This window comes from Sphingomonas sp. PR090111-T3T-6A, assembly GCF_000383095.1.
Taxonomy (GTDB): Bacteria; Pseudomonadota; Alphaproteobacteria; order Sphingomonadales; family Sphingomonadaceae; genus Solisphingomonas.
This window is the reverse complement of the sequence record NZ_AORL01000015.1, coordinates 112990-168610: the sequence shown is the minus strand read 5'-3', so window position 1 is coordinate 168610 and position 55621 is coordinate 112990. Positions and strand designations below refer to the sequence as shown.

Below are 55621 nucleotides of genomic sequence, written 5' to 3'. Positions count from 1 at the left end.
GCCTTCCCTGCCGTGGGAAGACTCGGAACGTGCTACAGTGCCTTTCGGGGCATTGAACTGCCGAGGACAACGACGGCTATCGGGAAGTAAACCACTGGAAAGGTGTGTGGCGCGGTCGGTTTCAAACTGGAACCGGCGCACTTTACATAGGAGTATTGCGCGCCAGCTCCAATATTTAAATAGCGTGTTCGTCGTCGAACGCCAATATAAAGGCGGATCGATAGCGACTCACCAATTGACGTGCTTCAACTGTTGGAATACGGAAGTAATTCGATATGTGTAATACTTGGGGAGCCATCTCTTCCATCGCAGAAATTCTGGTGTTTCTCTTGATGGCGGAGCTATGTCTCGTTGGCCGCCACGACGTTCCGCGACTGCTCACGCCTCGCTGATACCGCGCCCACCGTTGGCGGTAGGCCATCACCATCGCGATATCCCGGTCATCGCGCCGCTCGGCCCCGCCGTGCCGAAGGATGGCTGTCAGCCATTGGAAATGTCCGCGAAGAGATGTTGCGTCATGAAATCGACGAAAGCGCGCAATCGGGGCGTGAGGTGCCGGCTCGGCGGCCAGAGCATGCGGAAGGTGCCGACGTCCTTCAGGAAGCGATCCAGCACCAACCCGGCATGGCCGATGATCGCGCCGACCTCACTTATTGGCAATCGTGACTCGTGCGATCTACAACATAACCGATTGGCTTTGCAGGAGATCGATTCAACCAGACCACTTTGGAGGCGTCGCATGCACAAATCCCGCATCAATGGCATTCTCATCGATTGCCAAACCGAAGACATCGACGCAGCGGCCAGCTTCTGGGCCGCCGCGCTGGGCAGACCGATCGACCCCGATCACCCCGGAACCCGTGGGAACTACCGTATGCTCACGACCCCCCAAGGTCAGATCAGCGTACAGATCCAGCGTGTCGACCATGAGAGCCGCATCCATCTCGATATCGAAACCGACGACATCGCTGCCGAAGTGGAGCGCCTCGAGAGACTGGGAGCGACGATAGATACGCGCATGGAACGTTGGGTGATCATGCGGGCCCCGTCCGGACATCGTTTCTGTGTCGTCAGGGTGCAGCGTGACGGCTTTTCCAACGACGCGATCCGTTGGGAGCAGGCTGGCGATGCCTCATCCTGATCCTCATGGAGCGAAGGCCCTGATCGGGCGTGTGCTGGCCATCGGCCTTGATCCATCATTCGCCGACCTGAGTGCCTTCCCGACGCTGTCGGTCGACCTCGTCCGCGCCTATATCGACGACCAGATCGATCGACTTCGGGCCAACGGCCTCGATACCGACAGTTGCCTCGTTGATCGCGGAGAATCCGCTGAGCGCGTCATCGAACAGGCGCTTCAAAGCAAACGCTATGACTGCATCGTCATCGGGGCTGGCCTTCGGCAGCCGCCCGAGTTGCTGCCGCTGTTCGAGAAGGTCATCAATCTTGTGCACCAGCTCGCACCACACAGCAGAATTGCATTCAATTCCACGCCGGCCGACACTCTGGAGGCCGTGCAGCGCTGGATGGCGGTGGATTGAGGTGCCCAGTTCGGCCCGGGAGCCACCCGGCCAATAGAGGCATTGATCATACAGCACGGGCATGACGCTTAGCGCGCGCGAGGCGGGAGTCCCGCGCAGGGCAATCAAGCGTTCGCTGCCGTCGCGAAGCGGGCGGCCAGTTGATCGACCAGATCGGCCGTGAGCTCTTCGCCCGCCGCCCCTGCCTTGACGTCGGCATCGTGCAGCGGACCGAAGTCGAGTGCCGTCAGGCGCACGATGTCGCTGATCGGCACGTGCCATTGCTCGGCCTTGTCGAGTTCGGCCAGGCGCGCCTCCTGGCCAATCTTGCCGATGAGGTCGGTCTGCCACTGGAGAAAGCCCAACGCGACCAGCGCGCCGCCGTCCACATAGCCGATCACCTTCCAGTAGGCGGTCGGGATCTGCACATCGCGGATGACGGGATCGCGGGGGTCGAGGACCGGGCCGGTGATGACGACGAACTTGAGCTTGTGATCCCGCGCGGCATCGAGCACCGCATTCTCGAGCTGCTCCCATGTGCCGGTGTTCAGGGCGTGCGCCTGCGGCGTGCAGTTGGTCATATGGAAGGTGTCGTCGTTCGCGACCCGCGCCGACGACGGATCGCCCCAGACCGGATCGAGCCGGCGCGTCAGGTGGCCGAAGTCGAAATCGGTCCCGTCATAGATCCCGGCCCCGACCTGGCTGGCGGCGGGGATTCGACCGTCGAACCACCAGACATCCGCTGCCCTTGGTTCCGCAACGCCCGACGTTTCGGGATGATCAGGATCGCGATCGGTTCGCGACAGCGACAACAGGGACGCCCCATCGATGTTCGCTGCGGAGAAATAGGCGAACCTGCGCGATGCGGACATCACCACGCTGTAGTGCATGTAGCGCAGCTCCCTGCTCCCGTCGGCCAGCAAGGTGACGTCAGCGGCGAGCGTCTGGGGCAGGACCGGCAGCGGCACCGCGGTGCCCAGGAAGGAAGGCTGATATCCGGGCCGCGCCGGTTGCGCGTACCATTCGACAGGATGGCTGGCGATTGTCGTCCGTGCCACTGCCGAGCCTGTGCTCGCCTGAAGGGCTTCCGAGGTCACCATTACGCTCTCCTCTCGCACAGGGAGGATAGGAAATGCCGATGACAAACGCGCAATGGCACGCCGTTGCTGGTCGATCACCAGGAACGGGCCGGCGCGATTGCGGAAAGGGATCGCCGTTCCAGAAAGCCACCCTGCGACGGCGGCGCCTGCTCGGGAATCTGCTGAAGCAGGGCGTCGCCCCGGTTCCATGCATCACGTTCCGGCTTCCGCCATCAACCATGTTCGGAATGCCCTCATGGCAGCCGTATCCCTCCGCGACATGAGCCGCGTCAGCCAATAGGTGCCGGTGACGGCCTCGATGGCGAAGGGCTGAATGAGCCGGCCCGCGATCAGGTCATGGGCGAACATCGACGGTGGGGTGAGCGCTACTCCCACCCCGATATGCGCCGCAGCCACCATCGCCAGCGAGCTGTCGAACACCGGCCCTCGCAACGTCGGACAGGAGATACCCGCGGCCTCGAACCAGCGCGGCCACTCATCGCTGCGATACGAACGAAGGAGCGTTTCGCGTACGAGCATCGAGGGGTCAGCGAGGCGTCCCGCGATGCCCGGATTGCACAGAGGAGAGAGCGGCGCCTCCAGGATCGGCTCGGCGTGCGTGCCGTGCCATGCGCCATCCCCGAACCGGATGGCGAAATCCAATCCCTCGCCGGCCAGATCGACGCGATTATTGTTGGTCATCAGCCTCAGATCGATGTGCGGACACGCACGCTCGAACGCGGGGAGCCGTGGGAGCAGCCAGCCGGCGGCGAAGGTGCCGATGACACCCACGTTCAACGCCTCACGAAGCCGCCCATCCGCATAGAGATCAAGCGTAGCCCCGATCCGATCGAATGCGTCGGCCAAGGCCGGCACCAGCGCCCTGCCCTCATCGGTCAGCGCGAGACCGCGTGGAAGGCGCCGGAAAAGGGCGAGGCCGAGGCGCTCCTCCAGAGCCGCGATCTGATGACTGACCGCGCCCTGACTCACGCGCAGCTCGATCGCCGCACGCGTGAAGTTCAGATGCCGCGCGGCGGCTTCGAACGCTCTCAGTGCATTCAGCGGAAGTCTCGCCCGATCCATCGAATAAGCATGAATATATCTCATGCCTCTGTCGAGATAAGATGCTTTGATCGAGGCACTCTACTCGCCCCATTCTCGTGCTGGTGATGCAAGAGGGTGATAGTCATGCGTAAAATTGCGGCCTGCATGCTCGCGCTTTCCCTGTCGAATGTCGGTTTTGCCGCACAGGGCGCTCCCTGGCCGCCCTCGCCGGGCCATCCCCAGATTCCGCTCTGGAGCGGGCCGGCGCCGGACCCGTTCACCGCCGCGGCCCCCGAAAATATGACGAGCGACCCCAAGGAGCTGATCGCGGGCCGGCCGCTGATCTCGGTCAACGACGTGTCGAAGCCGACCCTCACCGTCTACAGGCCGAAAGGGGCAAACACCGGCGCCGCCGTTCTGGTCTATCCGGGAGGTGGATATTGGCTGCTGGCGATCGATCTGGAGGGGACGGAAGTCTGCGATTGGCTGACGGCCAATGGCGTGACCTGCATCCTCGTGAAATACCGCGTTCCCGGCTATGACAAGAAGGAGGCGTCACGCACCGGGCCTTATCCGCGTAGCCCCGTCGCGCTGGAGGACGCCCAGCGGGCCATCGCCCTCACGCGCTTCCATGCGAAGGAATGGGGCATCGATCCGCATAAGATCGGCGTCCTCGGTTTTTCGGCCGGCGGCCATCTCGTCGCCGCGACCAGCACCCACGACAGAATCTACAGGCCCACGGATGCGATCGACCGGACAAGCGTGCGCCCGGATTTCGGCATTGCCCTCTATCCCGGCCACCTCTGGGTCGATGAGGACAAGTTCAAGCTGGACGCCAATGTGCCCGTCGATCGGCGCACTCCGCCTCAGCTTATCGTGCAAAGCGGCTCCGACCCGGTCGACGACGTGAAGAACTCGCTCGTCTACTATATTGCGCTCCAGAAGGCGGGCGTCTCCGCTGAAATGCATCTCTATCCGGTCGGCGGTCATGCATTCGGCCTGCGCCACACGGACAAGGCCATTACAGATTGGCCACGCCTTGCCCTGCGCTGGATGAAGACCATCGGAATGATCGGTGATGGCGCAGCTTCTGCCGGTTGAATCCGAAACCGGGCGGGAGCAGAAGCCCGCATCTGGCATTTTGACACACCCTGAAGTGGCTGCATCTTGCGCTAGGCCAGCTTTACCCGCTGACCCGCCGGCCCTGCTGCAGCCAGTTCATCGATACTCGACAGGAACGTCTGCAACACAGGCGACGGATTGTCCTTCCTGTAGCCGACCGCCAGATCGATTGTCGGCGGCTCGCCCTTGAGCGGCCGGCTGACCACCGACCAGGGCAGCAACGGCTCCACATAGGCAGGCAGCAGCGCGATCCCCCGCGTCGAAGCGACGAGAGAGATGCCCATCGCGAAATTGTCGATGCGGTGGCTGGGCGTGAGATGGACGCCGCTCCGTTCCAGGTAATCGTCGACGACACCGCGCAACACATGCGGGACGTCGGAAAAGCCGACGAAGATCTCGTCCGTCAGATCCTGCGGATCGATCTCCGCCTGCGCGGCGAGCCGATGGTCGCTGGACAGGATGGCGACCAGCGGCTCCTTCGCAATGATCCGATACGTGACATCCGGCCGCGGCTCGATCCGCAGGAAGCCGAGGTCGATCTCGCCGCTCTGGAGCGCGTCGCCAAGGTCCGGCGAATAGAGGCTCGTCACCTTGAACTCGATGGACGGCAACTCGTCCCGCAGAATCCGCGTCACATGCGGCAGCCAGTCCACCTCCTGCCCCGTGAGGAAGCCCACCGAGAAGATCGCCTTGGCTGGCCGCGCCGCGCGGCGGGCGGCCTGCACCGCCTCCGCCGCTTGACCCAGCGCCAACCGCGCATGATCGAGGAAAGCGCGGCCGGCCGGCGTCAACTCGATCCCCCGCGCACCCCGGAGGAAGAGCTGCGCGCCGACCTCCTGCTCCAGATCGCGTAGCTGCCGGCTGAGCGAGGGCTGCGCCGTGTGGAGGCGCTTTTCGGCAGCGACCGTCACGCTGCCTTCCTCGGCAACGGCGACGAAATAGCGAAGATGGCGGAGTTCCACTTGATCCATGCCTTTCAGGTATGGCTGGCGACCATACAAGTCTTTTTCCTTACCGCAACGGCGACCTAGATAGCGGTCCATCGAGATCGTGTTCAGTTCTTCCAGGCATGGAGCCCGCACCGGGTTTCCGGGATCGCCCCTGTCTGGCCGCACGTTCAGGAGACAGACCATGACCCACACGCATGACACCGTCCCGACCCAATATGTGGAGGCCAGGGGCATCCGTTTCGCCTATCGCCGCTTCGGCAAGGCGGGTGGCGTGCCGCTGGTGTTCAACCAGCACTTCACCGGCACGATGGACTATTGGGACCCGGCCGTGACGGACGGCCTCGCCCGCGACCGCGAGGTGATCCTGTTCAACAACGCCGGCGTCGCCAGCTCGTCCGGCGAGACGCCCGGCAGCTTCCAGGAGATGGGCGCCAACGCCATCGCCTTCATCCGCGCCCTCGGGCTCGACAAAGTGGATGTGCTCGGCTTCTCGATCGGCGGCTTCGTCGCGCAGGAGATCACGCTTCAGGCGCCGGAATTGGTGCGCAAGCTGATCCTCGTCGGCACCGGCACCCGCGGCGCCGACATGTCGGCCAGCCGCTCGGCCGAGATCTTCTCCGGCAGCTATGATCCGCCGGAGCATCTGTGGCTCTCGGTCCACTTCACGCCGTCCGCGGCGAGCCAGGCCGCCGGCCTTGCCTTCCTCGAGCGCAAGTTGCGCCGCCAGGATCGCGATCCCGAGGTCAGCGAGCAGACCGTCAACGCCCAGCGCGAGGCGATCGGCAAGTACATCGCGCCGAGCGAAGGCGTGCTGGATTACCTGAAGACCATCCGTCAGCCGGTGCTGGTCGTGCAGGGCAGCAACGACGTCATCATCCCGACCCAGCACTCCTATGTGCTCCAGCAGACGCTGCCGGATGCGCAGCTCATCCTCTACCCGGACGCCAACCACGGCTCGTTCTACCAGTATCCGGAAACCTTCGTAGCCCACGCGACGATGTTCCTCGGCGCCTGAGCCCCTCCCCAGCACGACGCGCGCCACCGCCCGGCCCTGCCGGGAGGAACGGCGGCCTGCGCCCTCACGAGAAAGACCAAGCCATGTCTGCCAAGCTCTACACCCCCGCCAAGCTCGGCCGCTACACCCTGTCGCACCGCGTTGCGCTCGCCCCGATGACCCGGCTGCGCACCATCCAGCCGGGTGACATCCCCAGCCCGATGATGGCCGACTTCTACGGCCAGCGCGCCTCGCAGGGCGGGCTGGAGATCATCGAAGGCGTCAGCATCTCGGTCACCGCGCGCTCCTATCTGGGCGCGGCCAGCTTCTACCATGACGGCCAGATGGAAGGCTGGAAGGCCGTCGCCGATGCGATCCATGCCAAGGGTGGCGTCGCCTTCATGCAGCTCATCCACGGCGGCCGGCAGAGCCATGTCGAGATGACCGGCGGCGTCGATCCGATCGCCCCCTCGGTGGTGCCCTTCGAGGGCGTCGCGGTCACCAAGGACGGGTTCGTGCCGGCCTCGCCGCACCGCGCGCTGGATATCGAGGAGATCCCCGGCATCATCGAAGAGTTCCGCGTCGCCGCCCGGCGCGCCAGGGATGCCGGCTTCGACGGTGTAGAGCTGCACGGCGCCAACGGCTATCTGGTCGACCAGTTCATCCAGGACGGCACCAACCATCGCACCGACGCCTATGGCGGTCCGATCGAGAACCGCGTCCGTTTCCTGAAGGAGGCGGTGGAGGCGCTGATCTCGGTGTGGGGCGCCGACCGGGTGGGCGTGCGCATCTCGCCCTCGGGCGAGTGGGGCGGCATTTCGGACAGCGATCCGGAGGCGACCTTCTCCTATGTGGCGAAGTTCCTCGACCAGTACGGCCTCGCCTACCTCCATGTGATCGAGCCGCGCATCAAGGGCGACTCCACCCTGCATGAGGGGCATGGCGCGGTGGCGGCGGCCTATCTGCGGCCACATTTCTCCGGCCCGATCATCGCGGCCGGCGGCTTCGACCGAGAGGGCGCCCAGGCGATCGTGGAATCAGGCGTGGCGGACGTTGTGGCCTTCGGCCGCTTCTTCGCCTCCAACCCGGACCTGCCGTTCCGCCTCCAGCACGATGTCCCGCTCAACCCCTATCTGCGCGAGCATTTCTGGGGCGGCACGGAGCTTGGCTACACCGACTATCCCTTCTTCGATCAGGCCGCCGCGGTGGCGGCCTGATCCCCCTCCCCTCATTCTCTTCAGGAGACATCCCATGACCACCTGCAATGGCAAGATCGCCCTCGTCACCGGCGGCTCGCGCGGCATCGGCCGCGCCGCCGCTCTCGCGCTCGCCGAAGCTGGCGCGCACATCCTCGTCCATTATGGCCGGAGCGCGACGGAGGCCGGCGAAGTCGTCGAGCAGATCCGCGCCGCCGGCGGCAAGGCCCAGGCCATCGGCGCCGACCTCGCCACGCCGGACGGCCCCGCCGAACTCGCCCGCAAGGTCCGCGCCGTCGCCGGTGACCGGCTCGACATCCTCGTCGCCAACGCCGGCATCGCCAAGGCCGCGACCATCGAGGAGACAACGATCGAGGATTTCGACGCGCTGTTCGCGGTCAACGTCCGCGCGCCCTATTTCCTGGTCCAGCAACTGCTGCCGATCCTGCGCGATGGATCGAGCGTGATCTTCACCTCGTCGCTGGCGGCGCACGCGGCGGTGGGCACGCTCTCGGCCTATGCGGCAACCAAGGGCGCGATCGACACGATGGTGAAGCATTTTGCCGCGGTGCTCGGGCCTCAGGGCATCCGCGTCAACGCCGTGGCGCCCGGCGTGGTCGCGACCGAGATGTCGAGTTTCGCCAAGACCGACGAGGGCCGCGACTTCACGCTCGGCATGCAGGCGCTGAAGCGCGTCGCCCAGCCGGAGGACATCGCCGGCGCGATCGCTTTCCTCGCCTCCGACGCAGCACGCTGGGTGAGCGGCGACACGCTGCGCGTGGATGGCGGCTCGAAGCTCTGAGCAACTATTCTCTATCTTCCCAAGCCCGTTGAGGAGACATTCCATGTCCGACAAGATCATCAAGATCCCGGGGCCCGATCACCCGATCACGATCGAGCGCAATCCCCACCGTGTCGTCGTCACGCTCGGCGGCAAGACGATCGCCGACACCACCGACGCCCTCACCTTGCGGGAGGCGCATTATCCCGCCGTCCAGTATATCCCCCGCAAGGATGTCGACATGACCGCGCTGGAGCGGACGGATCACGCCACCTATTGCCCCTATAAGGGCGATGCCTCCTACTTCAGCATCCCGGCCGGCGGCGAACGCTCCGTGAACGCGATCTGGACCTACGAGGCGCCCTATGACGCGGTCGCCGGGATCAAGGACCATCTCGCTTTCTATCCCGACCGGGTCGGCACGATCGAGGAGATGACAGATTGATCGATCCGGTTTTCATATTGGAAAGAGCGCCGGCCCATTGAGGCCGGCGCTTTCCGTTCGAACGCAATCTTTGGCCAAAAGACCAAATCTGTCGGGGACGAACGGATGGCCGGTTTTGGTGCGGGCCCGGCCCCGAACGAAGGGCCGGGCCGACCTTTCACTTCCCCGCGATCAGCCGGCCCAGCGGCGCAAGCGGCCCCACCGGCACGAACTCATATTCAGCGACGCCCTCGATCATGATGGGCATCGCATCGATAACAGCCTTCGCCGCCTCGACCGATTCCACCTCCATGAGGAAGACGGGCCCCGGTCGATCCTGCCGGAACCAGAACTGCTCGATCACACCGTCGAGATAGAGTTGCAGCGTGTGCGGCACCTCACGCGGCAGGATGCGCTCGCGCTCTTCGTCCGACACCGGTTTCACGATCGAACCAATAGCCAGAACCTTCATGACTGATCTCCTCGAAGCGCGGGCGGGATGCCCGGCGAGCCGAGACCTAGTCATCGCACTCGTCATCCGCTATCGTCGCAAGTGACAAGTTTAGGGCCATTTACGCCATGCGGATTCTCGTCGTCGCTTTGGAAGGTCTGTTCGACACGGGGCTCACCGCGACCCTCGATGTTTTCTCCACGGCCAACTCGGTATCCGCCGGGGCCATGGGCGGCGCGACGCGCTTCGACGTGACGACCGTGGGGGTCCGCAGGAAGGTGCGATCCGGTCTCGGCCTGACGATCCCGGTCCAGCCCGTCACCGTCGATCCGAAGCCCGACTGGGTTATCGTGCCGGCGCTTAAAGCGACGACGCCGGAGACGCTGATCGCGGCCCTCTCGCGAGCGGACGTCCGTGAGGTGATCGCGCAGCTCGCCGCATGGAGCGCCGGCGGGACCCGGATCGCCGCGGCGTGCATCGGCACCTTTCTTCTGGCTGAGGCCGGCGTCCTGAAGGGGCGCGAGGCGACCAGCACCTGGTCGCTCGCCCCGCTGTTCCGGGAGCGTTATCCGGATGTGCTCCTCGACGAGACGCGCATGCTCGTCCCGACAGACGTGGGCATCACTGCCGGCTCGGCGATGGGGCATGTCGATCTCGCGCTATGGCTGGTCCGCCAGGCGAGCCCCGAACTCGCGAGCCTGGTCTCCCGTTTTCTCCTTGCCGACCTCCGCTCGTCGCAGGCGCCCTATATTATCCCCAACCAGCTCGCGAAGGCTGACCCGCTGATCCAGCGCTTCGAACTCTGGGCACGCCGGCATCTGCATGAGGGCTTCTCCCTCCAGACGGTGGCGAGCGAGCTTGCGACGAGCCCGCGTTCGCTTCAGCGTCGCTGCCACGCGGTACTCGGCAAGTCGCCGCTCGCCTATTTCCAGGACCTTCGGGTTGAGCGGGCGCGATCGCTCATTCAGGGCAGCGGCCTGGGGCTGGACGCGATCGCCGCGGAGGTCGGCTACGTCGACGGCGCCACATTGCGCACTCTGTTACGACAGCGCCTCGGTCGAGGCGTGCGGGAACTGCGCAATGACCTGCTCTAGGTGACCGCCAAGCGCGGCCACCTGTCCGCTCCGCAAACGGCTTGCGCGATCAACATGAACGAAAGGCGGCTCACGGGCACGCGAGGCGGCTTCGTCGATGGAGGCCGCCCCGCATGAACATTGCCTGGCACGGCGCCCGCGCTCATCTTTCCGTGAGCAGGCCTCCGGCCCGGACGATACGCCGCTGGTGGAACGCCGTGTCGCCGAACATCAGCTCGATCATGGCCAGACGCCGGAAATGATGCGCGCCGATATATTCCATGGTCATGCCGATGCCCCCGTGGAGCTGCACCGCCGTCTGGCCGACGAGACGGGCCGAGCGGTTGATCTGGACCTTCACCGCCGACAGTGCGGCGCTGCGCTCTTCCGCGTCCTCGGCATCGACCATCATCGCCGCATAGAGCGCCATGGACCGTGCCTGCTCGACCGCGACGAGCATGTCGACCGCCTTGTGCTGGAGCGTCTGAAACGAGCCGATCGACACACCGAACTGCTGACGGGCCTTGAGATATTCCACCGTCAGCGCGTGGAGCGTTTCCATAAGGCCGACAGCCTCGGCCGCGAGCGCGGCAACGGCGCCATCCGCCACTCGCTGGATGATCGGCAGAGCCTCCCCGTCCCGGCCGAGCATCGCATCCTGAGGCACGAAGACGTCTGTCAGCACGATATCGGCAGCGCGCCCTTCATCCTGTGTGGCATAAGGCTCGATCGCGACGCCGGCAGCGCTGGAGGGCACGAGGAACAGGCTGATCCCCTTCTCGTCGCGACGCTTACCCGCCGTGCGTGCGCTCACCACAAGCATCGTCGCGACATCGGCGTTGAGCACCATGGCCTTGCTCCCGTTGAGCCGGAAGCCACCGTCGACAGCTTCCGCCGTGGTAGCCACGTCGTTCAGGTCGTAGCGGGCCTGTACTTCGCCATGGGCGAAGGCGAGGCGCGCCGATCCGACGATCAGGCCGGGAAGGATTGCCGCGCGTTGCGCATCGTCGCCGGCCAGCCGCAGCGCGGTGCCGCCCAGCACGATGTTGGCGAAATAGGGTTCCGGCGCCATCGACCGTCCCAGCGCCTCCATCACGACCTGCATCTCGACAGGGCCACCGCCAAAGCCGCCATCGCTCTCGGCGAAGGGTAGACCAAGGAGGCCCAGCTCAGCCAGTTCGGCCCAACCGCGCTCCGGAAACCCGCCGGGCGCCTTGCGGGCAACGATGAGCTGCTCCAGCGAACCATAGCGATCACTCGCCCAGCGCTCGGCGGTCTCCTTCAGGAGCATCTGCTCGTCGGAAAGATCAAAGTCCATGATGTCAGATCCTCAAAGGCCGAGGATCGCCTTGGCGATCACATTGTGCTGAATTTCGTTGGAGCCGCCGTAGATCGATACCTTGCGGTAGTTGAAATAGGTCGGCGCGGCGGTGTCGGCCCAGGCGGTCAGCGCCTCCATATCGTTATGGATGCGACCATCCGCGCGGGCGGGCATGGCATTGGGGCCGGCGAGTTCGAGCAGCAGCTCGGTGGTCGCCTGCTGAAGCTCCGATCCCTTGATCTTGAGGATGGAGGACATCGGATCGGGCTTGGTGGGATCGAGCGTCGCCTGCGCCGCGACGACGCGCATCTGCGTGATCTCCAGCGCTTTCAGCTCGATCTCCACCGCGGCGACACGGTGACGGAAATCGAGATCGTCCCACATCGTCCCCTCACCCGCCGGCGTCGCCTTGGCGAGCCGCTTGATGCGGGCGATGCGCTCCTTCGACATGCCGACGCGGGCGATGCCGGCCCGTTCGTTGGCGAGCAGGAACTTGGCATAGTCCCAGCCCTTGTTCTCCTCGCCGACCAGATTTTCCACCGGCACGCGGACGCTGTCGAAGAACACCTCGTTGACCTCGTGGCGGCCGTCGATGGTGATGATCGGGCGCACCGTGATGCCCGGCGTCTTCATGTCGATGAGCAGGAAGGAGATGCCCTTCTGCTTCTTCGCCTCCGGATCGGTGCGCACGAGACAGAATATCCAGTCGGCATACTGGCCGAGGGTCGTCCACGTCTTCTGGCCGTCGACGACATAATGGTCGCCGTCACGCACCGCGCGCGTCTTGAGCGAGGCGAGATCAGAGCCCGCGCCCGGCTCCGAGAAGCCCTGGCACCACCAGTCCTCCAGACTGCGGATGCGCGGGAGGAAGCGGGCTTTCTGCGCTTCGCTGCCAAAGGTCGCGATCACCGGGCCGACCATGAAACAGTTGAACTGGAGCGGCATGGGCACCGCCGCCTGCATCAGCTCCTCCATGAAGATGTAGCGCTGCACCGCGGTCCACGACTGCCCGCCATATTCGACCGGCCAGTGCGGAACGGCCCAGCCCTTGTCGTTCAGGATGCGCTGGGAGGTAACATGATCCTCGCGCGACAATTTCTTGCCGGAGGAAACCTTCTCGCGAATCTCGGCAGGGATTTCGGTGCGGAAGAAGTGCCGGACTTCCTCGCGGAAGGCCGTTTCCTCGGGGGTAAAGCGGATGTCCATCAGTTCGATCCCGGATTGATTTCGATAAGTCCTGCGGCCCCCAGCCCCCCCGCGACACACATGGAGACGACGGCGTAGCGGATGCCGCGTCGGCGCCCTTCGAGGGTGATGTGACCAACCTGGCGGGCGCCGGTCATGCCGTAGGGGTGGCCGATCGCGATGGCGCCGCCGTTGACGTTGAGGAGCGCCGGATCGATGCCGAGCGTGTCGCGGCAATAGACCGCCTGCGAGGCGAAGGCCTCGTTCAGCTCCCACAGGTCGATGTCGGCCACCGTGAGCCCGTGGCGTTCGAGCAGGCGCGGGATGGCGAGGACGGGGCCGATGCCCATCTCGTCCGGCTCGACGCCGGCGGTCGCATAGCCGCGGAAGTAGGCGAGCGGCTCGATGCCCCGGCGCGCGGCCTCATCGGACGACATCAGCACCGTCGCCGACGCGCCATCGGAGAACTGGCTGGCGTTGCCGGCGGTCACGAACTGCCCCTCGCCGCGCACCGGCTGGAGCTTGGCCAGCCCTTCGAGCGTCGAGTCCGGGCGATTGCCCTCGTCTTTGGCGAGCGTCACCGTCTCCTTGCGGGTCTCGCCGGTCGCCTTGTCGGTGACGATCTTCTCGACTGTCATCGGCACGATCTCGGCGTCGTAGATGCCGGCCGCCTGCGCGCGGGCGGTACGCAACTGGCTCTCGAGCGAGAAGGCGTCCTGCACCTCACGCGAGATGCCGTAGCGATGGGCGACCGTGTCGCCCGTCTCCAGCATCGAGACGTAGATGTCCGGCTTGTTGGCCATCAACCAGTCGTTGCGGATCTTCTCGCGATCGACCGGCTGGACCAGCGAGATGGACTCGACACCACCCGCGATCGCGACGGGCACGCCGTCGAAGGCGATGCGCCGAGCGGCAGCCGCCACCGCCTCCAGACCCGACGCGCAGAAGCGGCTGACCACCATGCCGCTGGTGCTGACGGGCAGGCCCGCGATGATCGAGGCATGGCGGGCGACGTTCCCGCCGGTCGCGCCCTCCGGATAGCCGCAGCCGAGGATCACATCCTCCACGTCGGCCGGATCGAGCGACGTTCGCGCCAGCGCATGACGGATGGCGTGGGCGGCCAGATCGGCGCCCTTGGTGTTGTTGAACGCACCGCGATGCGCCTTGCCGATCGGCGTGCGGGCGGTGGAGACGATGACGGCTTCGGTCATGAGCCTTTTCCTCGGTTTCAATGCTTGGAAGGGGTGTCCGGCGCGGCGGCCTGGGCGGCGGCGAGTTCCGCCTCCACCTCGGCCTTGAGCGCGAGCGGCAGCAGCTTGCCCACCGGACTACGGGGCAACGCATCGCGGAATTCCAGCGCGCGTGGGATCTCATGCCGCCCGAGCCGATCGGCCAGGAAAGCGGCAAGCTCCTCCAGCGTGAAACGCCCGGCTCCCTCGCGGAGCGTGACATAGGCCTTGGCGGACTGGCCCCGATAGGAATCAGGCACGCCAATGACGATGACCTCCTTCACCGCCGGATGTTCGTAGATCGCGTTCTCGACCGCCGCCGGATAGACGTTGAAGCCCGACGAGATGATCATGTTCTTCCGCCGGTCGACGAGCGCGAACAGGCCCTGTGCGTCCATCCGGCCCATGTCGCCGGTCAGGAACCAGCCGTCGCGGAATGCCTCCGCGGTGCCCTGCTCGTTACCGAAATAGCCCTTGAACACGTTGGGGCCACGGATCGCGATCTCGCCCACTTCGCCGACCGGCAATTCGCGCGAAGGATCGTCCATCGAGACGATCCGCATGTCGATGCCCGGCAGCGGAACGCCGATCACGCCGGCGCGCCGGTCAGCCGTTTTGGGCAGGCGCGTGCCGGCCGGCGCCGTCTCGGTCATTCCCCAGCCATTGATGAGCCTGTTGTCGACCAGCTCCTCCACGCGCGCCTGCACTTCGAGGGGAAGCGGCGCGCCTCCGCTGACGCAGGTCTTGAGGGAGGAAAAATCCACCTGCTCGATGCCCGGCCGGTTGATCAGCGCTACCCACATGGTCGGCACGCCGGACATCTGTGTCGCCCGCCCCGCTTCAATGTCGCGAACCAGCTCCTCCACGTCGAAGCGCTGACGCAGCAGCAGCTCATTGCCGTCGCGCAGGCTCCGAAGAAGGATCGTGGTCAGCGCGAAGATGTGGAAGAGCGGCAGGACCGCCACGGCCTTCTCGGCGCCCGGCACCGGAAGCTCTCCAAAAGCCCGCCACAGGCGGTAGATGCTTACCGATGCCGTCAGGTTGCCATGGCTCAGCATGGCGATCTTGGGAGCCCCGGTGGTGCCCCCCGTGAACTGGAGCAGGGCGATGTCCTCCACGGCCGGCATCGGAACCGCGAGCGGGGTATCGCTGAACAGCTCCGCGAGATCGCGCGTGCCCGAATATTGGCCGATAGGCAGGGGCGATACCTGCCCCGCACCCCACCGCGCATCGTCACCCACCAGCAGATGATCGAGCAGCCCGGCGTCGAGCTGGCCCATCGCCTTCGGCAGAAGATCCGGCAGATTGGTGGTGATGAGCCAGCGCGCGCCCGATGCCTTCAGCTTATGCTCGATCTCGCGTCGCGCATCGAGGGGGCTGAGATGCACGACCCGCGCGCCCAGCCGCGTCACCGCGAAGAAAGCAATCGGATGGTAGGGCGTGTTGGGCAGCAGCAGCGCCACGGGCATCCCCCGCTCCACACCCGCCTGCGCGAGCCCGCTCGCCAGCCGTTCGACATCGTCGGCCAGTTCACCGTAGGACATCTTCGCCCCCCGGAAATCCAGCACGGGCTTGTCCCGGCCCATCGAGACGCCCTGTGCCAGAAGCTCCGGCACGGTCGTGATTTCGAGCGGAGCACCCCAATCCGCCACATCGGGGAAATGCCGCTGCCAGAGCGGCTTGGGGACGGCGGTCATCACAACGCCACCACATTAGCCAGCACTTCACCACTTTCGGCGAGCCGGCGGAGCAGCGCCGTCGGGCGAAGGGAATCCTCCCCCGTCTCCGTCGCGATCTCGTCAAGCGCGGCGACGATCCGGTCGAAACCGATACCGTCCGCCCAGTGCATCGGGCCACCCGTGAAGGCAGGCCAGTTGTAGCCGTTGATCCAGATGAGATCGATATCGCTCGCCCGCGCAGCGATCCCTTCCTCCAGGATTTTCGCGCCCTCGTTCACCATCGGGTAGAAGAGCCGCGCGATGATCTCGTCCGGCGTGAAGCTCCGTCGCGCGATCCCCTGCTCCTCGGAAAGGCGGGCGATCAGCGCCTCCGTTTCCGGGTCTCGCGTGCCCTTCCGCGCACCTTCGGGATAGAGGTAGAAGCCGCGTCCGGTCTTCTGGCCGAAGCGCCCCATCTCACAGAGCGCGTCCGACACCGGCGCGCGCGCACCAGTGGCCTTGCGGACGCGCCATCCGATGTCCTGACCGGCCAGATCGGCCATCGCGAACGGCCCCATGCGGAAGCCGAAATCGGTCACCGCCGCATCGATCTCGTGCGGCAGCGCGCCCGCCAGCAGCAGCCGCTCCGCTGCCTGACTGCGCTTGGCGAGGATGCGGTTGCCGACGAAGCCGTGGCAGACACCCACGATCACCGGCAGCTTGCCCAATTTACGACCGAGTTCGAAGCTGGTGACGAGCACGTCCGGCGCTGTCTCCGCCCCGCGCACCACCTCCAGCAGGCGCATGATGTTGGCCGGGCTGAAGAAATGGAGCCCCACCACGTCGGCGGGACGCGATGTGCAGGCCGCGATCGCGTTGACGTCCAGATAGGAAGTGTTAGTCGCAAGGATCGCACCGGGCTTCGCGATACGGTCGAGCGCGCCGAAGATTCCGGCCTTCACGCCCATCTCCTCGAACGCCGCCTCGACGATCACGTCGGCGTCCGCCGCGGCCTCAAGCCCGACAGCGCCACGGATCAGCCCGAGCCTCTTCTTCATATCCTCGACCGACAGCGAGCCGCGCTTGCACGACGCCTCGTAATTGGCGCGGACCCGCCCGAGCCCGGTCTGGAGGGCAGCCTCCTCGACCTCGATCAGCGTCACCGGAATCCCGGCCTCGGCGAAGCTCATGGCGATGCCGCCACCCATCGTGCCGGCACCGATCACGGCCGCCTGGGCGATCGGCCGGGCCTTCACCTCCTTGCCGATGCCGGGGATGCGCCCTGCCGCCCGTTCCGCGAAAAAGACATGGCGCAATGCCTTCGAGGTCGGATCGTCGACGAGCGACAGGAAGCGCGCCCGCTCCACCGCCAGTCCCTCATCAAAAGGCAGGTCCATCGCGGCGCGCACCGCTTCGGCGAGCGCGGCGACATTGGGGAGCTTCGGCGAGCGCCGGATCGCTTCGGCAGCCGCCGCCTCGAAATCCGCGCGATCTTCCGTCGTGAACCTGCCGACGCGGGTGCGAACCTGCGGAGACTGGCCTGCATCGGCCAACTCCAGCGCATAGGCGTTGGCGGCCGCCAGCAGATCGCCGTCGGCAAGCTGGTCGACGAGGCCCAGTGCGAGTGCCTTGAACGCGTTCACGGGCTTGCCATCCAGCATCATGGCGAACGCCGGCGCCGCGCCCAGCAGACGCGGCAAGCGTTGGGTGCCACCTGCGCCGGGGATCAGCCCCAGTTTGATCTCCGGCAGACCCAACCGCGCGTCCGGCCCGACAATGCGCCCGTGGCAGGCCAATGCCAGCTCGAAACCGCCGCCGAACGCCACCCCCTGGATGGCCGCCACGACCGGCTTCTCGCTCTGTTCGATAATCTGCAACAGATCCGGCAACGAGGGAGAAACCGGGGGCTTGCCGAATTCGCCGATGTCCGCGCCGGCGACGAAGGCTTTGCCATCGGCTGCGATGACGATCGCCCGCACGGAGGGGTCGCGGCCAACCGCGACGATGGCCTCCGCCAAACCCGCCCGCACCGGCGCCGCCAGCGCGTTGACCGGCGGATTGGCGATCGTGAGCAACGCCAACCCCGTCCCCCGGTTCTCGACACGCACCAGATCCATGATCCTCAACCTCTCAGTTCTGCAATGCAGAATTTATGTCTGCACTACGCAATACATGGGTGACGGAGAAAGGGAGTCAAGGGCCCGATCCGCTTTCGATTCGATGGGATGAGCGATTTTGCAGACAGGCGTTCCGCTATGCAGACATCGGGTGACGCCATTCCGAATGCCTGCTAAGAGGCGCAAAACCGCTGATTCAAGCAGCCTCAACCGTCGAGCCAGCCGCCCCGATGACCAAGCCCCTTTCCGAACCGACCGAGATCGAAGGTGAGACCAAGGACGATCGGCATTTCGTGACCGCGCTGGCGCGTGGGCTGGAGGTGCTCTCCGCTTTCCGACGGGGAGAAACCTTCCTCGCCAATCAGGAGATCGCCGAGCGATGCAATCTGCCGCGCTCCACGGTTTCTCGCCTTACCTACACGCTGACCAAGCTCGGTTATCTCCACCTCGTGGAGGAGACGGGCCTGTATCGTCTGGGCACACAACTCATCGCGTTGGGTTCGACCGCGCTTGGCGGCTTGACCGTCCGGGAGATCGCACGACCAGGCCTGTCGGAGCTGGCCGAGTTCTCCGGCGCGACGGTGGGTCTCGGCGTTCGGGACACGCTCAGCATGCGCTATGTGGAATGCGTGCGCGGGCCATCCACGATCATGGTCAATATCGACATCGGAACGCGCATCTCCATGACGCGAACAGCGATGGGCCGCGCGTATATCGCGGTGCTGACCGAACCCGAGCGCCTCGCCCTGTTCGACCGGCTACGCGATCGCGATCCGCTCGCCTGGCCCAAGCTGCGCGCCAGCCTGGAAAAAGCCGTGGAGGAACATGCCACGACGGGCTGCTGCACGTCCTTCGGAGACTGGCAGGAGAATGTGAACTCGATCGCCATCGGATTCCGCCCGGGAGGCGGGCTCGATCCGATGGCCATCAACTGCGGCGCTCCCAGCGTAGTGACAGACGCGACATTCCTGCTCGAGGCCGTCCGTCCGAAGATGATCGAGATGGTCCGCCAACTCGAAGGTGTCATGGGGGTCTGATGCGGGATCACCGCGCGACGGCCGGCTCGCAAGTGCGTGGAGTCGTGCGCTCCGCTCCGTTTCGCGGCATGTAGGAAGTTCAAACCGTCGTCCCAGGAGGCGTTCGTGCAAATTGCGATTCTAACCTTCGACGGGTTCAACGAGCTGGACTCGTTCGTCGCGGCGGCCATCCTCAACCGCATGAAGCGCCGGGGCTGGGCCGCCCATATCACCTCCCCCACCGAGCATGTTACGTCCATGAACGGCGTGACCGTTCAGCGCCAGAAGCCCCTTGAATTTACTGGGGAAGCCGACGCCGTGCTGATCGGCAGCGGAATCAGGACCCGTGAGATCGCCGCGGATGATGACCTGCTGTCGCGGATCGTGCTGGACCCGTCACGCCAGCTTATCGGCGCGCAATGCTCGGGCACGCTCCTTCTCGCAAAGCTCGGCCTCGTGGGCGACCTGCCCGCCTGCACCGATCTCACGACGAAACCCTGGGTGATTGAGGCCGGGGTCAACGTGATCGACGCGCCGTTCATCGCGCATGGCAATGTAGCGACTGCCGGCGGATGCCTGGCCTCGCAATATCTCGCGACATGGATGATCGCGCGCGGCGCTTCCATGCGGGACGCTGAAGAGGCGATGCACATCGTCGCGCCGGTGGGCGAAAAGGCACTCTACGTTTCTCGGGCAACGTCCGTCGTCGCGCCATTTATCGAGCAAGAGCGCGCCGCCGTCGCCTAGTCACGGTGACAGCCAGCTTGCGGGAGCAGCAGCACTCCCCCTCCTCGATCACCGCAACAGATTCGCTTTCGCGAGTTCGACAACTTCGTCGCCACGGCCATTGAGAACGGCCCTCAGCATGTAGAGGGTGAACCCCTTGGCCATCTCGGCGGTCACCTTGGGCGGCATCGCCAGTTCCATGCGTTCGACAACCGCATCGATCACAACCGGCCCCGGATGCGCCAATGCCTCAGAGATGCCCGCCTCCAGATCGGCCGGATCCTCGATACGAATGCCCTTGATCCCAGCGGCTTCGGCCATCAGCGCGAAGTTCGGATTGTCGAATCCGGTGCCGAAATCGACGAAACCCGACGATTTCTGCTCCAGTTCGATGAAGCCTAGCGCGCCGTTGTTGAACACGACGACCTTCACCGGCAGGTCGAGCTGCTTCAGGGACAGCATGTCGCCCATCAACATCGTGAAACCGCCATCGCCCGACAGCGATATGACCTGCCGGCCGGGACAGGCCGCCTGGATACCCATTGCCTGCGGCATGGCGTTCGCCATCGAGCCATGCCAGAAGGAGCCGGTCAACGACCGCTTCCCGTTCATTGCGAGATAGCGCGCGCTCCAGACCGTCGGCAGGCCGACATCGGCGGTGAAGGCAGCATCCTCGTGCGCCTGCTCGCTCAGCACGCGAACCAGATGCTGAGGATGCAGCCGCCCCCCGGCTCTTCCGGTCGCGAGCTTGTCGAGCGCCTCGCGCGCCTCTGCATAGTGCTTCAGGGAGAGGCTGAGATGGGTGTCGTCGGCCTTCGGTTTCAACTTCGGTAGCAGCGCCCCGATCGTTTCCTTGACGTCCCCGATAAGCCCTTGCTCGATCGAGGTGCGGCGGCCGATCGCCTCGGGCCGGATGTCGATCTGCGCGACCCGCACGCCCTGCGGATAAAACTGACGATAGGGGAAATCGGTGCCGAGCATCAGCAGCGCATCGCAGGCTCCCATCGCGTAATAGCCAGACGAAAATCCGATCAGGCCGGTCATGCCGACGTCAAACGGATTGTCCCACTCGATATGCTCCTTGCCGCGCAACGCATGGACGATCGGGGACTTGAGCGCGCGCGCCAGCGAGACCACCTCGGCATGCGCGCCGGCAACCCCGCCTCCACATAGCAGCGTCACGCGCTTCGATGCGTTGAGCATCTCCGCGAGCCTGTCGATGGCGTCTGCCGGCGGGACCATCACTGGCCGCGGCGGCAGCAATGCCAGGGATTGCGCCGGAGTGAAGGCGGCAATCTCGCGGAGCGCGACGTCACCGGGAATGACGATCACCGACACGCAACGCTCGACCACCGCGCGGCGGATCGCGATCTCCAGCGCGCGAGGCATCTGAGCGGGGGTGGAGACGAGCTCGCAATAGCTCGAACATTCGCGGAAGAGTTCTTCGGGATGGGTTTCCTGGAAATAACCCGAGCCGATTTCAGCGGAAGGGATGTGCGCGGCGATCGCCACCACGGGTACGCGCGAACGATGCGCATCGAACAGGCCGTTGATGAGATGCAGGTTCCCGGGACCGCAACTGCCCGCACACACGGCCAATGCCCCGGTTGCCGCGGCCTCACCGGCGGCGGCGAAGGCCGCAACCTCTTCATGACGCACATGCAGCCAGTCGATCCCACCCTTGCGCCGGATCGCGTCGGTAAAGCCGTTGAGGCTATCCCCGACGATGCCCCAGACCCGACGGACACCCGCGGACTTGAGGGTTTCGACCATCTGGTCCGCGACGGTGGGCATGGGATATCTCCTTGCTGGGCGTCGAAAACGGTGTTCGCTATCGTTAAACCATATTCCGGGAGATGCCAGACGCAGGTCGATGGCGGGGAGCGTCAATCTCCACGCTTGAAACCCAGAAGCACATTGCCTTCCGTCGAGAGATAGTTGCGCTTGTAGTCAAATCTCGGCGTATCCGAGAACAGCAGATAATAATATTTCATCTGCTCCGACCACCAATAGCCCGGACAATGGTCCGCCTGTCGTTTTGGATTGGACGTCACGTCAGCAAGGTCGGTATAGCCGTAGATCGTCTTGTTCCACAGCAGATAATAATATTTCATCTGCTCCGACCACCAATAGCCCGGACAATGGTCCGCCTGTCGTTTTGGATTGGACGTCACGTCAGCAAGGTCGGTATAGCCGTAGATCGTCTTGTTCCAACGCTTCATGTTAAGAAAATGGGTGCGGCCGATCTCGCGCCAGCGAGGATTCCGATCGAGGAGCCAGAGGGTGAAGGCGGAATCAGCAAGTTCGGGACGCAGCGCATTGGTCGTCTCAGTCGGCCTGGCAGAGGCATAGTCATAACCTTCGGGCAGCACTCCGTAACGGTCCTGCACTTTCGACCAACTCTCGGTGTAGGCTGCACCGTCCCTCATGGCGCCCCCCTGCCCCAGCAAGCCGCCATAGAAGGAAGCGAGTTCGTTCTGCTCGGTGGTAACGATCTGCCCCGTCTCGAAATCGACATCTGCGAACCACAGCTCGCCGGCCTTCCACACCCGCTGGCGCTTCAAGATCGCAGCGGTACAAATATCGTACATGCGCTTCCACTCGGCGTCACCGAACAGTTGCCAACCGTCCCACAGATATTCAAAGAAGCTATCGCCATAGGGGTCGATCGTGGCGGTACGCGATTTCCACTCGCCGCTCAGCACATCAATACTTGTTGCCACGAGATCGAGCTTCGAACGGCGTTCGAACACCGCCACCGTTGCCTTGCGGGCAGCCTCGCCATAGCGGGCATCGCCCGTAAGGCGGCTAAGCGTTCCCCATTCTGGCCAATAGGTGGCGATGCCGGCGGGACTATTGGTGCTCTCGCGCACTGCGCCTGTCTTCAGGTTGATGAAACCCCAGGGCATCCCCGTCGGCGTATGGAAGGCCGGAAGGAGGCGATCAGCAAGATCTTTGGCCTTGGCGAGCAGCCCCGGATCATCGCAAGCATGGTGCGCTGAGAGCAGCCCGCCGACGAGCCGGATCGAGGTTTCGAACACGGAAACATCGCCATCGACATCGAAGTCGAGGTTAGCCTTCACCCAGTCGACGCCTTCCTCGAAGCGGCTATCGAGCCCCATCACCCAGAGCGTGTCGAGCGCCTCGACGAGGCTAAGCCCAAGATGGCGGCCATTGCTGAGCGGAAAACTGGAATAAGTACCGCTGACCGGCTTGAGTTCATCCTTGCCCCAGGCATGGGCCTTATACTGATCCCACGCCCAGGCCATCTGCGCCTTCACGTCCTGACCCAGGGCCGACCAATCAACCGTTCCGGTTGATCCGGTTGTGGCGGCGGATCCGGCCTCGCCCCACAACGCCACCGCGCCCATCATCATTCCCCGCCGACCTATCCGCATCGCGGTACTCCTGCACAGGAGGGGCCATCCTAGCGAAGGACAGAAGGATATCGCAACCTGACTGGAATTGGGGGACCGGTCTCACCTCCCGGCCCATATGAAAAGCCCAGACGCATCCCAAGAACCTACCTTGGGCGCATCTGGGCTTCGGGTTACGCTCGCTTCACATGGGATCTCCAAGCGCCCCCGGAGATGATCCATGCGACCCGGCAGAACTCAGATCGAGCCAGCCGGCGCGACAGCGGGAAAGTCCTTCTCGGGATCGAACACGTTATTGAAGAAGTTGGTCAGAGAATACATCGCCACCAGTGCGACGATCTCCATGATGTTCGCATCCGTGTAGCCGGCATCGCGGACGGCTTTCAGGTCGGCGTCGAAGACCTGGCCGCGGGTCTCGATGACCTTGCGCGCGAACTGGACGGCGGCGTCCCGCTTCGGATCGGTTGCATGGCCCTTGCGAGCGAGAATGATCTCGTCGGCCGGCAGCTTGGCCATATGCTCGGCCGTGAAGCTGTGCACCGTCAGGCAGTAATTACAGCCATTCACTTCGGACACGGCGAGGCCAATGCTGTCGCGCGTTTTCACGTCGAGGGCCTTGCTCAGGGAGCCGAGCAGGGCGGCCCATGCGTTGAATGCGATCGGGCTCTGCGCGAAGCTCGCCATCATATTGGGCGTGAACCCGATGTTCTTCGTGAACGCATCGAGGGTCGGCTTGGATTCGGCCGGCACCTGTTCCGGCTTCAGGGCAGTGGTTCTCGTCATGATATTCTCCGTAAGCTATTGAGTTCAGTGTAGATCAGGCGAAATGCAGCACGTCGATGACGGGCAGGCGCGGCTTTTGCGGCCAGTTCCCCGGGCGCTCGGGCCCTACGCTCAGCAGCATGACCGGCACTTCGTCCTCGGCCAGCCCGAACTCGCGGTGCACCGCCTCGGCGTCGAAGCCGATCATCGGCGTGGAACCCAGACCCAGCGAGCGAGCCGCATAGATGATCGCGGCCGTGCCGAAGGTGGCGGAGCGCACCGCCTCGTCGCGCTGGCGCTGCGGCTGCCCGAAATACAGGCCACGCGCGGGGAGTTCCCATTCCGGCACCAGGTGCGCCGGCATGATGCCCGCTTCCACCACCGGCGCGAGGCGCTGCGGTATCGTGCTGGAGTCGGCCAGTTGGCCGATGACGACGAAAGTCACGGCGGCTTCCGTGATCGCGGGCTGATCCCAGGCGATCGGACGCAGCCGCGCCTTGGCTTCCGGCGTGCGCACGGCGATGAAGCGCCAATTCTGCAAGTGGAAGGATGTCGGCGCGCTGGTGCCGATCCGCACCAGCTCGCGGATCTGGTCGTCGCTCAGGATGGCGGCAGGGTCGTAATATTTGGCGGCACTGCGGCTCAGGATGGTTTCGATCACGGGATTGGTCATGGCATGTCTCCCATCAGGTGGCTGACGGGCTCTTGCTAAGCCTGACCAATGATTACTTCGAGACGATATATACTCAAATAAGTGCTTGAAAGGATCAATTGGCAAGTGACGCCGGAAGCTACTGCCCCTCTCGCGCCATTCGACGCCACTCCCCCGGTGTCATCCCCATCCGTTCGGTGAACACGCGCCGGAAGGCCGATACGGATTGATACCCGACCGTTTCAGCCACGGCTTCGGTGCTCATCGCCGGCTTCTTCAACGCGTTGGACGCGAGGCTCATCCGGATATCGGTCAGCAGGTCGGCGGCCGAGCGCCCCAGCCTGTCCTGAAAGTGCCGCATGAAGGTTGCCCGGGACATGCCGCACAAGTCCGCCAGATCGGGCAGCTTCCAGGGCCTCACCGGATCAGCGAACATGGCGCCGATGGCCGGGGCCAGCCGCGGATGGCCGGCCAGCGCCAACAAGCCTTCCGGCGCCTGCTCGGATTCGCTCGCCGCACGCAAAACCAGCGCGAACAGCGCCGAGGAAAGCGCATCGAGGATGGCGGAGCTGCCCAGCTTGTCGCTGGTGGACTCCTTGCGCATCAGGCCCACCAGACTGGCCAGATGGTTCGAGGCGGACCCGCCCCCCTCGCCACCATGGCCGTCCGCGGCGCGCACCACCAGATCGGTGGGCAGGTAATTGCGGATGAGCCGATCGTGAGGCGGCCCGATGAAAAAACGCCCGCACAACAGATCCAGATGCTCGCCCTGAGCCTCGTTCTCGCTGAGCATCCATCCGGCTGAGGCCACGCGCTCATGAGTAGGCACCGGCTTATGCCCGCTGCCATCGTGCAGCACATGCGACGCCCCGTGCGGCAACAGCACGATATCGCCACCGACCAGCTCCTTGGCCGTCCTCGTCTCCGGGTCCTCGATAATGGCCCGGCCCTTGAGCACGACATGATAGGGGATCTCGTGCGCCGCGGACCGTGCCCAGGCCACGCGCCACGGCGCGCCGTAAACGCAGCGGACCTCCAACTGGCCTGTGACGGTGATCATTTTCAGCAGATGGCTGAGCCAGTCGACTTGGGACATGAGACCTCGGGAACCTGAAGCGCTCAACCATCCTAGCGTAGCCGCATACGGGTTGCAGCGGTCCAGCCAATCGACGTTTCAAGTCGCCATCTTCGACCGCCTGATCGGGCCGCAACCGGCCACCCTGAAACCGTGGCCAACAACGATGCCGCTGGCTAAGGTTGTCGAGGAGAGACATGCTCATGATGACGCCGCGACGATCGATCGAATGCGCTGACCCCATCGCTCGGGCCCGGCTTCGGGTAGGCGCGCGACAGATGTTCCTCACCCTGGTTTGCGCCGCCAGCCTCGCGGCGGGCGGCCATGCGGCCGCTCGCGACTATGCGTCACGCGATGTCGGCGATTGGACGGTGACGGCAAGCAAAGATGGAAAAGACTGCTTCCTGACCCGGGAATATGAGCGGAACGGGGGAACAACGCTGCTCCTTGGTCTCGATATCGACGGTACGAACCGTCTTTCGGTTCTTAACGCCAACTGGTCGATCAAGCCCAAGGATCAGCTGAAGTTGAATTTCCGCCTCTCCAACAGCAGCTATCCCGCCCATTTTGCGGTCGGCATAGCGTCGGAAGGGAAACAGGGGTTCGTCACCAGCTTCGGGGCGAAATTCCCGTCCTATTTCGCTGCATCCAAGTCTCTTCACATCTCGCGCGGGGATGTGCCCGTCGAGCGGCTGAGCCTCGATGGAGGCGACGCCGCGGTCACCGAGCTAAGGAATTGCGTCGACAATCGGCGGGAAGAGCCGGCGGCCTCAGCCGGCAAAAAGGCCCGCCCCGGCGATATTCCGAGGGATCCGTTCGCACCTGCTCGAGCACGAGAATCAAAGAAGTAGGGAACGGAGGAAGCCCGATCTTGCGGCGAAGTGCCCGAAAATCACGCCGGCCGCATAGCTAGTAATCCGTCGGACGGAGAAGATGCACGGCTGAACAGAATCCGGATTGTAGGAAAATCGTCACTCGGCTTGCTTGTTGCAGTTGGTTAACGATTGGAAGAAACTCGATGTCCGCTTTTGCCTCGAAATCCGTGCTCGCCGTGGTGACTTTGGCTGGCGCTCTTGGCCTCGGCGGTTGCGCCACCAAGTCCTATGTGCGTGAGCAGATCGCTCCTGTAAGCCAGCGCGTCGACAGGCTCGAAGCGAAATTGCAGGAAACTGACGGCACGGCCAAATCGGCTCTGCAGGAAGCGCAGGCCGCATCCGGCCAGGCGCAGAACAACGGCCAGCGGCTCGATCAGCTCAACAGCCGCGTGGATGGCATCGACCAGCGGCTGACGGCGCAGGAGCAGAAGCGCGCCAAGCGTCCGCGCCATTGATCGTGCACGGCGACACATATTAATCAGACTGTCTTTTCCTGTGTCGGCCGTCCCCCACGGGGCGGCCGATTCCTTTCGAGTGTTTCGAGCAGATGATCCATGTCTTGCGGGCACTGGCCGGGCTCGCGCTGATCGTTCCGACCGTGGCGGGCGCCGCTCGTCCGCACCAAACCGTGAAGGCGCGGCCGGCAAAGGGCGACGTCGAGCCGGCGATCGTTCCTTCGGAAGCCGTAAAGCGCGTGGCGGAATGGGTCACTGCGTCGAAGGACAATCATTCGCTGCCCTGGGCCGTGGTCGACAAGCCGAATGCTGCCCTGTTCCTGTTCGATCCGGGGGGGAAGCCGCTCGATGCCGTGCCGGTGCTGATCGGCATCGCCGTGGGCGATGAGGCCAGTCCTGGCGTCGGCAGCAAGAAGCTGGCGGACCTCGGTCCGGCGGAGAAGACCACGCCGGCGGGACGCTTTCTCGCGAAGTTCGGAATGCCGGTGGGAGGGGAGCGGGTTCTCTGGGTGGATTATGCCACGTCGGTGGCGCTCCATCCGATCCCGAAGGACGCCGGCGCGAGGGAGCACCGGCGCGAGCGCATGCTGTCTCCGACATCGGACGACAATCGCATCACCTTCGGCTGCATCAACGTGCCCAAGGTTTTCTATGGCAGCCTGCTGAGCCCGCTGTTCCGGAAAAAGGGCGGCTATGTGTACGTGCTGCCCGACACGAAGCCGATCGAGGAAGTGTTCCCACGCCTGCGGGTCCAGGCCGCCATGAACGGCAATGCAGGCCCGTAACCTTGCAGATCATCGACGGCCTGCCCCGGCGAACGCCGGTGCCGCGGCGCGGCCGAAACCGCCCTTCGAGCAGCCGCGCACCGCTTTCCCAAGGCACAAATTTTTCGGGGTAGCTGCGACAATGCGCCTCACCTAGGTCTTGGGAGATATGAACACGCCAGTGAAAGAAGGCTTTTGGGCGCTGACCGAGAAGGAGAAGCAGACCCTTCGCCTGATCGTCCGCGGCCACGATGCAAAATCGACCGCGCGTAGCCTGGGTCTCTCGGTTCACACGATCAACGAACGGCTTCGCGATGCGCGGCGCAAGATGGCCGTATCGAGCAGCCGCGAGGCAGCGCGCCTCTTGCTGGAAGCGGAAGGTGGCAGTCTGGGGTCGCCGACCCCCGATTTGTTTGGGGACGCGGAAATCGGGGACGACACGCCCCGGCCTCGGGTGGATCAGGGAGCGGCGTCGATCGGCGGCGCGGGGCGGGCGTACCGCCACCCCTGGATCATCATCGGAGTGCTTCTCATGACGCTCGCTCTCGGACTCTTGGCGCTCGCCGCGTTGCCTCAGGTCGTTTCCGCACCGCCGCCCACCCCGATCGCCTCCGACGAGAAACCGAATGCGGAGGTGGTGGACGCGGCGCGCCAATGGCTGGCTCTGGGGGACCAGGGACGCTGGGAGGATGGTTATCGGGCGACCGGTGCCGCGTTCCGCAAGCAGAACACCGCACAGGTCTGGGCCGCGGCGTGCGAAAAGGTGCGCGTGCCCCTCGGCGCGATGATTTCGCGCACATTCATCAGCCAGGAGAACCTTCCCGCCCCGCCCAACGGCTATGAAGTGGTGAAATTCCGCACGAGCTTCGCCAACAAGGCCGAGACCATAGAGACCGTCACGCTCGATCGCGAGGAAGGCCGTTGGCGCGTGGTGGGCGTGACGATCGGGTGAGTTCGGAGCCGGCGCGTCCGCACCGGTCGGGGCGGTTCGTCCAGCCGAACCGCCTCCCACACGTCACCAACGGCCGAAATCGATCACTGCCTTTGCCCGAAGGAAATCGGATAGGCGGTGTTGCGAAGGATGAGCATGGGATCGGCGGCTTCGATCCCGGGATGAGGCTGCCCCACCAGATAGAAGGTCTGCTTGTCCGCGCTCGCGATATCTGCAGGCCTGCGGGTCATCGTAAAGGTGCCGAGCTTCACGCGCCGTCGTGTATCGGGCCAGGCGATGGACGGGTCCTCGATCTTGTCGCCCGGCTCGGCGATTTGCGCGTACCAGTCGAAGATCACCGGCCCACGGGCAATTCGATCGACAATCTCGTCCTGTAGATAATTGGGCGTTTTGGTCTTGAGTTCTTCCGGCTTCAGATAATGTTCCCCTGCACGAGGAACATATTGATAGCGGACGAATACGGATTTCCCCTGCGCGTTCGTCCACTTGAACGAATTGATCCCGAAATAGGCTGCCGTCGCGTAGGACGCCGGAGACGTCAACGTCGCGAGGAAATGCTGCGAAATCGGCCGGGTTGAAAGGAATTGCTCGACGGGCGTTGGATGCGGAACATTGGCGCCGCTGGCTCCCACCGCCCGCAGGAAAGCGGCGAACTCGTCGCTCGTCGCGACGATGAAGCCGTTATGCTGGTCGCTGGCGAGATCATAGTCGGTTCCGTCCGCCGCCTTTATCTTGAGCGCCAGGCCGGTTGGCTGGGCCGGGCCGGCGGTATCGGGAATATCGGGAATGCCCGCGAACAGGGAAAAGCGGGCCATCACCGGCAGGGCGCCACCGCTGAAGATCGGCGCGCTCGTGATGGCGCGAGCAGCAGGATCGGGCGTGAAAACGCCCTCGAACATCACGCCTTTGGTGTGAACCGCCCGGGCATGATGTTCACCGAAAGCGGTGTGGAGCGCATTGACGAGGTCCGGCGGGGTCTGACCCGCCACGACCGGCTCGGACGCGCCCGACGACTGTGCGTTTAATGCCAATGAAATGGCTGCCGCCGTAAAAGCGGCAACACTGAAAGTCGCGAGCTTCTTCATGTCCAACTCCCTTGCAGTTGGATCATGCAGACGAATCTTCGTCGAACTCTTGCTGAAAATCGACGCCTATTGAAGCTTCGAACGCTCTTCGATCCCAGTCGAAACGGGCAGCACCGAAGTGAATGCCACAGGCTGCTCAAGAACCTACGGAAGAATGTCGAGCACCGCTTCGGAGGGCCAGCACAGGCGCCCCCCGAGCGGCGTCACGACCAGCGGCCGGTTGATGAGGACAGCCGCCATTGCATCTCGCCTTGAAGGGCGCGCTCGATTTGGCCAACCTGCGGAAGCGGATTGGGGAGCGTGAGATATGATCCTGTTGATGATGGCCGCGGCCATAGCTGCGGCGCCTGCGACGCAGGCCAACGGCGCGGCTTCCCGAGCGGCCTCCCAACCTCCGGCGCGCGATCTCGATACGACCGCCTGGTGGAAGACCACCACCGCCCTTTCCAACGATGCGATGGAAGGTCGCGACACGGGCTCGCCCGCATATGATCGCGCGGCGAGGCTGGTGGCGGACCGGTTCGCGGCGGCGGGGCTCAAACCGCTTGGTGAAGGCGGTTCATGGTTCCAGCCTGTGTCGATGGAAGAGGTCTCGGTCGAGTCCGCCACGATCGGCGTTGGCGGCCGCTCCGTCGCCTTCCTCCACGACATCACCGTCCAGCCCGCACCGGATACGCCGGTGACGATGGACGCGCCGCTTGCCTATCGCGGCTATTGCGCGGCGGATGCGCTCGGCGACGTGAGGGGCAAGGTGGTGATCTGTCACGGCACCCACCGCGCCGGCCTGCCCGACGCATCCGCGCGGCAGGCGGTGGTGAAGGCAGCGGGCGCAATCGGTCTCGTCACCATTGCCGATCCGGGTTTCACGGTGGAGCCGCCGCGCTGGCCTTTCGCCTACGCACGCACGGTCTGGCTGTCGGACGACAAGGCCCCTTCCGAGCCCGTGGTGCGCTTCACGCTGAATGCGGATGCGCTCGGCACCTTGATCGCGGGCAGCGGCCAGGATCCCGCAAGGCTCATCGCAGCCGGCAGCAAGGGCGAGCCGCTACCGAGCTTCGACGCGCCGGGCCGTTTTCGGGCGAATTTCACGCTCGCCCACAAGAGCATCGCGTCGCCCAATGTGATCGCGATGTTGCCGGGCACCGATCCCGGCAAGGCCAGCCAGGCCATCGTCCTTTCCGCGCATCTCGACGGATATGGCCCCGGCGAACCCGTCAACGGCGACGGCCTCTATAACGGCACGCTCGACGATGCCGCCTATGTCGCGCTGCTGATCCAGTTGGCGCAGAACCGCCACGGCAAGGGCTTTGCGCGGCCCGTGATCTTCGCCGCCTTCACCGGCGAGGAAAAGGGATTGCTCGGCGCACGCTGGTTCGTGAAGCATCCGACACTCCCCCAGGCGCGGATCGCCGCCGACATCAACCTCGATCAGCTCCGCCCCATCTTCCCGCTCGATCTGCTGACCGTCCATGCGCTCGACGACACGACGCTCGGCGATGACGTACGCGCGGTGACGGCGAGCATGGGGATCGCCACGCAAAAAGACCCCGAGCCCGAGCGCAATCTGCTGCGTCGCGCCGATCAATGGCCTTTCCTGGAGGCGGGCATCCCGGCAACCGCCTTCGTGTTCGGCTACCGGCCCGGCAGCGAGAGCGAGCGCATCTATCGCCATTGGTATCGGACCGGCTACCACCGTCCGCAGGACGACCTCGCTCAGCCGATCGACTGGAAGGCCGCGGCCGATTTCAATCGCTTCTTCTACGCTCTGGTTTCTCGCGTCGCCGACCAGCCGGCGAAGCCGGCCTGGAAAGCAGGCAGCACGCTGGGTCCGAAAAGGGAGTGACGAAGAAGAGCGTCGCCGGTCCGTGACGGCGCGGACATGATCCAGCAGATCAGGTGAGGAACAGTTGCATGGCATCCTTCGATCCGGAGATCGCTACCGCCACCTATATGGCCAGCCTCACAGCGGCGCAGCATGCGAAGGCGTCAGCCTATACGCATGGCGGCGAATGGCTGCTCCTGTGGGGCTGGCTCGTCGGTGTCGCCGTCGCCTGGCTGATCGCACGAACCGGAGTCCTCGTGCGTGTGCGCGATCGGGTAAGGCGACCCAACCTCGCTGTCATTGCGTGCGTCACGACCTTCGTCCTGCTCGCCTGGGCGATAGGCCTCCCCTGGTCCATCTATGCCGACTGGTGGAGAGAGCGAGGCTATGGGCTCACGACCCAGCCGTTCATGGGATGGTTGGGCGAAAACGCATTGTCCTGCGTCATCGGGGCGATACTCGAAGCGCTGCTCGCTCTCGCGATCTACGCGCTCATGCGCCGGACGCCGCGCTGGTGGTGGGCATGGTCTGGCGGTGTAGCGGTGGTGGGCATCGTCATCGCGATCGTCATCTCGCCCGTCATGATCGAGCCGCTGTTCAACACATATACCCCTGCCCCGGCCGGGCCGACCCGCGATGCCATCGTGGCCCTTGCCCATCGCGCGGGCGTTCCGTCCGACAAGATCCTGATCTACAACGGCTCGAAACAATCGCAGCGCTATACCGCGAACGTCTCCGGCCTCTTCGGCACCGCCCGCGTCGCGATGAGCGACACGATGTTCCAGCAGGGCGCGGATCTCTCCGAGGTGCGTGCCGTCGTCGGCCATGAGATGGGCCATTATCGCCGCGGCCATGTTTTCTTCAGCGCGCTGGTGCTCGGCCTGCTGGCAATCGTCATGTTCTTCATCGCCGATCGGGCCTTTCCCATGGTTCGACACTGGATGGGCGTCGAGGGCGTGAAGGCCATTGCCGATCCTGCGGGCCTTCCCGTGCTGATGGTGATCGCGGGCACGCTGGGGCTTCTCGCGACGCCCATCGTCAACACGCTCTCACGTTTCGAGGAAAGCGATGCGGACCGGTTCTCCCTCGAATATGCGCAGGAACCGGACGGATTGGCGAAAGCACTGGTCAAGACGATCGAATACCGCGCCTCCTCGCCCGCGCCCGTCGAGGAGATGATCTTCTACGACCATCCGAGCGTCGAAAGGCGCGTCCACCGGGCGATGGTGTGGAAGGCCGAACATAGGGGGCATGTCGGCGGCTGACGGCCGATATCGGTCCGAAAGCCTGCCGGAGCCTTGGCCTTTGCCACGCGCGTTACGATACGACCTGATCACCGGTAAAGCGCGACAATCGCCTCTGCCCGCGTCTTGAGGCTCGCCCGGAGGGCCTCCGGCGCCAGCACTTCGACCGTGGCGCCGAATCCGAGGAGCTGCCCAGTCGCGAATCCGATGCTCTCGATCGGCACGGTCACATGGCGCCAGCCGTCCGCGCCCGGCACGGCCGCGAAGATCGGCTCGGCCATATCGGCGTTGAGCGAGCCCAATCGCGACATGGCTTCGGGGCCGACACGCAGTTCCGCGACATCCCGGCGCAGGCCCGCCTCGAACTTGCCGACCGCATCGCGCCAGGCGGCGGCGAGGTCGAAATCGGGCGGGCGCATGAAGCCCTGATCGAGCAGCACGAGGTCCCGCGCGTTATCGAGCTTGTGGATGGCCGGCTGCCCGCGCCGCAGCGCCATGAAATAATATTCTCCCGCCTTCAGCACGATGCCGAGCGGCTCGATCGTGCGCGGCTTGGGTCCCGTCCAGCTGTCATAGACGAGGTGGAGACGCCGGCACTCCCACACGGCACGCGCAAGAAGGCGCAGATCGTCCCGGCGCGGAGCCGGCCGGCGATGCCAGGGGGCCGGATCGAAATGGAAGCGATCAGCGACCCTCTGCGCGGCCTCGCTGGATTGGGCAGGCATGGCGGCGAACAATTTGAGCCGGGCGGTGGCCGCGGTTTCGCCGAAGCCGAGGTCTGCCGCCGCACTGGGCAGGCTGGAGAGCAGGATGGCCTCGGCCTCCTCGCCGGTCATGCCGGTAAGGCGGGTCTGCCAGCCGTCGAGAAGCGCGAAGCCACCCGCCGCGCCGCGCTCGGCATAGATCGGCACGCCTGCCGCGCTCAGCTCGTCCACGTCGCGATAGATGGTGCGCCGCGACACCTCGAACCGCTCCGCGAGCGCACGCGCCGACACCCGCCCGTGGATCTGGAGCAGGATCAGGATCGAGAGCAGGCGGCTGGCGCGCATTTCTTCTTTCTAGCAGGATAATGTTGACACGGATTGACATATTTACCCCGTTAGCCTGCGGGCATGACAGACGCTCACCCTCTGGACCGCCGCGCCCTGATCGCAGGAAGCGCTTTTCTCACCGCCACGCTGGGGACGCCCGCCGCCTCCGCCATTCCCTTGCGCGACTTCTCGTTCCAGGACGGGCATTGGACCGTCCACCATCGCAAGCTCCGGCAACGGCTGGCCGGCAGCGCCGACTGGTACAGCTTCACGGGGACGACGACGGCCGGGCCGCTGATGGGCGGCCTCGCGGGCTATGAGGACAATGTCCTGAACGACCCCACCGGCCCTTATCGGGCCGAGGGTCTGCGCCGGTTCGATCCCGGGACCGGGCTCTGGTCGATCTGGTGGTGGGACGAGCGCTTCCCCGAGATCGATCCGCCGGTGACGGGGCGGTTCGAGAAGGGCGTCGGCACCTTCTTCGGCGACAGCATGCTGGACGGGAAGCCGGTGCGCGTCCGCTATATCTGGGACATGCCGGTCGCCGGCGTCCCGCGCTGGCAGCAGGCTTTCTCGCCGGATCGGGAAGCGAGCTGGGAAACCAACTGGATCATGGAGTTCCGGCGATGATCGACCGGCGACTGTTCCTGGCCGGCGCAACGGGCCTGGCGGCTGGCCCGGCATTCTCAGCGGGTGCGCCTGCGCCCGGCATATTCGAGCTGCGGCAATATACGCTGAAGGGCGGCACGCGCGCAGCCTTCACCCGGCTGTTCGAGCAGCAGTTCGTGGCCTCGCAGAATGCCGTCGGCAGCCATGTGCTGGCGGTGTTCCGTGATCTGGACGATTCCGATCGCTTCGTCTGGATGCGCGGCTTCACGGACATGGAGGCGCGCAAGGCGGCGCTCGAAGCCTTCTACTTCGGGCCGGTCTGGCAGGCGCACCGAACCGAGGCCAACGCCATGATGATCGACAGCGACAATGTGCTGCTGCTGAAGCGCGTGTCGGGCGTGGCCGGGCCGAAGCTGCTGGCCGGAAGGGGCGTGATCCGCATCGCGATCCATCGCCTGCGGGATGTCGATCCGGCGGCTTTCGCGGCTTTCTTCGAAGCGCGCATGCAGCCCGCGATCCGGGCGGCGGGCGGTGACGTGGCGGCGACGCTCACGACCGAGGCATCAGCCAATACCTTCCCGCGCCTGCCGGTGCGGGAGCATGATCCCGTCTTCCTGTGGATCGCGCATTTCCCCGACGAAGCGGGCGAGCAGGCCTTTGACGAACGGCTGCGCACGATGGCCGGCTGGCGCGACGGCATCGCGGAAGCGCTGCTGCCGGCCCTCATGCAGAAGCCGGAGGTGCTGCGCCTCGTATCGTCCATGGCCATTCCGGATCTGGGGTAGCCCGGGCCTGCCCCGCGTGTTTCGCAAGAGCTTCGCCCATCGACTGCCGGGAACAGCGACGGCCACCTCCTAGAGGATCGAGCGGAGCTTGGCCCCATCGGGGGACCCGAGGCCGGTGCAGGCATCCCATCCCTTCTTCGCCGCATAGCCGATCGCGCCGGACTTGTTGTCGCCGGCCGTGATATCCCGGAATGCGTTTGCCGCGCCGTACAGATCGGCATGCGGCTGGCCGAGCGGAGCCTGCCGACCGGCGTTCAGATTGGCGGCGATCGCCGCCCACAGCGGAGCGACCGCGCTCGTGCCGCCAATGATCCCGGTCTGGCCGCCCGTCACGATCCGATAGCCGCTGTCCGGATCGGCATCGCCCGCGACATCGGGAACGCCCCGGCCACCCTTGCCAGCCTGCGCCGGCGGAACCCCGGCATCCTTCTGATAGTCCGGGAGGGCGAAGAGCGCGCTCACGCCCCCTCCGGTGCCGCCGCCATTGCTCTTCCAGACCACTTCGTCGGTGATGCCGCTGCCGGACACCGTGATCCTCGTTCCACCGCACCCCAGAACGGCCGGATCGGACGCGGGATAATCCACATGGGCCTTGCCGTCGCTCTCCCCATCGGTCGCAAGGCTGTCCCCCGAGGCGGCGCATACCGTCAGGCCCAGCGCGGCGGCGTCCTTGAAAGCCGCATTCATGACCGTGATCGACTGCTCGCTCCAGCCGTCCTCGGCCGAGCCCCAGCTGATCGAGAGGACGGAGGGCTTGTTGGTGACATCATGGACGGCCTGGGTGATGGCGTCGGCAAAACCCTGGCTGGTGTTCGGCGCGAAATAGACCGCGAGCCTCGCGCCCGGCGCAATGCCCCCCGCGACCTGAATGTCGAGCGCGACCTCGCCATCGGCATCGCTTGTTCCGGGCGCATTCCGACCGCCGTCGACGGGGACCGCGACGATATTCGGCACGGCCAGCCCCATGGCCTTGAAGGCAGCCTGATTGTCGGCATCCGTAAAGCCGCCGCCCAGCTCTATAATGCCTATGCACTGCCCGGACGCATCCGCGCCCGCGAAGCCGTAAAGCCCGGCGATATCGGTGGGGAGGAAGCCGGCCGGCGGCGTCGGGCCACGATGCGGCACGAATTTGGGCGTGGCGATCGGGCTCGTGTCGAGGCCGAGGACGGCTGCAACGCACCCCGCCACGGGACTTGGCAGATGGAGCGAGCCATGGCGTCCACGGGACACCGCCCCGTCATGCTCGTAATGATGAAGCTCGGTGCCGAACGCCCGCTCGATGGCCGCCGCCGGCCCGCGCAACTGCACGAGCCGGCGCGCGGCGTTCTCGGTCACGATCTCAAGCTCCGCATCCCTGGCGAAGGCACGGACCATATCCAGGTCCGATGCATGGTCCTTTTCCCGCTGCCCCTGCAACTCCTCGCGCGAGCATGCCTTCGGAGGCATTCCCCGAGGCTTCAGATAAAGGCTGACGGTGATCGGCTCGTCACCGGGCACGCGGCCGATCGCCTTCATGCCTCGCGGGGCGTCGTGCTCGCTGCCAGGCAGTATCTGGCGGTCCTCGGCCATGTCGGGTTCTCCATGGGAAAGATGTGCCGGCAACGCGCGATCCGCGCGGCTGGTTCTCGCCGGCCTGACGAAATGCGCCGAGCCGAGATCGATGGCCGCCGCACCACCCCCCTTTCGAGCCACTCCGGTGCCCGCGCCGGGGATATTCGGGCCTATCCGGCAGCACGTCCTCGCAAGGCTCGGCAGTTTACAGAATGGCCATTTTCTGCATTTTGCCGCGATGCGCGCCGCGGTCGCCGGCTTGTAAGGGGGTATCGACGATGCACGATCTATCGCGACGCGGAGCGCTCGGGCTGGGCCTCGGCGCGGCGGCGGCAGCGGCGAGCGCCGCTCCGGCAGCCGCCGATCCGGTCGTCGTCGCCTCGACCTGGGATTTCGGCCGCGCGGCCAATCAGGCCGCCTTCGCGCGCCTGACCGCCGGCGGCAATCCTCTCGACGCGGTCGAGGCCGGCGCGAAGGTGCCCGAGGCCGATCCGGACAATCATTCGGTCGGCTATGGCGGCTATCCCGACCGCGACGGCCATGTCACGCTCGACGCCATCATCATGGACGAGGATGGCCGCGTCGGCGCGGTCGCGGCGATCGAGGACGTCGTCCACGCCATCTCGGCCGCGCGGCTGGTGATGGAGCGGACGCCGCACACCCTGCTCGTGGGCGAGGGCGCGACCCGCTTCGCGCTGGAACAGGGGATGCCGCGCGCGAAGCTGCTCACCCCCGAGGCCGAGAAAGCATGGCGCGACTGGCTGAAGACGGCCCGCTACCAGCCCATCGCCAATATCGAGAACCGCCTGCCCGGCCCTCCCGGATCTGCGCTCAACCACGACACGCTCGGCATCATGGTCCGTGCCGCCGACGGGCGGATCGCGGCCGCCTGCACCACGTCCGGCATGGCCTTCAAGATGCGCGGGCGGGTGGGCGACAGCCCGCAGGCCGGCTGCGGACTGTTCGTCGAGAAGCGGGTCGGCGCGGCGGTGTCGTCCGGCGTGGGCGAGGAGGTGACGCGCATCGCCGGCACGTCTCGCGTGGTCGCGTCGATGCGTGCCGGTCTCTCCCCGCAGGCGGCGTGCGAGGAGGCGGTGCGCCACATCGCGGCGCTGCGCGGCGAGGCCATCAAGGGGATGCAGGTCGGCTTCCTCGCGCTGGGGGCCACGGGCGAGGTCGGCGCCTATGCGCTGGTGCCGGGTTTCACCTACGCCGTCACCCGCCGCTCGGGCGCGACCGAGCTTCATCCCTCGGCCAGCCTGTTCGCGAGCTGAGCGGTTTCGAACCCGAGCGGTTGCGCGGGCACGGCGGACATGGAATGTCTTGATCCGCCTCCCCCTCCGCTTTCAGGACGATCGATGCTTCGCCAGCCGCTTACCGCCTTGGCCCTGTTCCTTGCCGTTTCCCCGGCGCTGGCCGTTGCCCCCGATCCGCTCGATGCGGTGAACCCCTTCATCGGCACCACCAACGGCGGCAACGAGTTCCCCGGCGCGGTGCTGCCCTTCGGCATGGTGTCGTTCAGCCCGGAGGAGACGCCGCTCCCCGGCAGCGGCCTCGCGGTGGCGGCACCGGGCGGCTATGAGTGGCGGGCCAACGGGGTGCGCGGCTTCGGCCTCGCCCATGTCTCGGGCAGCGGCTGCGCGGGCGCCGGCGGCGATGTCCCCCTCATGCCGGTGACGCGCGACATCGACGCCTCGCCGCTCGATCCGGCCAAGGCCAACCGCTTCGTCGCGCTCCTCGATCATGGTAAGGAAAAGGCCTCGCCCGGCGCTTATGCGGTGAAACTCGGCAACGGCGTTGCGGTCGATCTCGGCGCGACGCTGCGCACCGGCATCGGCCGCTTCGCCTTCCCGGCCGAACGCCCGGCGCATCTGCTGTTCCGCACCTCGGACACCGAGGTCGGGTCGAGCGATGCCACGCTCCACATCGACGCGGCGCACCGTACCGTGTCGGGCACGGTAAGCGCCGGCAATTTCTGCGGCTATCTCGCCAACGACCGGGCCCGCCAATACTACCGGCTGCACTTCGTCGCGGTGTTCGACCAGCCTTTCACCGTCGGCGGCACCTGGACCGACACGACGCTCCACCCCGGCGCGACCGATGCGCAGGGCGGCAGCGGCTATGGCGCGGACGGCTTCCCGCTGCCGGGCAAGGGCTCGGGCGGCTGGATCAGCTTCGCCTCGGGCGCAACCGTCACCGCCCGCGTCGCCATTTCCTATGTCGATGAAGCGGGCGCCCGCGCCAATCTCGCCGCAGAGAGCCCCGAAGGCGCGACGATCGAGACGGTGCAGGCCGGCGCGCGCTCTGCCTGGGGGCAGGCTCTCGGCGCCATCTCCGTCTCGGGCGGCACCGACGACGAGCGCAGCATCTTCACGACCGCGCTCTATCACAGCCTGATCGACCCCAGCATCGTCAGCGACGTCGATGGCCGCTATCGCGGGATGGACGGCGCCATGCATCGCCTCTCGCGCGGACAGAAGGCGCAATATGGCAATTTCTCGGGCTGGGATATCTATCGCTCGCAGGTCCAGCTCGTCACGCTGATCGACCCGCAGGCGGGCTCCGACATCGCCCAGTCGCTGCTCAACCAGGCCGATCAATATGGCGGCATCTGGGATCGCTGGACCCATCTGACCGGCGCGACCGGGGTGATGAACGGCGATCCTTCCACCTCGATCGTGGCGGCGATCCACGCCTTCGGCGGGCGCAATTTCGAGGTGAAGCGCGCTTATGCCTCGCTGCTCAAGGCAGCGACCGTGCCCACGGCCAAGGATCTCGCGCGCACCGGCTGCCCGATATTGTGCGTCGGCGAGCGCCCCGGCCTCGATCAGTGGCTGAAGCTCCATTACATGCCGACGGGCGCGCCGGGCTGGGGCTCGGCCGCGGACACGCTGGAGATGGCGGCGGCCGATTTCGGGCTGGCGCAGCTTGCCCATGCGGTCGGCGATCGTGCCAATGAGCGCCGCTTCCTCGATCGCGCCGGCTGGTGGCGCAACCTCTGGAACCCGAAGGCGAGCGCGTCCGGCGGCTACATCCAGCCGCGCCGCGCCGACGGTAGCTGGCCGGCCTTCGACCCGGCCTCCGACGACGAGTTCGTCGAGGGCAGCGGCGCGCAATATCTCTGGATGGTGCCGTTCGATCCGGCCGGGCTCGCCGGGCTGATGGGAGGGCGCGAGCAGGCCGTGGCGCGGCTCGACGCCTTCTTCCATGGCGCCGACGGGCAATGGGCGGTCACCAAGTCCGGCCCACTCCATTCCGAGCTGGACAACGAACCCTCGATCGCCGCCCCCTGGCTCTACGACTTCCTCGGCGCGCCGTGGAAGACGCAGGCAACCGTTCGCGAGGCGATGCGCCGGATCTGGACCAACCGCCCCGACGGCATTTCGGGCAACGACGATCTCGGCGAGATGTCGTCCTGGTATGTCTGGTCGGCGATCGGCCTCTATCCGGTGTGGCCGGGCCGGGCCGAGCTGGTGGTGGGAAGCCCGCTCTTCCCCGAGGTGACGATCCATCGCCCCGGCGCGACGATCGCCATCACGGCGCACGGCGCCGCGATGGATGCGCCCTATGTCCACAGCCTCGCGGTCGACGGCAAGGCGACGACGCGGCCGTGGCTGCCCGCCGGCTTCATAGCGCGCGGCGGAAAGCTGGATTTCGAGCTGTCCTCGGCCCCCGACACCCATTGGGGAAGCGCGCCCGCCGACGCCCCGCCCTCCTTCGGCCCGCGTGGCTGAGAGAACCCCGCCGTTCAGCCGCATGACGACCGCCGGGATATCAAACGGATATTGATCGCGTTATCGTATCGACGATGAAGCGGGCGGATATCGTTGCCGGCATGTCCGTTGCGGGGCTGATGCTCCCGGAGGCAGTGGCCTATGCCGGCATCGCGGGGCTCCCGCCGGCGCGCGCGGTGCTGGCAGCCATCGCCGGCGCGCTGGTCTATGCGCTGGTCGGCCGATCGCGTTTCGCGATCGTTTCCCCCACCTCCTCCTCTACGGCGATCCTTGCTGCCGCATTGGCCGCCATGCCGGAAGATGCGGCCGCTCGCGGGGCGCTCGCCACGATGGCGGTCGCGATGGCGGGCGTGCTGTTTCTCGTCGCCGGTGGATTGAAGCTGGGTGGCCTCACCGGCTTTATCGCGCGCCCGGTCCTTCGCGGCTTCGCCTTCGGGCTCGCCATCACGATCATCCTGCGGCAGCTTCCCGTCCTGTTCGGTGTCGGCATATCGGCACCCGACATCTTCCGGCTCGTGGCGCGATTGGTCGCAACTTTCCCGCAATGGCATCCCGTCAGCATCGCGGTGGGATTGGCGGCGCTGGCCGCCCTCCTCCTGCTCCGGCGCGTTCCCTCCCTGCCGGGCGCCCTTCTGGTGCTGGCGGCGGGTATTTCCGCAGCCTATCTCCTCGATCTCCCGGCCTTTGGCGTGGCAACGGTGGGGATCATCCGGCCGGGGCTGAGCTGGCCCACCCTGCCGATGCCCTCCTTCGGCGAGTTCGCGCGGCTGGCCCAGATGGTCCTGCCGCTCGCGCTGATCCTGTTCGCCGAAAGCTGGGGGACGATGCGCGCGCTGGCCCTGCGGCATGGCGATACGCTGGCGCCCGATCGGGAACTCGGCGCGCTCGGTTTCGCCAACCTCGCGGCTGCGGCGGTGCAGGGAATGCCGGTCGGCGCGGGATTCTCGGCGGGTTCGGCAAGCGAGGCGGCAGGCGCCCGAACAAGGGCCACCGCGGTCATCGCCGCGATCGGCCTGGCGCTCCTCGTCCTGATCGCGACCCCGCTGATCGCGTGGCTGCCGCAACCCGTGCTTGCGGCGGTGGTGATCGCGGCGCTCACCCATGCCCTCGAACCGGCGCCCCTGTTGCGCCTGTGGAAGCTCGACCGGGACCAGTATGTCGCGCTGGGCGCGGCGATCGGCGTGATCGCGCTGGGCGTGCTCAACGGCATGCTCTTCGCGATCCTGCTGTCCCTCGTCGCGATGATCCACAAGATGGCCTCGCCCCAGCTTGTCGAGCTGGGCCGGCTCGGCGCTCACGACTTCGTCGACGTGGCCCGCCATCCGGACGCCGTGCGCGTTCCGGGCCTTGCCGTCTGGCGCCCGGCGGAGCCCCTCTTCTTCGCCAATGCCGAGCGGGTTCTCGGCGGGGTCGAGGACAGGCTGGCCGGAGCCACCGGCCTCAAGGGGCTGGTGCTGAGCCTGGAGGAGAGCTTCGACATCGACAGCACGGCGCTCGACGCGCTGATCGAGTTCGACCAGAGGATGACCCGGCGGGGCTGGACGCTCCGGCTCGCCCGCGTCCATGATCATGTGCGCGATCTGCTTGCCCTTGCCGGTGCCGGGGCGCTGGCGAGCCGGAGCAGCTACAGCGTGGACGACGCCGTCGCATCCTTGCAGGAGGCCCGATGACCCTGGATCGCGAACCCTTGCTTCACCCCGTCGCCATCGACGACCTGCGCCCGACCCAGATGACGGTCGGCTATCGCGAGGTCGAGCGCAAGCGGCGGGAATGGCGCACGCGCAAAGGCGTGGAAAGCCGGGAGTATCTCGGCCGCCACATGATCCCGGTCGTCATCGGCCCGAAGGGGCGATGCTGGATGATCGACAATCACCACCTCGCCCGCGCGCTCCACGAGGAGGGCGTCACGGATGTGCTGGTCCGCGTCGTGGCCGATCTCAGCGAGGTCGAAGGCCGGCTGTTCAGGACGTTCATGGACAACCGCAACTGGCTTCATCCGTTCGACGCCAGAGGTCGGCGCCATGCCGTCGGAAAGATCCCGCGCCATGTCCGGGATCTTTCCGACGACCCCTACCGCTCGCTCGCGGGCGAGCTGCGCCGCTCCGGCGGTTACGCCAAGGACGACACACCCTTCTCGGAGTTCCTGTGGGCGGACTTCCTGCGCCGCCATGTTTCCGACGAGCTGGTGCAGCACGACTTCACCGCCGCCACCGAGCACGCGCTGGGCATCGCCCGAACATCCAAGGCGGCCTATCTCCCCGGATGGGCAGGGCCGCATAGCGACTAGCCCGGCGGCGGCATTCAGTCGCGATCGGGCGCGCCGGGCGGGAACAGCGGGCGGTAAGGCCGCGCCTCGTCGACGCAGCGCTTGATGCTCGGCCGCGCCAGCAGCCGCGCGCGGTACGCGGCGAGCGCCGGGAAGCGGTCCCCGATCGGATGCACCCAGTCGGCGTAGAACAGCGACGGCGCGGCCGCGCAATCGGCCAGCGAGAAGGTGCTGCCCGCAGCCCAATCGCGCGACTGCATGTGGCGATCGCACCACGCGTAGGCCGTATCGAGAGTCGCCTTTGCCTGGTCGACACCATAAGCGTCGCGCTGGTCAGCCGGGCGCAACGCGTCACCGACGATCGCCTGCACAGGCGTCATCACATAATTGTCGAACAGGCGGTCGAGCATCCGCACCTCGACGGCCTCAAGACGATCGTCGGGCACAAGGCGCACGGCGCCGGGATGGGCCACGTCGAGATACTCGATGATCGCGGTCGCCTCCGCGACGGCGCGCCTGCCGTCGACCAGCACCGGGAACTTGCCCATGGGCGACAGTTCCGCGAACGCCGCGCCGTTTTCCGGATAATCGGGGCCGAGCGAGCGGAAGGTGAACGGCGTATCGTTCTCGTAGAGCGCGATCAGCGCCTTCCAGGTGTAGGACGAGAACGGATGGCCAAAAAGTTCGAGCGCCATCCTCAGCCCTCCACCTTCATGCGCTGCTGCCGCGCCTTCTCGCGCTCGCTCGGCTCGATCGTCAGGAAACTGCCGGTGCGGACCGCGCCATCGGGCTCGTAATGCGCGATGATCGTCCCTTTGGGCGAAACGCTATGCCGGACGAGCCTGAGCGAGCGGGGCGGCGTGCCGGCACCGAACAGCCGCTTGCCGCTGCCCAGCACCAGCGGATAGGTCAAGGTGGTCAGCCGATCGAGCAGGCCCGCCTCCAGAAGCGCGGGATAGAGCGTGCTGCTGCCCTGTATGATGAGATCGGGGCCGTCGCTGCGCTTGATCTCGGCGATCGCGTCGATGCTGGCGAGCCGGTGGCTGTTCTCCCAGTCGAGCAGGTCCTGCCCGCGCGTCAGCACATATTTGCCGACGCGATTGAAGGCGTCCGCGATCGGCGCCTCCTCACCCGAGACATAGGGCCAATAAGCGGCGAATATCTCGTAGGTCTTGCGACCGAGCAGCAGATCATAGGCGCCGCCGAACAGCTCCCCGATCCACTCGCCGGTCGCTTCGTCGTCCAGCGGCCACAGCCACCCGCCATGCTCGAACCCGCCGGTCCAGTCCTCCGACGGCCCGCCGGGCGCCTGCATCACCCCGTCGAGCGACTGGAATACGCTGCCGATGATCCTACGCATGGGTCGTCTCGCCACGGCGCGCCGCCTCGATCGTGGCGATGTCGATCTTGCGCATGGTCATCATCGCCTCCATCGCCCGCTTGGCGGCGGCGCGATCCGGGTCGGTGGTCGCCTCCAGCAGCGCGCGCGGGGTGATCTGCCAGGAGAAGCCCCAGCGATCCTTGCACCAGCCGCACGCGCTCTCCGTGCCGCCATTGCCGGTGATCGCGTTCCAATAGCGATCGGTTTCTTCCTGATCCTCGGTCAGCACCATGAAGCTGACGGCCTCGTTGGGCTTGAAATTCGGCCCGCCGTTCAACCCCACGAACGGGCGGCCGAGCACTGTGAAATCCACCATCAGCTCCATGCCCTGCTCGCCGCCGGGAAAGTCGGTGGCGGCGGCATGGGCGTCGCCGACATGGCTATCGGGAAACAGGCTCGCATAGAATTCGGCCGCCCGGCGCGCCTCACCATGGTCGAACCACAGGCAGGTGATCATCTTCTTCATCATGCCTCTCCCATTTTTGCCGGGGCCGATGGCGCCGACATTACGCCATGCGGATCGCCCGCGATGATGGCCGACGTCAAACCGTCCCGCCAGCCCGGCCGCACCGGGCGTCATCCTCGCCCATCGACTCGATGCCGATCACCCTGCGTAGAAGGCATTGAACGCATTGGAATCCCGGTCCGTCGCTCTCGGGGGAGCCATGGCGGCCCGAAGTGCTTCCCGTCGCGCCAAGACCACCCGCAAGATGCCCGAAACAATCGCCGATATGCCCCTAGCAGAACATAATATCGTCGCGTTATGATCGCGGCCATCTTGGGGGGCGCAACGATGATACCGAACGGAGAGATCACCGTCCGCATGGGCTCGGCCGCTCTGTGAGCAGCAGCCCGCTCCACGCATCCGGAACCCGCAAACTACTATCGGCGCAACCTGGGCGGACTTTCCGGCACATCCGCGGACTTCAACTGCTGCTCGTCCCCCTTGCCGGGTCATTAGGCGGGTGCTCCCCCCACCCGGCACCCGCCATCGTCGTGTTCGGAGCCTATTTCCCCGATTGGCTGATCTTCGCGATCGTCACGATACTGATCGCGATCGCCACCCGGATCGCCTTCGGCGTGGCGGGCCGCGCGGAGGCGATCCCCTTCCCGCTCTTCACCTGTCTCGCGGTCGGCATCCTCGTGGCCGGCGTGATCGACCTTCTGTGGCTGGGCCGCTGATGCAGGCCGCGGGCGAAAAGAGCCACTCGCGCGTGGCGAAGCTGGTGGCGCTGCTGGTGATCGTGGCGGCGCTGGTGATGCTGGCGGTCATCCTCTCCCGCGCGGCGCGCAATCCCTCGACGGACGCCGCCTCCATCGATGCCGACGTGGTGCATGTCGCCTCCGAGGTCGGCGGGCGGGTGATCAAGCTGGGCGTCACCGAGAATGCCGAGGTGAAGCGGGGCGACCTGCTCTTCCAGATCGATCCGGAGCCCTATCAGGAGGCCATGGCGCAGGCGCGCGCCGATCTCGCCATCGCGGAAGCGACCGTCGGCACGCAGCAGCGCATCGTCTCCACGCAAGGCTCGAACGCCACCATCGCCGCGGACCAGACGCGCAAGGCCGCCGAAAATGCGGCGCTGGCCCAGCGCACCGTCGACCGGCTGAAGCCGCTCGCGGCCGCCGGCTATGTCCCCGAGCAGCAGCTCGATCAGGCGGAGGTTGCGGCTCATGACGCCGCCAAGTCGCTGGTGCAGGCGCGCGAGCAGCAGGCCGCCGCGCGCACGGCCGTGGACACGGTCGCGGGCGCGCAAGCCAATGTGCAGGCCCGCCGTGCCGCGCTCGCCATCGCCGAACGCCAGTTGCGCCAGACCACAGTGCGCGCGCCGCATGACGGCCGCATCGTCGGCCTCACCGTGACGAGCGGCGAGGTTGTGGCGCCCACCCAGTCGCTGTTCACGCTGATCGCGTCGGACGAATGGTTCTCGATCGGCAATTTCCGCGAGACGGCGCTGAAGCACGTCCGCGTCGGCGATTGCGCGACGGTCTATTCGCTGATCGACCGCGCGCGGCCGATGCGCGGCCTCGTCACCGGCATCGGATCGGGCGTGCTGGATACGGAGCGGGTCAACCTGCCGCGCGGCGTGCCCTATGTGGAGCGCTCGCTCAACTGGGTGCGCGTGTCGCAGCGCTTCCCGGTGCGCGTGAAGCTGGCGCATCCGCCCGCGGATCTGGTGCGGCTCGGCGCCAGCGCCATCATCGAGATCGATCATGGCGCCGCCTGCCGATGAGCCGCTCTCCGGCACGATCCGGGCGCGGTTCGCGGATCTGACGGCGCGGACGCCGGGGCGCGGCGAGTTCGCGCTGCGCATCGCCACGATCTGCACGCTGACCGTGCTGGTGACGCAGACCTATGCGCTGCCTGACGTGGCGCTCAGCGCCTATGTCGTGTTCTTCATGCTCAAGCCGGATCGCACCGGCAGCGTGCTGACGAGCGTGGCGCTCACCATCCTCATCAGCCTCCTGATCGGCTTCCTGCTGTTCGTAGCCGCGCACGCGCTGGACTATCCCTCGCTGCGCGTGACGATCATGGCGGGCCTGTCGCTGGCAATGCTGTTCCTCGCGTCGGCGAGCAAGCTCAAGCCCTTCGCCTCCACGATCGCCCTGATCCTCGCCTATGGGCTCGACGTGCTGGGCAAGGCGCCGGTGGGCGAGCTGGCGACGCGGGCGCTGCTCTATGTATGGCTCATCATCGCCATTCCGGCGGGCGTGGCGATTGTCGTCAACATGCTGGCGGGGCCTGCACCCCGGCGGCTGGCGGAGCGAGCGCTCGCGGGCCGGCTGCGCGCCGCGCAGGCGTTGCTCGCAGCGCCGGACGAAAGTGCGCGCCGCCGCGTCGCCACGCTGCGTCGGCAGGGCGGCGCGGGCGTGCTGGGGCTGCTCCACCTCGCGCTCATGGAGAAGCTGACGCCGCGCCCCCATCTGCAGGCGCTCCAGCAGGCGGCGCGCTCCACCGACACGCTGCTCATGCTGGCCGAAGCGGCCGACCGCCAGCCCGACATGCCGACCGCGTGGCGACAGGCCGCCGCCGCGACGCTGGGCGAGATGGCCGCGATCCTCGACCGCCACCTCTATCCGGTCGGAATCGAACCCGTGGCGCCGGCGGAGGTCGTCGCCCTTACCGGCCCGGCCACTTCGCTCACCGTCGATTTCGATGCCGTGCTGGCGAGCTTCACCGTCGCGCCGCCGCCCGCCGCGCCTGCTCCCAAACCCAAAGGCGGCTTCTTCCTGCCCGACGCCTTCAGCAACCCGGATCATGTCCGCTATGCGGTGAAGGTCACCTGCGCGGCGATGGGATGCTATCTCTTCTACTCGCTCACCGACTGGCAGGGCATCCATACCTGCCTCATCACCTGCTACATCGTCGCGCTCGACACGACCGCCGAGACGGTCGAGAAACTGTCGCTGCGCATCGCAGGCGCGCTGGTGGGCGCGGCGTTCGGCCTTGCCGCCATCGTCTGGCTGATACCGCAGATCGACCGGATCGGCGGCCTGCTCGCGCTGGTCTTCGCGGGCGCGCTGGCGGGCGGCTGGATCGCGGGCGGCGGGCCGCGCATCGCCTATGCGGGCTTCCAGCTCACCTTCGCCTTCTTCCTGTGCGTGATCCAGGGTTCGAGCCCGGACTTCGACCTGACCGTGGCGCGGGACCGCGTGATCGGCATCCTGATCGGCAACGCGGCCATCTACCTGATCTTCGTGACCGTCTGGCCGGTGAGCATCGCGCGGCGCATCGATCCGGCCATCGCGGGCCTGTTCCGGGGCCTCGCCCGGATCGCACGGCTGCCCGATCACGGCACCCGGCGCGACGCCCTGCCCACCGCCCATGCAGCCGTCGCGCCGGTGGCGACAAATCTCGGCATCGCCGGCTACGAGCCCGTCTCGATGCGGCCCGACCGAGGCTGGTTCCAGCGCCGCAACGCGCTGCTGGAGAGCCTCTCGGCCAGTGAGGCCACCCTGCTCACCACCGACGACCGCACCGCGCTCGACGCCGAAGCCGCCCGCCTCGACACGCTGGCCGACGCGGTGGAGCGCGGCGACCCGCCGGCCATCGACACATCCCGACTGGAGCAAGCCCTTGCGCGCTAGGTTCGTGCCCTTACTCGCGCTGCTGCTGGGCGGATGCGCCACCTCCGCGCAACGCATGGCGCCGCCCGCGCCCGACCGCCCCTGGTCGCCCTCCGTGGACCGCTCCGGCGACCTCACGGCCGATCCCAGGAAGGGCCATGCGGCGGCGCCCACCGAAGGCTATGTCCTGCCCGCCAATCCGGCCGCCGCCGCGATGGCCGCCGCGCCGGCCATCGACAGCGCCAAGGTCTATGGCCTCGCCGATCTCATCGATCTGGCCGAGCAGACCAACCCCGAGACGCGGATCGCGTGGAACGAGGCCCGCAACGCGGCGCTGGCCGCCGGCATCGCCCGCAGCACCTATCTCCCGCGCCTCACCGCCACCGCGCTCGGCGGATATGAGACGCACAGCGGGCACGCCTCCGCGCTCGGCCTGTCGGCGGAGGATCGCGGCTCGCTGACGGGCACCGTCTCCACCTTGTCGCTGCAGTGGCTGCTGTTCGATTTTGGCAAGCGCGAGGCGCTGGTGCAGGCCGCCGATCAGGGCACCGTGATCGCCGACATCGGCTTCACCGCCGCGCACCAGAAGCTGATCCATGTCGTCAGCCTCGCCTTCTACGCCTATGCCGCGGCCCGCGCCCGCGCCGACAGCTCCGAGGCCTCGCTCAAGGACGCGCGCGACGTGCAGACCGCCGCCGAGGCGCGCAAGGCACAGGGCGTGGGCACGATCATCGAGGTGGCGCAGGCCCGCCAGTTCACCGCGCAGGCGGAGCTGGCAAAGGTGCGCGCCAATGGCGACGTCTCGGATGCCTATGTCACCCTGCTCTCGGCGATCGGCATCCCGCCGCTCACCTCGATGCGCATCGCGGACATCTCCGACCAGCCGCTACCGGACAATCTGGACAAGCCGATCGATCAGGTGCTCTCCGGTGCGCTCGCCCGGCGGCCGGACGTGCTCGCCGCCATCGCGGCGCAGAAAGCCGCCAATGCCGGCGTGAAGGCCGCGAAGGCCGAGTTCATGCCCAAGGTCTTCGTCTCGGCCTCGGGCAGCTATACCAGCGGCAATATCGACGTCACCGCGCTGCCGGGCGTGGGAGACCAGTCCCCCACCGTGAACCTCTCCAACCACCGCTGGGGCGCGACCGTGCTGGGCGGCGTGACCATCCCGCTCTATGATGCGGGGGTGCGCGACGCGATGCTGGCGCAAGCGCGCGACCGAGCCGCCTCCGCCACCGAGACGCTGGACCGCGCGAAGCTCGGCGCCTCGCAGGAGGTGGTGATGGCCAATTCCAAGCTCCGCACCAGCATCGCCGCCGTCGCCGCCACCAAAGCGCTGCTTGATGCCTCGCAGACCACCTACGATGCGGCGCTGGCGGCCTTCCGCCACGGCGTCGGCTCGTCGACCGACATGCTCGCCGCCGAGCGCCAGCTTCTCGAAGCCCGCGATGCCGCCGCCGACGCGCACAGCGCCACCCTCTCCGCCGCCGCCACGCTCGCACTGGCCTGCGGCGTCCTTGGAAAGGCGCCCCAGCCATGATGAGCGAACCCTTTGTCCCCGCCCTGCTGCTGCTGACGACCCTCGTCGCGCTGCTATTCATCCGCTCGCGATCGATCGCGGCGAAGGTGACTGCCGAGACGGTTTTGCTGGTGACGATCGGCGCCTGCCTCGTTGCACGCGGCACATCGCCGCTGCCCGGCCTGACGGAGCTGGCCGTTCGGCCCGACAGCGCGTGGCTTCGCGCGCTGGCCGTCGTCTGGTGGCTCATCGCGGCCCGGCTGATCGCGACGGGCACGGTCGTCGTGCTGGGCCGTGACGTCCGTTCCCGTCAGGCACGGCTCTTCTCGGACCTCCTGGCCGGCGCCATCTACCTGACCGCGGTTCTCATCATCCTGAACTCGGTGCTGGACCTGCCCATCAAGGGCCTGCTGGCGACATCCGGCGTGATCGCGATCGTGCTGGGCCTTGCGCTCCAGAATTCGCTCGCGGACCTGTTCGCGGGCATCGCGGTTGGCCTTGAGCAACCCTTTCACGTCGGAGACCGCGTGACGATCGGGGACCATGCCGAGGGAATCGTGGTCCAGATGAACTGGCGGTCGATCCGGATACAAACGGACAGCGAGGATCTCGCGACCATCCCCAACAGCATCGTCGCCAAGAGCCAGATCATCAACCGCAGCGTGCCGACCGAGCGCCGGGCGGCGTCCGTCGAAATCTCGACATCCTCCACGGCCAGTTCGCAGCTCCTGTCCGAATTGATCCGGCAGGCCATCCTGCTCTGCCCGGCCATCCTGACCGATCCGGCGCCTTCGATACGGATCAGGCATGTGGGCACACGAACCACCACCTTCTCGGTCGGCTATTTCGTGGCCAACACGCCCACCCTCTCCGTCGCGCGGGGCGAATTGCTCTGGCAGGTCCGCAGGCTTTTCCGCCACGCAGGCGTCCAGGACGCCACGCCCCTTCCCAACACCAGCCTGCTTCAGAACCTGGCTCTCTTCGAATCCCTGGCAACGGATCAGGTCGCGCAGATCGCCAAGGATCTCCTGCCGCACAGGTTCGATCCCGGCGCCGTCCTGTTCGAACAGGGCAGCGTGGGTGCGTCCCTCTACATCATTCGCTCGGGAATATTCGAGATCAGCCAGACGAACGCGAGCGGCATGCTGCGGCGATACGGGCGGATCGGTCCGGGCGAATATCTGGGCGAGATCAGCATGATGAGCGGCGATCCCCGACCCGTTCGCGTCACCGCCCTGACCTCGGGCGAAGTGCTGGAGCTGCCGCGCAAGGCGCTGGAAAGCCTCATCATGTCGGACGGACGGCTGGCGGAAGCCCTCGAAGCCTCCGTTCAGCGCGGGCTGGCCCAGCTCGATCGCGACGAAGCCGCGCGGGATTGCCATCCGCTGGATACGAAGGGTTCGCTACTGGCCAGAATCCGCAATTTCCTCCGCGCGCCGCGGGCCTTTTCCTGATCGGCGCCGACCGTCTGTCGACACGTCGGCCACCGGGCACCGTTCGCCGGGGAACCGGGCACGCTTCACACCCATGGTTCCGCCCGGCGGTGAATGCCGAATGGCGATGCCGGGTCGCCTCTTCGTTCGAACGAAACCCTTTATCCTCCAGAATGTTATCGCGACAATTTTTCCTCGGCGCCCGAGGGACGCGGGTCGTCGACAAGCCCCCTTCTTCCCATGGCAGGCCGGCTTGACAGTTAAGAATGAGGTGTGATTGAGGGGGCCGAGAAAAGGTTAGGAATTTTGATGTTCAACCTCGCGCTGGGAACCCCCTCCTCGGACGAAGGCCGCTCCCGCATTGTCACGGACCCGAACAAGCTAGGACATGCGGTTTTCGGTCCTTACGAGTTTCTGCATCCTGGATCCTACATTGTAGAATTTCACATCGAACTCGCACAGAACACGTCCCTTAACGGGGACGCCAGGTGCGCAATTCTTGATGTCTCCCGCAATTTCGGCAATGAAATTCTGGTCGCTCAGGATATCCAGACGTCGGAACTCCAGAACGGGCGCACCAAGTTCGCGGTCGCGTTCGAGATCGCCGAGCCCAGCCGGATGGAATATCGCGTGTTCGTATCGGGCGAGGCTCCGCTCATCATCGACGAATATCGTCGCGTGATCCGGCTGGATGGCACCGCGCAAGAAGCGATCATGCAGCACGACTTCCCCGCTAATGACACCGGCAATGCCTTCTTCCGGGAACACAAGGCCTATTTCCGCTCGCTCTATGAAAACAACTTCGGCGTTCGCCTGGAAGGCGATGCCGTCGTCCTGTCGAAGGACGGGATGTCTTTCTTCGCGCGTTCGCGGGACGATCTCACCTTCATCGGGGAAATCCTCTTCGAGAACACCTATAATATCCTGTCGTCGAGAGACACCTGCCTCATCGACATCGGGATGAACATCGGCCTCGCGACGCTCAGCTTCGCAAGCAAGCCGGAGGTGAAGGAAGTCCACTCCTTCGAGCCCTTCCCCGAGACGTTCGAACGGGCCCGGAAAAACCTGGGCCTCAACCCGGCTCTGATGGCGAAGATTCACGCGTACAATATCGGGATTTCCGATCGCAACTGGTCGGGGGAAATCCTGGCGGCGACGACGAGCGATTCAGGCGCCCGATCGACCCTGAGCGTCGCCGGCGGCAGGCCGACCTTCATGGAACTGCGCGATGCCGGCGATACGCTGCGCCCGATCATCGAGAGCGCGCGCGCCAATGGCCGGAGCGTCGTCCTGAAGGTGGATTGCGAAGGATCGGAGTTCGCAATCTTCGAATCCCTCGATCGGGCGGGCCTGTTCGACAAGATCGACGGCTTCATGGTGGAATGGCACGCCATGTTCCCGGACAAGGACCAGCACAATCTGCTGAAGCCCCTGCGGGACAATCGCTTCGTCATTTTCGACCGGTCGCCCGCGCGCGGAAACGGGTTCTTCTACGCCGCCCGCCTGGCGAGCTGATTCCAGCGAAACGGCAAGCAAGAACGGCCTCGGGATCAGCATCCCGAGGCCGTTCCGCTATGCGTGCCGCCGATCACGCAGAGCGACAGTGGCGGGCATCCTTCCGATCAGAAGAAAGTCGACTCGCCCTTCCGCAGCACCAGCCCGATGACGCCCAGGGCGCGATCATCGCTCGTGCCGAATTTCACCTGCGCGATCTCATGGCCGAAGGAGACGATGTCGAACGCCAGCCGCTCGATATCGCCGCGCGTGAAGAGCGGCCCACCCTCGCGATGCGCCAACACCGAGGGCGCAGGATCGAAGGGAAGGACATGCACCGCCAGCCCGCCGATCTTCAATGGTCGCAGCGAGCCCTTGATGAACTGGATCACGTCCTGTTGCGATGCCAGCAGATCGACGGCGCCGGTGGACCAGCAGAAATCGAACTCCCCCAGGTCGTCCGGAACGGTCCAGTCATCCACCGCCTGAAAATCGACGGCTTCGTGGAACCGTTCGCTCGATCCGACATGGGCATATCGGAGATCGTCGATCGAAGTCAGGCGCTTCTTGCCCCGCACTTCCCCGGCATGGGCCGCCGCGACGACCCCGCAACCATCGGCCGCCAGTCGCGCAGGTAGAGGATCGGCCTCGATCATATATCCCAGCCCGCGCGCGCCGGACTGGACCACGCCATAGCTTTCCAGCACGCGATAGGCGTAGGCCAGCCGCCATTGACGCAGATCGCCTTCGCCATCGAGGCCGAGCGAGGCCGCCGCCTGCGCGAACGCCGCATCCTCGAACTGTCCGCGCGTGCAGACCTGAGAGACAGGCGCCGCCAGCGTCGCCGGGCCGTGTGCCGCCAGTTGGGAAGTAGGCCGCGCCACCTCGTGCCCGAAGGCGCTGTAGGAAGCCTTGACCTCCTCTTCAGCCGCGGGATCGTCGCTCGGCGTCACCTCGAGATGGATGTGGATGTCGTCGGCCGTCGCGTCAGTGGAGCCGTAGATCAGGCCTATGACGGCATAGAGCACGCCATTCTTGGTCTTGACCGAAAGCTGCATCTCGCCCGTGACGGCGAAATCCGCCAGCGGGATCATCGCCATCTTGACCGTGCGCCCGACCGCGCCGGGCGCCGTCGAGATCGCGCCGATCCGAACCGTCAGATTGCCTCGCGTCGCGGACAGATCGATGGGCCGCAGCGTGAAGACCGCCGTGCCCACGCCGCACGGGACATATTCGGTATGAAACGCATAGGCCGGATCACCCGGCGTCTCCTGCCCCCCCATCCCGACGATGCGGCTGGCAAGCGCAGGCATGAAGCCGCAGGGATCGAGCGTCCTCTCGCGGTTATCGGGTGACAGGAAATCCGTGGCGGTCAAAGGGCCTGCTCGTCATGTATAGCTTCAGAGCGTTGCAGATAAGGCAATTCACCCCCCGTGGCTAGCCGCGCGGGGTCTTCCAGACTGCATGCGCCAAGGCCGAACGTGCGGGCTCCGTTTTCGATGCAACAGATGCATCTGTGCGTAACATTAGGCGCCTTCGACGGCCTCAACATGACCTGTTTGCATTCCCGATTGCAACACATCGCAATGAAATTGCAGTTTGGATACAAACGCCGTTGCAATCTCCACGAGGGTTGCTCACCCTCTCCGCGACGGGGGCGACGACGGGGACAGAGCACCTGATCCGCGCGGCAAAAGCCCTTGCAAGACAAGGGGTGTTTTCATGAAACAGGCGTATTTCCTTGGTCACACCGGATTCGCAGCGCTGAGTCTCGCGCTCGTGGCCGGCCCCGCCCTCGCACAAACCGGTACGCCCGACGCGCCGTTGAGCGTGGCGCAGACCGGCACCGATGCCGCCTCCTCCGGCGAGATCATCGTCACCGGATCGCGCATCCGCCACAGCCCGCTGGACCAGCCCTCCCCCGTCACCTTCGTCGACCAGAAGGACATCGCGCGCACCGGCCTCAGCTCGATCGCCGACGTGCTGCAACGCCTGCCCGGATCGGCCGGCGGCCTCAACACGAAGAGCAACAATTCGGGCAACCTCGGCAATCCGCCGGACGGCGGCGGCGTCGGCGCGGGCGCGTCGGAGATCAACCTGCGCTATCTCGGCTCCAAGCGCACGCTGGTGCTGGTGGATTCGATGCGCTTCGTGAACGGTTCGTCGGCGTCGGGCATCCCGGCCTCGGTCGACCTCAACGCGATCCCGCAGGCCGCCATCGAGCGCGTCGAAGTGCTGAACGACGGCGCGTCGGCGATCTACGGTTCGGACGCGATCGGCGGCGTCGTGAACATCATCACCAAGACCAAGCAGGACGGCCTCGAAGCCAGCGCCCAGCACGGCATCTTCAAGGAAGGTGACGGCTTCACCCAGAATTACGACATCAGCTATGGCTTCGGCATCAAGAGCACTGGCACCGAGATCATCGTCGGCGGCAGCTATGTCAGCCAGAAGCCGGTGTTCGCCGGTGATCGCGCCTTCTCGGAATTTCCGGACCCGTTCCTGACCGAATGCAATTCGGGTTGCAGCTCGGCGACGCCGAACGGGCGCTTCCTCGTGCTGGGGCAGAACCTGACGGTCAAGGCCCCGATCTCGGGCATCCCGACGCTCGCCGACTATCGGGATTTCACCACGCCGGATCGCTATAATTTCCAGCCGACCAACTATCTGCTGACGCCCTACAAGCGCTATTCGGCGTTCGCGAACGTCGAGCAGCCGCTCGGCGAGGACATCAAGTTCAGCGGCAAGTTCTTCTTCAACCGGCGCCAGTCGGCCAACCAGGCGGCGCCGCTGCCGCTGTTCATCGGCCC

At 65.9% G+C, this 55621-nt stretch carries 51 protein-coding genes and 1 pseudogene (1 of these 52 cut by a window edge); 29 read left to right on the top strand and 23 right to left on the bottom strand.

All coding sequences use genetic code 11. The features are described 5' to 3' along the window. Positions 1–480: 480 nt before the first annotated feature. The gene (locus ST3T6A_RS21855) at positions 481–660 is read right to left on the bottom strand and encodes a hypothetical protein (RefSeq protein ID WP_019832389.1); all 180 of its coding nucleotides are present in this window, start codon (positions 658–660) and stop codon (positions 481–483) included. A gap of 79 nt (positions 661–739) precedes the next feature. Between ST3T6A_RS21855 and ST3T6A_RS0107970 the strand changes: the two genes are divergently transcribed. Together ST3T6A_RS0107970 and ST3T6A_RS0107965 are read left to right on the top strand one after the other, a co-directional pair. Next, positions 740–1141, top strand: a complete 402-nt coding sequence (locus tag ST3T6A_RS0107970; protein WP_019832388.1) for a VOC family protein — start codon at positions 740–742, stop codon at positions 1139–1141. Between the two features lie 31 nt (positions 1142–1172). Beyond that, complete coding sequence (locus ST3T6A_RS0107965) at positions 1173–1538, top strand: hypothetical protein (protein ID WP_019832387.1); 366 nt, start codon at positions 1173–1175, stop codon at positions 1536–1538. A gap of 104 nt (positions 1539–1642) precedes the next feature. Here ST3T6A_RS0107965 and ST3T6A_RS20795 read toward each other — a convergent pair whose 3' ends face one another. Both ST3T6A_RS20795 and ST3T6A_RS0107955 read right to left on the bottom strand, forming a co-directional pair. Beyond that, a complete protein-coding gene (locus ST3T6A_RS20795) occupies positions 1643–2617 on the bottom strand; it encodes a DNA/RNA non-specific endonuclease (protein ID WP_019832386.1) in 975 nt (324 codons plus the stop codon). A gap of 192 nt (positions 2618–2809) precedes the next feature. Beyond that, positions 2810–3679 carry a LysR family transcriptional regulator gene (locus ST3T6A_RS0107955; protein WP_026359529.1) on the bottom strand — a complete coding sequence of 290 codons (870 nt, stop codon included), beginning with the start codon at positions 3677–3679 and terminating at the stop codon, positions 2810–2812. A gap of 105 nt (positions 3680–3784) precedes the next feature. Here ST3T6A_RS0107955 and ST3T6A_RS0107950 point away from each other — a divergent pair, with 105 nt between their 5' ends. After that, the gene (locus tag ST3T6A_RS0107950) at positions 3785–4741 is read left to right on the top strand and encodes an alpha/beta hydrolase (protein WP_037538034.1); all 957 of its coding nucleotides are present in this window, start codon (positions 3785–3787) and stop codon (positions 4739–4741) included. Positions 4742–4812: 71 nt separating this feature from the next. Here ST3T6A_RS0107950 and ST3T6A_RS0107945 read toward each other — a convergent pair whose 3' ends face one another. After that, a complete protein-coding gene (locus ST3T6A_RS0107945) occupies positions 4813–5895 on the bottom strand; it encodes a LysR family transcriptional regulator (RefSeq protein ID WP_202804579.1) in 1083 nt (360 codons plus the stop codon). Between ST3T6A_RS0107945 and ST3T6A_RS0107940 the strand changes: the two genes are divergently transcribed. From ST3T6A_RS0107940 to ST3T6A_RS0107925, 4 genes are all read left to right on the top strand, one after another. Continuing rightward, the gene (locus tag ST3T6A_RS0107940; RefSeq protein WP_019832382.1) at positions 5894–6727 is read left to right on the top strand and encodes an alpha/beta fold hydrolase; all 834 of its coding nucleotides are present in this window, start codon (positions 5894–5896) and stop codon (positions 6725–6727) included. The two genes, ST3T6A_RS0107945 and ST3T6A_RS0107940, sit on opposite strands and share 2 nt — an antisense overlap. Positions 6728–6810: 83 nt before the next feature. After that, positions 6811–7923, top strand: coding sequence for an alkene reductase (locus ST3T6A_RS0107935; RefSeq protein WP_019832381.1), 1113 nt, complete (start codon positions 6811–6813; stop codon positions 7921–7923). A gap of 34 nt (positions 7924–7957) precedes the next feature. Then, a complete protein-coding gene (locus ST3T6A_RS0107930; RefSeq protein WP_019832380.1) occupies positions 7958–8704 on the top strand; it encodes an SDR family NAD(P)-dependent oxidoreductase in 747 nt (248 codons plus the stop codon). 43 nt (positions 8705–8747) lie between these two features. Beyond that, positions 8748–9128, top strand: coding sequence for a DUF427 domain-containing protein (locus tag ST3T6A_RS0107925; protein ID WP_019832379.1), 381 nt, complete (start codon positions 8748–8750; stop codon positions 9126–9128). Between the two features lie 157 nt (positions 9129–9285). Here the strand turns inward: ST3T6A_RS0107925 and ST3T6A_RS0107920 are convergent, their stop codons facing one another. Continuing rightward, positions 9286–9579: a hypothetical protein gene (locus ST3T6A_RS0107920; protein WP_019832378.1), complete on the bottom strand. Its 294-nt coding sequence runs from the start codon at positions 9577–9579 to the stop codon at positions 9286–9288. A 107-nt stretch (positions 9580–9686) separates the two neighbouring features. On the opposite strand from ST3T6A_RS0107920, the gene ST3T6A_RS0107915 reads away from it, so the two are divergent. After that, positions 9687–10652 (top strand): GlxA family transcriptional regulator, encoded by a 966-nt coding sequence (locus ST3T6A_RS0107915; protein ID WP_019832377.1) that lies wholly within the window; start codon positions 9687–9689, stop codon positions 10650–10652. Positions 10653–10794: 142 nt separating this feature from the next. Here the strand turns inward: ST3T6A_RS0107915 and ST3T6A_RS0107910 are convergent, their stop codons facing one another. From ST3T6A_RS0107910 to ST3T6A_RS0107890, 5 genes are read right to left on the bottom strand one after another with little or no spacing between them, the layout of a single operon-like run. Next, positions 10795–11949 carry an acyl-CoA dehydrogenase family protein gene (locus ST3T6A_RS0107910; RefSeq protein WP_019832376.1) on the bottom strand — a complete coding sequence of 385 codons (1155 nt, stop codon included), beginning with the start codon at positions 11947–11949 and terminating at the stop codon, positions 10795–10797. Positions 11950–11961: 12 nt separating this feature from the next. Beyond that, positions 11962–13158, bottom strand: coding sequence for an acyl-CoA dehydrogenase family protein (locus ST3T6A_RS0107905; protein WP_019832375.1), 1197 nt, complete (start codon positions 13156–13158; stop codon positions 11962–11964). Further along, entirely contained in the window at positions 13158–14348 is a 1191-nt protein-coding gene (locus ST3T6A_RS0107900; protein ID WP_019832374.1) for an acetyl-CoA C-acyltransferase, read from the bottom strand. The genes ST3T6A_RS0107905 and ST3T6A_RS0107900 overlap by 1 nt, the downstream gene beginning before the upstream one ends. Positions 14349–14365: 17 nt before the next feature. Next, the gene (locus ST3T6A_RS0107895; protein WP_019832373.1) at positions 14366–16063 is read right to left on the bottom strand and encodes an AMP-binding protein; all 1698 of its coding nucleotides are present in this window, start codon (positions 16061–16063) and stop codon (positions 14366–14368) included. Then, on the bottom strand, positions 16063–18141 hold the full coding sequence (locus ST3T6A_RS0107890; RefSeq protein ID WP_019832372.1) for a 3-hydroxyacyl-CoA dehydrogenase NAD-binding domain-containing protein: 2079 nt from the start codon (positions 18139–18141) through the stop codon (positions 16063–16065). Before ST3T6A_RS0107890 ends, ST3T6A_RS0107895 begins: the two co-directional genes overlap by 1 nt. 293 nt (positions 18142–18434) lie before the next feature. Here ST3T6A_RS0107890 and ST3T6A_RS0107885 point away from each other — a divergent pair, with 293 nt between their 5' ends. After that, the gene (locus ST3T6A_RS0107885) at positions 18435–19178 is read left to right on the top strand and encodes an IclR family transcriptional regulator (RefSeq protein WP_202804578.1); all 744 of its coding nucleotides are present in this window, start codon (positions 18435–18437) and stop codon (positions 19176–19178) included. Between the two features lie 105 nt (positions 19179–19283). Next, complete coding sequence (locus ST3T6A_RS0107880) at positions 19284–19904, top strand: DJ-1/PfpI family protein (protein WP_019832370.1); 621 nt, start codon at positions 19284–19286, stop codon at positions 19902–19904. 48 nt (positions 19905–19952) lie between these two features. Here the strand turns inward: ST3T6A_RS0107880 and poxB are convergent, their stop codons facing one another. From poxB to ST3T6A_RS0107855, 5 genes are all read right to left on the bottom strand, one after another. Continuing rightward, a complete protein-coding gene (gene poxB, locus ST3T6A_RS0107875) occupies positions 19953–21677 on the bottom strand; it encodes a ubiquinone-dependent pyruvate dehydrogenase (protein ID WP_019832369.1) in 1725 nt (574 codons plus the stop codon). Positions 21678–21769: 92 nt separating this feature from the next. Beyond that, complete coding sequence (locus tag ST3T6A_RS0107870; RefSeq protein ID WP_157602584.1) at positions 21770–23281, bottom strand: glycoside hydrolase family 47 protein; 1512 nt, start codon at positions 23279–23281, stop codon at positions 21770–21772. Between the two features lie 216 nt (positions 23282–23497). Continuing rightward, positions 23498–24043: a carboxymuconolactone decarboxylase family protein gene (locus tag ST3T6A_RS0107865; RefSeq protein ID WP_019832367.1), complete on the bottom strand. Its 546-nt coding sequence runs from the start codon at positions 24041–24043 to the stop codon at positions 23498–23500. 34 nt (positions 24044–24077) lie between these two features. Then, the gene (locus ST3T6A_RS0107860) at positions 24078–24695 is read right to left on the bottom strand and encodes a nitroreductase family protein (RefSeq protein ID WP_019832366.1); all 618 of its coding nucleotides are present in this window, start codon (positions 24693–24695) and stop codon (positions 24078–24080) included. 118 nt (positions 24696–24813) lie between these two features. After that, the gene (locus ST3T6A_RS0107855) at positions 24814–25770 is read right to left on the bottom strand and encodes an AraC family transcriptional regulator (protein WP_019832365.1); all 957 of its coding nucleotides are present in this window, start codon (positions 25768–25770) and stop codon (positions 24814–24816) included. A 257-nt stretch (positions 25771–26027) separates the two neighbouring features. On the opposite strand from ST3T6A_RS0107855, the gene ST3T6A_RS0107850 reads away from it, so the two are divergent. The 4 genes from ST3T6A_RS0107850 to ST3T6A_RS0107835 all read left to right on the top strand — a co-directional run bounded on the left by ST3T6A_RS0107850 (position 26028) and on the right by ST3T6A_RS0107835 (position 28795). After that, positions 26028–26600: a hypothetical protein gene (locus tag ST3T6A_RS0107850; protein ID WP_157602581.1), complete on the top strand. Its 573-nt coding sequence runs from the start codon at positions 26028–26030 to the stop codon at positions 26598–26600. Positions 26601–26767: 167 nt separating this feature from the next. Further along, positions 26768–27079 (top strand): hypothetical protein, encoded by a 312-nt coding sequence (locus ST3T6A_RS0107845; RefSeq protein ID WP_019832363.1) that lies wholly within the window; start codon positions 26768–26770, stop codon positions 27077–27079. Positions 27080–27171: 92 nt separating this feature from the next. After that, positions 27172–27864: a hypothetical protein gene (locus ST3T6A_RS0107840; RefSeq protein ID WP_019832362.1), complete on the top strand. Its 693-nt coding sequence runs from the start codon at positions 27172–27174 to the stop codon at positions 27862–27864. A gap of 148 nt (positions 27865–28012) precedes the next feature. Continuing rightward, on the top strand, positions 28013–28795 hold the full coding sequence (locus ST3T6A_RS0107835) for a helix-turn-helix domain-containing protein (protein ID WP_019832361.1): 783 nt from the start codon (positions 28013–28015) through the stop codon (positions 28793–28795). A gap of 83 nt (positions 28796–28878) precedes the next feature. Here ST3T6A_RS0107835 and ST3T6A_RS0107830 read toward each other — a convergent pair whose 3' ends face one another. Next, positions 28879–29880, bottom strand: a complete 1002-nt coding sequence (locus ST3T6A_RS0107830) for a catalase family peroxidase (protein WP_026359526.1) — start codon at positions 29878–29880, stop codon at positions 28879–28881. A 147-nt stretch (positions 29881–30027) separates the two neighbouring features. After that, a pseudogene (locus ST3T6A_RS21090) lies at positions 30028–30126 on the bottom strand (arsenate reductase); the annotation flags it as partial. 61 nt (positions 30127–30187) lie between these two features. Here ST3T6A_RS21090 and ST3T6A_RS0107820 point away from each other — a divergent pair. Together ST3T6A_RS0107820 and ST3T6A_RS0107815 are read left to right on the top strand one after the other, a co-directional pair. Then, on the top strand, positions 30188–31723 hold the full coding sequence (locus tag ST3T6A_RS0107820) for a M28 family peptidase (RefSeq protein ID WP_019832358.1): 1536 nt from the start codon (positions 30188–30190) through the stop codon (positions 31721–31723). Positions 31724–31791: 68 nt separating this feature from the next. Continuing rightward, positions 31792–32967 (top strand): M48 family metalloprotease, encoded by a 1176-nt coding sequence (locus ST3T6A_RS0107815; RefSeq protein ID WP_019832357.1) that lies wholly within the window; start codon positions 31792–31794, stop codon positions 32965–32967. A gap of 68 nt (positions 32968–33035) precedes the next feature. Here ST3T6A_RS0107815 and ST3T6A_RS0107810 read toward each other — a convergent pair whose 3' ends face one another. Beyond that, positions 33036–33995 (bottom strand): helix-turn-helix transcriptional regulator, encoded by a 960-nt coding sequence (locus ST3T6A_RS0107810; RefSeq protein ID WP_019832356.1) that lies wholly within the window; start codon positions 33993–33995, stop codon positions 33036–33038. 63 nt (positions 33996–34058) lie between these two features. Between ST3T6A_RS0107810 and ST3T6A_RS0107805 the strand changes: the two genes are divergently transcribed. After that, complete coding sequence (locus ST3T6A_RS0107805) at positions 34059–34607, top strand: hypothetical protein (RefSeq protein ID WP_019832355.1); 549 nt, start codon at positions 34059–34061, stop codon at positions 34605–34607. Beyond that, positions 34604–35371 (top strand): NIPSNAP family protein, encoded by a 768-nt coding sequence (locus tag ST3T6A_RS19655; protein WP_019832354.1) that lies wholly within the window; start codon positions 34604–34606, stop codon positions 35369–35371. Before ST3T6A_RS0107805 ends, ST3T6A_RS19655 begins: the two co-directional genes overlap by 4 nt. A gap of 69 nt (positions 35372–35440) precedes the next feature. Here the strand turns inward: ST3T6A_RS19655 and ST3T6A_RS0107795 are convergent, their stop codons facing one another. After that, positions 35441–36940, bottom strand: coding sequence for a S53 family peptidase (locus ST3T6A_RS0107795; protein WP_019832353.1), 1500 nt, complete (start codon positions 36938–36940; stop codon positions 35441–35443). 260 nt (positions 36941–37200) lie between these two features. Here ST3T6A_RS0107795 and ST3T6A_RS0107790 point away from each other — a divergent pair, with 260 nt between their 5' ends. From ST3T6A_RS0107790 to ST3T6A_RS19650, 4 genes are all read left to right on the top strand, one after another. Then, entirely contained in the window at positions 37201–38196 is a 996-nt protein-coding gene (locus tag ST3T6A_RS0107790; protein WP_019832352.1) for a N(4)-(beta-N-acetylglucosaminyl)-L-asparaginase, read from the top strand. Positions 38197–38280: 84 nt separating this feature from the next. Continuing rightward, positions 38281–40656, top strand: a complete 2376-nt coding sequence (locus ST3T6A_RS0107785; protein WP_019832351.1) for a GH92 family glycosyl hydrolase — start codon at positions 38281–38283, stop codon at positions 40654–40656. Positions 40657–40730: 74 nt separating this feature from the next. Then, positions 40731–42326, top strand: coding sequence for a SulP family inorganic anion transporter (locus ST3T6A_RS0107780; RefSeq protein WP_019832350.1), 1596 nt, complete (start codon positions 40731–40733; stop codon positions 42324–42326). Then, on the top strand, positions 42323–42943 hold the full coding sequence (locus tag ST3T6A_RS19650) for a ParB-like protein (RefSeq protein ID WP_019832349.1): 621 nt from the start codon (positions 42323–42325) through the stop codon (positions 42941–42943). The genes ST3T6A_RS0107780 and ST3T6A_RS19650 overlap by 4 nt, the downstream gene beginning before the upstream one ends. A gap of 14 nt (positions 42944–42957) precedes the next feature. Here ST3T6A_RS19650 and ST3T6A_RS0107765 read toward each other — a convergent pair whose 3' ends face one another. The 3 genes from ST3T6A_RS0107765 to ST3T6A_RS0107755 are packed head-to-tail and all read right to left on the bottom strand — an operon-like array spanning position 42958 to position 44772. Continuing rightward, positions 42958–43617, bottom strand: coding sequence for a glutathione S-transferase family protein (locus tag ST3T6A_RS0107765; protein WP_019832348.1), 660 nt, complete (start codon positions 43615–43617; stop codon positions 42958–42960). Between the two features lie 2 nt (positions 43618–43619). Further along, a complete protein-coding gene (locus tag ST3T6A_RS0107760) occupies positions 43620–44282 on the bottom strand; it encodes a dihydrofolate reductase family protein (RefSeq protein ID WP_019832347.1) in 663 nt (220 codons plus the stop codon). Continuing rightward, entirely contained in the window at positions 44275–44772 is a 498-nt protein-coding gene (locus ST3T6A_RS0107755) for a VOC family protein (protein ID WP_019832346.1), read from the bottom strand. The genes ST3T6A_RS0107760 and ST3T6A_RS0107755 overlap by 8 nt, the downstream gene beginning before the upstream one ends. Before the next feature lie 527 nt (positions 44773–45299). On the opposite strand from ST3T6A_RS0107755, the gene ST3T6A_RS0107745 reads away from it, so the two are divergent. The 6 genes from ST3T6A_RS0107745 (at position 45300) to ST3T6A_RS0107720 (ending at position 52832) form a co-directional block, all read left to right on the top strand. Continuing rightward, a complete protein-coding gene (locus ST3T6A_RS0107745) occupies positions 45300–45485 on the top strand; it encodes a hypothetical protein (RefSeq protein ID WP_019832345.1) in 186 nt (61 codons plus the stop codon). Then, positions 45485–46534: a multidrug transporter subunit MdtN gene (gene mdtN, locus ST3T6A_RS0107740; RefSeq protein WP_019832344.1), complete on the top strand. Its 1050-nt coding sequence runs from the start codon at positions 45485–45487 to the stop codon at positions 46532–46534. The genes ST3T6A_RS0107745 and mdtN overlap by 1 nt, the downstream gene beginning before the upstream one ends. Then, the gene (locus ST3T6A_RS19645; protein WP_019832343.1) at positions 46515–48389 is read left to right on the top strand and encodes an FUSC family protein; all 1875 of its coding nucleotides are present in this window, start codon (positions 46515–46517) and stop codon (positions 48387–48389) included. The genes mdtN and ST3T6A_RS19645 overlap by 20 nt, the downstream gene beginning before the upstream one ends. Beyond that, on the top strand, positions 48379–49905 hold the full coding sequence (locus ST3T6A_RS0107730; protein WP_026359522.1) for a TolC family protein: 1527 nt from the start codon (positions 48379–48381) through the stop codon (positions 49903–49905). The genes ST3T6A_RS19645 and ST3T6A_RS0107730 overlap by 11 nt, the downstream gene beginning before the upstream one ends. Next, positions 49902–51338 (top strand): mechanosensitive ion channel family protein, encoded by a 1437-nt coding sequence (locus ST3T6A_RS0107725; RefSeq protein WP_019832341.1) that lies wholly within the window; start codon positions 49902–49904, stop codon positions 51336–51338. The genes ST3T6A_RS0107730 and ST3T6A_RS0107725 overlap by 4 nt, the downstream gene beginning before the upstream one ends. A 288-nt stretch (positions 51339–51626) precedes the next feature. After that, positions 51627–52832, top strand: coding sequence for an FkbM family methyltransferase (locus ST3T6A_RS0107720; protein ID WP_019832340.1), 1206 nt, complete (start codon positions 51627–51629; stop codon positions 52830–52832). Positions 52833–52939: 107 nt separating this feature from the next. Here ST3T6A_RS0107720 and ST3T6A_RS0107715 read toward each other — a convergent pair whose 3' ends face one another. After that, a complete protein-coding gene (locus tag ST3T6A_RS0107715; RefSeq protein ID WP_019832339.1) occupies positions 52940–54187 on the bottom strand; it encodes a hypothetical protein in 1248 nt (415 codons plus the stop codon). A gap of 346 nt (positions 54188–54533) precedes the next feature. Between ST3T6A_RS0107715 and ST3T6A_RS0107710 the strand changes: the two genes are divergently transcribed. Beyond that, a protein-coding gene (locus ST3T6A_RS0107710) for a TonB-dependent receptor plug domain-containing protein (RefSeq protein WP_019832338.1) crosses the window boundary here: on the top strand, positions 54534–55621 show its beginning. Its footprint extends 1756 nt past the window's final position; 1088 of the gene's 2844 nt are visible here — the first part of the coding sequence; the start codon lies at positions 54534–54536; the stop codon falls past the right edge of the window.

Excerpts from the sequence above, each read along its gene's own strand:
- ST3T6A_RS0107840 (WP_019832362.1), top strand. The coding sequence starts at position 27,172 with ATGATCCATGTCTTGCGGGCACTGGCCGGGCTCGCGCTGATCGTTCCG.
- ST3T6A_RS0107835 (WP_019832361.1), top strand. The coding sequence starts at position 28,013 with ATGAACACGCCAGTGAAAGAAGGCTTTTGGGCGCTGACCGAGAAGGAG.
- ST3T6A_RS0107850 (WP_157602581.1), top strand. The coding sequence starts at position 26,028 with ATGTTCCTCACCCTGGTTTGCGCCGCCAGCCTCGCGGCGGGCGGCCAT.
- ST3T6A_RS0107720 (WP_019832340.1), top strand. The coding sequence starts at position 51,627 with ATGTTCAACCTCGCGCTGGGAACCCCCTCCTCGGACGAAGGCCGCTCC.
- ST3T6A_RS0107935 (WP_019832381.1), top strand. The coding sequence starts at position 6,811 with ATGTCTGCCAAGCTCTACACCCCCGCCAAGCTCGGCCGCTACACCCTG.
- ST3T6A_RS20795 (WP_019832386.1), bottom strand. The coding sequence starts at position 2,617 with ATGGTGACCTCGGAAGCCCTTCAGGCGAGCACAGGCTCGGCAGTGGCA.
- ST3T6A_RS0107900 (WP_019832374.1), bottom strand. The coding sequence starts at position 14,348 with ATGACCGAAGCCGTCATCGTCTCCACCGCCCGCACGCCGATCGGCAAG.
- ST3T6A_RS0107860 (WP_019832366.1), bottom strand. The coding sequence starts at position 24,695 with ATGACCAATCCCGTGATCGAAACCATCCTGAGCCGCAGTGCCGCCAAA.
- ST3T6A_RS0107810 (WP_019832356.1), bottom strand. The coding sequence starts at position 33,995 with ATGCGCGCCAGCCGCCTGCTCTCGATCCTGATCCTGCTCCAGATCCAC.
- poxB (WP_019832369.1), bottom strand. The coding sequence starts at position 21,677 with ATGCCCACCGTCGCGGACCAGATGGTCGAAACCCTCAAGTCCGCGGGT.
- ST3T6A_RS0107815 (WP_019832357.1), top strand. The coding sequence starts at position 31,792 with ATGGCATCCTTCGATCCGGAGATCGCTACCGCCACCTATATGGCCAGC.
- ST3T6A_RS0107725 (WP_019832341.1), top strand. The coding sequence starts at position 49,902 with ATGATGAGCGAACCCTTTGTCCCCGCCCTGCTGCTGCTGACGACCCTC.
- ST3T6A_RS19655 (WP_019832354.1), top strand. The coding sequence starts at position 34,604 with ATGATCGACCGGCGACTGTTCCTGGCCGGCGCAACGGGCCTGGCGGCT.
- ST3T6A_RS0107970 (WP_019832388.1), top strand. The coding sequence starts at position 740 with ATGCACAAATCCCGCATCAATGGCATTCTCATCGATTGCCAAACCGAA.
- ST3T6A_RS0107940 (WP_019832382.1), top strand. The coding sequence starts at position 5,894 with ATGACCCACACGCATGACACCGTCCCGACCCAATATGTGGAGGCCAGG.
- ST3T6A_RS0107820 (WP_019832358.1), top strand. The coding sequence starts at position 30,188 with ATGATCCTGTTGATGATGGCCGCGGCCATAGCTGCGGCGCCTGCGACG.
- ST3T6A_RS0107830 (WP_026359526.1), bottom strand. The coding sequence starts at position 29,880 with ATGAAGAAGCTCGCGACTTTCAGTGTTGCCGCTTTTACGGCGGCAGCC.
- ST3T6A_RS0107855 (WP_019832365.1), bottom strand. The coding sequence starts at position 25,770 with ATGTCCCAAGTCGACTGGCTCAGCCATCTGCTGAAAATGATCACCGTC.
- ST3T6A_RS0107895 (WP_019832373.1), bottom strand. The coding sequence starts at position 16,063 with ATGACCGCCGTCCCCAAGCCGCTCTGGCAGCGGCATTTCCCCGATGTG.
- ST3T6A_RS0107930 (WP_019832380.1), top strand. The coding sequence starts at position 7,958 with ATGACCACCTGCAATGGCAAGATCGCCCTCGTCACCGGCGGCTCGCGC.
- ST3T6A_RS0107905 (WP_019832375.1), bottom strand. The coding sequence starts at position 13,158 with ATGGACATCCGCTTTACCCCCGAGGAAACGGCCTTCCGCGAGGAAGTC.
- ST3T6A_RS0107785 (WP_019832351.1), top strand. The coding sequence starts at position 38,281 with ATGCTTCGCCAGCCGCTTACCGCCTTGGCCCTGTTCCTTGCCGTTTCC.
- ST3T6A_RS0107945 (WP_202804579.1), bottom strand. The coding sequence starts at position 5,895 with ATGGTCTGTCTCCTGAACGTGCGGCCAGACAGGGGCGATCCCGGAAAC.
- ST3T6A_RS0107760 (WP_019832347.1), bottom strand. The coding sequence starts at position 44,282 with ATGCGTAGGATCATCGGCAGCGTATTCCAGTCGCTCGACGGGGTGATG.
- ST3T6A_RS0107780 (WP_019832350.1), top strand. The coding sequence starts at position 40,731 with ATGAAGCGGGCGGATATCGTTGCCGGCATGTCCGTTGCGGGGCTGATG.
- ST3T6A_RS19650 (WP_019832349.1), top strand. The coding sequence starts at position 42,323 with ATGACCCTGGATCGCGAACCCTTGCTTCACCCCGTCGCCATCGACGAC.
- ST3T6A_RS0107795 (WP_019832353.1), bottom strand. The coding sequence starts at position 36,940 with ATGGCCGAGGACCGCCAGATACTGCCTGGCAGCGAGCACGACGCCCCG.
- ST3T6A_RS0107920 (WP_019832378.1), bottom strand. The coding sequence starts at position 9,579 with ATGAAGGTTCTGGCTATTGGTTCGATCGTGAAACCGGTGTCGGACGAA.
- ST3T6A_RS0107790 (WP_019832352.1), top strand. The coding sequence starts at position 37,201 with ATGCACGATCTATCGCGACGCGGAGCGCTCGGGCTGGGCCTCGGCGCG.
- ST3T6A_RS0107865 (WP_019832367.1), bottom strand. The coding sequence starts at position 24,043 with ATGACGAGAACCACTGCCCTGAAGCCGGAACAGGTGCCGGCCGAATCC.
- ST3T6A_RS0107950 (WP_037538034.1), top strand. The coding sequence starts at position 3,785 with ATGCGTAAAATTGCGGCCTGCATGCTCGCGCTTTCCCTGTCGAATGTC.
- ST3T6A_RS0107845 (WP_019832363.1), top strand. The coding sequence starts at position 26,768 with ATGTCCGCTTTTGCCTCGAAATCCGTGCTCGCCGTGGTGACTTTGGCT.
- ST3T6A_RS0107910 (WP_019832376.1), bottom strand. The coding sequence starts at position 11,949 with ATGGACTTTGATCTTTCCGACGAGCAGATGCTCCTGAAGGAGACCGCC.
- mdtN (WP_019832344.1), top strand. The coding sequence starts at position 45,485 with ATGCAGGCCGCGGGCGAAAAGAGCCACTCGCGCGTGGCGAAGCTGGTG.
- ST3T6A_RS0107805 (WP_019832355.1), top strand. The coding sequence starts at position 34,059 with ATGACAGACGCTCACCCTCTGGACCGCCGCGCCCTGATCGCAGGAAGC.
- ST3T6A_RS0107925 (WP_019832379.1), top strand. The coding sequence starts at position 8,748 with ATGTCCGACAAGATCATCAAGATCCCGGGGCCCGATCACCCGATCACG.
- ST3T6A_RS0107755 (WP_019832346.1), bottom strand. The coding sequence starts at position 44,772 with ATGATGAAGAAGATGATCACCTGCCTGTGGTTCGACCATGGTGAGGCG.
- ST3T6A_RS0107915 (WP_019832377.1), top strand. The coding sequence starts at position 9,687 with ATGCGGATTCTCGTCGTCGCTTTGGAAGGTCTGTTCGACACGGGGCTC.
- ST3T6A_RS0107765 (WP_019832348.1), bottom strand. The coding sequence starts at position 43,617 with ATGGCGCTCGAACTTTTTGGCCATCCGTTCTCGTCCTACACCTGGAAG.
- ST3T6A_RS0107890 (WP_019832372.1), bottom strand. The coding sequence starts at position 18,141 with ATGGATCTGGTGCGTGTCGAGAACCGGGGGACGGGGTTGGCGTTGCTC.
- ST3T6A_RS19645 (WP_019832343.1), top strand. The coding sequence starts at position 46,515 with ATGGCGCCGCCTGCCGATGAGCCGCTCTCCGGCACGATCCGGGCGCGG.
- ST3T6A_RS0107955 (WP_026359529.1), bottom strand. The coding sequence starts at position 3,679 with ATGGATCGGGCGAGACTTCCGCTGAATGCACTGAGAGCGTTCGAAGCC.
- ST3T6A_RS0107870 (WP_157602584.1), bottom strand. The coding sequence starts at position 23,281 with ATGCGGATAGGTCGGCGGGGAATGATGATGGGCGCGGTGGCGTTGTGG.